This is a genomic window from Pseudomonas sp. NPDC089743, assembly GCF_044748785.1.
In the GTDB taxonomy this organism is placed as follows: Bacteria; Pseudomonadota; Gammaproteobacteria; order Pseudomonadales; family Pseudomonadaceae; genus Aquipseudomonas; species Aquipseudomonas putida_X.
On record NZ_JBIVGS010000002.1, the window covers coordinates 337275 to 393466 of the forward strand.

At 64.7% G+C, this 56192-nt stretch carries 51 protein-coding genes and 1 pseudogene (2 of these 52 cut by a window edge); 28 read left to right on the forward strand and 24 right to left on the reverse strand.

Annotated elements, in window-relative coordinates:
* The 5 genes in view from ACIPZC_RS05000 to ACIPZC_RS05020 are tightly spaced (at most 17 nt apart) and all read left to right on the forward strand, a layout consistent with a single transcriptional unit that may run on beyond the window.
* Positions 1–449, forward strand: partial view of a DUF6162 family protein gene (locus ACIPZC_RS05000; RefSeq protein ID WP_267823936.1) — the 3' portion only. It extends 121 nt beyond the left edge of the window; only the last 449 of its 570 coding nucleotides appear in the window; its start codon lies off the left edge, out of view; it ends in the stop codon at positions 447–449.
* A gap of 17 nt (positions 450–466) precedes the next feature.
* Positions 467–1369 carry a metal ABC transporter substrate-binding protein gene (locus tag ACIPZC_RS05005; RefSeq protein ID WP_400625251.1) on the forward strand — a complete coding sequence of 301 codons (903 nt, stop codon included), beginning with the start codon at positions 467–469 and terminating at the stop codon, positions 1367–1369.
* Positions 1366–2112, forward strand: coding sequence for a metal ABC transporter ATP-binding protein (locus ACIPZC_RS05010; protein ID WP_400625253.1), 747 nt, complete (start codon positions 1366–1368; stop codon positions 2110–2112). The genes ACIPZC_RS05005 and ACIPZC_RS05010 overlap by 4 nt, the downstream gene beginning before the upstream one ends.
* Positions 2112–3011, forward strand: a complete 900-nt coding sequence (locus ACIPZC_RS05015) for a metal ABC transporter permease (protein ID WP_241806412.1) — start codon at positions 2112–2114, stop codon at positions 3009–3011. Before ACIPZC_RS05010 ends, ACIPZC_RS05015 begins: the two co-directional genes overlap by 1 nt.
* A complete protein-coding gene (locus ACIPZC_RS05020) occupies positions 3008–3877 on the forward strand; it encodes a metal ABC transporter substrate-binding protein (RefSeq protein ID WP_400625255.1) in 870 nt (289 codons plus the stop codon). The genes ACIPZC_RS05015 and ACIPZC_RS05020 overlap by 4 nt, the downstream gene beginning before the upstream one ends.
* Before the next feature lie 60 nt (positions 3878–3937).
* On the opposite strand, the gene ACIPZC_RS05025 is transcribed toward ACIPZC_RS05020, so the two are convergent.
* The 6 genes from ACIPZC_RS05025 to ACIPZC_RS05050 all read right to left on the reverse strand — a co-directional run bounded on the left by ACIPZC_RS05025 (position 3938) and on the right by ACIPZC_RS05050 (position 8027).
* The gene (locus tag ACIPZC_RS05025) at positions 3938–4990 is read right to left on the reverse strand and encodes a DUF1615 domain-containing protein (protein ID WP_400625257.1); all 1053 of its coding nucleotides are present in this window, start codon (positions 4988–4990) and stop codon (positions 3938–3940) included.
* Positions 4991–5016: 26 nt separating this feature from the next.
* Positions 5017–5568: a hydrolase gene (locus ACIPZC_RS05030; protein ID WP_267822975.1), complete on the reverse strand. Its 552-nt coding sequence runs from the start codon at positions 5566–5568 to the stop codon at positions 5017–5019.
* 57 nt (positions 5569–5625) lie between these two features.
* On the reverse strand, positions 5626–6345 hold the full coding sequence (locus ACIPZC_RS05035) for a thioesterase II family protein (protein WP_400625259.1): 720 nt from the start codon (positions 6343–6345) through the stop codon (positions 5626–5628).
* Positions 6342–6563 (reverse strand): MbtH family protein, encoded by a 222-nt coding sequence (locus ACIPZC_RS05040; protein ID WP_012313972.1) that lies wholly within the window; start codon positions 6561–6563, stop codon positions 6342–6344. Before ACIPZC_RS05040 ends, ACIPZC_RS05035 begins: the two co-directional genes overlap by 4 nt.
* 112 nt (positions 6564–6675) lie before the next feature.
* Positions 6676–7077, reverse strand: coding sequence for a hypothetical protein (locus ACIPZC_RS05045; protein ID WP_241806417.1), 402 nt, complete (start codon positions 7075–7077; stop codon positions 6676–6678).
* 65 nt (positions 7078–7142) lie between these two features.
* Entirely contained in the window at positions 7143–8027 is an 885-nt protein-coding gene (locus ACIPZC_RS05050; RefSeq protein ID WP_241806418.1) for a LysR family transcriptional regulator, read from the reverse strand.
* A gap of 146 nt (positions 8028–8173) precedes the next feature.
* Between ACIPZC_RS05050 and ACIPZC_RS05055 the strand changes: the two genes are divergently transcribed.
* Entirely contained in the window at positions 8174–9193 is a 1020-nt protein-coding gene (locus ACIPZC_RS05055) for an alpha/beta hydrolase (protein WP_400625262.1), read from the forward strand.
* Positions 9194–9322: 129 nt separating this feature from the next.
* Here ACIPZC_RS05055 and ACIPZC_RS05060 read toward each other — a convergent pair whose 3' ends face one another.
* Genes ACIPZC_RS05060 through ACIPZC_RS05070 form a run of 3 tightly spaced genes read right to left on the reverse strand, consistent with a single transcriptional unit; the run spans position 9323 to position 12550 of the window.
* Positions 9323–10858: a DHA2 family efflux MFS transporter permease subunit gene (locus tag ACIPZC_RS05060; protein WP_241806420.1), complete on the reverse strand. Its 1536-nt coding sequence runs from the start codon at positions 10856–10858 to the stop codon at positions 9323–9325.
* The gene (locus ACIPZC_RS05065; protein ID WP_267822960.1) at positions 10855–12048 is read right to left on the reverse strand and encodes an HlyD family efflux transporter periplasmic adaptor subunit; all 1194 of its coding nucleotides are present in this window, start codon (positions 12046–12048) and stop codon (positions 10855–10857) included. Before ACIPZC_RS05065 ends, ACIPZC_RS05060 begins: the two co-directional genes overlap by 4 nt.
* A gap of 28 nt (positions 12049–12076) precedes the next feature.
* Positions 12077–12550 (reverse strand): MarR family winged helix-turn-helix transcriptional regulator, encoded by a 474-nt coding sequence (locus ACIPZC_RS05070; RefSeq protein ID WP_400625265.1) that lies wholly within the window; start codon positions 12548–12550, stop codon positions 12077–12079.
* A gap of 239 nt (positions 12551–12789) precedes the next feature.
* On the opposite strand from ACIPZC_RS05070, the gene ACIPZC_RS05075 reads away from it, so the two are divergent.
* On the forward strand, positions 12790–13800 hold the full coding sequence (locus ACIPZC_RS05075) for a FecR family protein (RefSeq protein ID WP_400625267.1): 1011 nt from the start codon (positions 12790–12792) through the stop codon (positions 13798–13800).
* A gap of 4 nt (positions 13801–13804) precedes the next feature.
* On the opposite strand, the gene ACIPZC_RS05080 is transcribed toward ACIPZC_RS05075, so the two are convergent.
* Positions 13805–15124, reverse strand: coding sequence for a Na+/H+ antiporter family protein (locus ACIPZC_RS05080; RefSeq protein ID WP_241806424.1), 1320 nt, complete (start codon positions 15122–15124; stop codon positions 13805–13807).
* Positions 15125–15661: 537 nt separating this feature from the next.
* On the opposite strand from ACIPZC_RS05080, the pseudogene ACIPZC_RS05085 reads away from it, so the two are divergent.
* Positions 15662–16627, forward strand: a pseudogene (locus ACIPZC_RS05085) (HAMP domain-containing protein); the annotation flags it as partial.
* Positions 16628–16729: 102 nt separating this feature from the next.
* Entirely contained in the window at positions 16730–17485 is a 756-nt protein-coding gene (locus ACIPZC_RS05090) for a methyl-accepting chemotaxis protein (RefSeq protein ID WP_372490482.1), read from the forward strand.
* A gap of 3 nt (positions 17486–17488) precedes the next feature.
* On the opposite strand, the gene ACIPZC_RS05095 is transcribed toward ACIPZC_RS05090, so the two are convergent.
* Positions 17489–19411 carry a S8 family serine peptidase gene (locus tag ACIPZC_RS05095; RefSeq protein ID WP_400625269.1) on the reverse strand — a complete coding sequence of 641 codons (1923 nt, stop codon included), beginning with the start codon at positions 19409–19411 and terminating at the stop codon, positions 17489–17491.
* Positions 19412–19579: 168 nt separating this feature from the next.
* Between ACIPZC_RS05095 and ACIPZC_RS05100 the strand changes: the two genes are divergently transcribed.
* Both ACIPZC_RS05100 and ACIPZC_RS05105 read left to right on the forward strand, forming a co-directional pair.
* Positions 19580–20596, forward strand: a complete 1017-nt coding sequence (locus ACIPZC_RS05100; protein ID WP_400625271.1) for an ABC transporter substrate-binding protein — start codon at positions 19580–19582, stop codon at positions 20594–20596.
* 45 nt (positions 20597–20641) lie between these two features.
* A complete protein-coding gene (locus ACIPZC_RS05105; protein ID WP_241806428.1) occupies positions 20642–21265 on the forward strand; it encodes a glutathione S-transferase family protein in 624 nt (207 codons plus the stop codon).
* Positions 21266–21307: 42 nt separating this feature from the next.
* On the opposite strand, the gene ACIPZC_RS05110 is transcribed toward ACIPZC_RS05105, so the two are convergent.
* From ACIPZC_RS05110 to ACIPZC_RS05120, 3 genes are all read right to left on the reverse strand, one after another.
* Positions 21308–23704, reverse strand: a complete 2397-nt coding sequence (locus tag ACIPZC_RS05110) for a TonB-dependent siderophore receptor (RefSeq protein ID WP_400625273.1) — start codon at positions 23702–23704, stop codon at positions 21308–21310.
* Positions 23705–23768: 64 nt separating this feature from the next.
* Complete coding sequence (locus ACIPZC_RS05115; RefSeq protein ID WP_400625275.1) at positions 23769–24713, reverse strand: FecR domain-containing protein; 945 nt, start codon at positions 24711–24713, stop codon at positions 23769–23771.
* Entirely contained in the window at positions 24713–25222 is a 510-nt protein-coding gene (locus ACIPZC_RS05120; protein ID WP_400625277.1) for a sigma-70 family RNA polymerase sigma factor, read from the reverse strand. The genes ACIPZC_RS05115 and ACIPZC_RS05120 overlap by 1 nt, the downstream gene beginning before the upstream one ends.
* A gap of 755 nt (positions 25223–25977) precedes the next feature.
* Between ACIPZC_RS05120 and ACIPZC_RS05125 the strand changes: the two genes are divergently transcribed.
* From ACIPZC_RS05125 to ACIPZC_RS05135, 3 genes are all read left to right on the forward strand, one after another.
* On the forward strand, positions 25978–26190 hold the full coding sequence (locus ACIPZC_RS05125) for a DUF1737 domain-containing protein (RefSeq protein ID WP_400625279.1): 213 nt from the start codon (positions 25978–25980) through the stop codon (positions 26188–26190).
* A gap of 107 nt (positions 26191–26297) precedes the next feature.
* On the forward strand, positions 26298–26984 hold the full coding sequence (locus ACIPZC_RS05130; protein ID WP_241806435.1) for a type 1 glutamine amidotransferase domain-containing protein: 687 nt from the start codon (positions 26298–26300) through the stop codon (positions 26982–26984).
* A gap of 12 nt (positions 26985–26996) precedes the next feature.
* Entirely contained in the window at positions 26997–27743 is a 747-nt protein-coding gene (locus ACIPZC_RS05135; RefSeq protein WP_400625281.1) for an SDR family NAD(P)-dependent oxidoreductase, read from the forward strand.
* A gap of 95 nt (positions 27744–27838) precedes the next feature.
* On the opposite strand, the gene adhP is transcribed toward ACIPZC_RS05135, so the two are convergent.
* Positions 27839–28849, reverse strand: coding sequence for an alcohol dehydrogenase AdhP (gene adhP / locus ACIPZC_RS05140; RefSeq protein WP_400625283.1), 1011 nt, complete (start codon positions 28847–28849; stop codon positions 27839–27841).
* Positions 28850–29021: 172 nt separating this feature from the next.
* Between adhP and ACIPZC_RS05145 the strand changes: the two genes are divergently transcribed.
* Positions 29022–30008, forward strand: a complete 987-nt coding sequence (locus ACIPZC_RS05145) for a 5'-nucleotidase (RefSeq protein WP_241806438.1) — start codon at positions 29022–29024, stop codon at positions 30006–30008.
* 101 nt (positions 30009–30109) lie between these two features.
* Here ACIPZC_RS05145 and ACIPZC_RS05150 read toward each other — a convergent pair whose 3' ends face one another.
* Positions 30110–31024, reverse strand: coding sequence for a LysR family transcriptional regulator (locus tag ACIPZC_RS05150; protein ID WP_400625285.1), 915 nt, complete (start codon positions 31022–31024; stop codon positions 30110–30112).
* Between the two features lie 185 nt (positions 31025–31209).
* Between ACIPZC_RS05150 and ACIPZC_RS05155 the strand changes: the two genes are divergently transcribed.
* Together ACIPZC_RS05155 and ACIPZC_RS05160 are read left to right on the forward strand one after the other, a co-directional pair.
* Positions 31210–32544 (forward strand): nucleobase:cation symporter-2 family protein, encoded by a 1335-nt coding sequence (locus ACIPZC_RS05155; protein WP_241806440.1) that lies wholly within the window; start codon positions 31210–31212, stop codon positions 32542–32544.
* Between the two features lie 33 nt (positions 32545–32577).
* Positions 32578–33087 (forward strand): deaminase, encoded by a 510-nt coding sequence (locus ACIPZC_RS05160; protein WP_400625287.1) that lies wholly within the window; start codon positions 32578–32580, stop codon positions 33085–33087.
* 80 nt (positions 33088–33167) lie between these two features.
* On the opposite strand, the gene mhpT is transcribed toward ACIPZC_RS05160, so the two are convergent.
* Together mhpT and ACIPZC_RS05170 are read right to left on the reverse strand one after the other, a co-directional pair.
* On the reverse strand, positions 33168–34373 hold the full coding sequence (gene mhpT / locus ACIPZC_RS05165) for a 3-(3-hydroxy-phenyl)propionate transporter MhpT (RefSeq protein WP_267822908.1): 1206 nt from the start codon (positions 34371–34373) through the stop codon (positions 33168–33170).
* A gap of 36 nt (positions 34374–34409) precedes the next feature.
* Positions 34410–35801, reverse strand: coding sequence for an alginate export family protein (locus ACIPZC_RS05170; protein ID WP_400625290.1), 1392 nt, complete (start codon positions 35799–35801; stop codon positions 34410–34412).
* A 251-nt stretch (positions 35802–36052) separates the two neighbouring features.
* On the opposite strand from ACIPZC_RS05170, the gene ACIPZC_RS05175 reads away from it, so the two are divergent.
* Together ACIPZC_RS05175 and ACIPZC_RS05180 are read left to right on the forward strand one after the other, a co-directional pair.
* Positions 36053–37723: an arylsulfatase gene (locus ACIPZC_RS05175; RefSeq protein WP_400625292.1), complete on the forward strand. Its 1671-nt coding sequence runs from the start codon at positions 36053–36055 to the stop codon at positions 37721–37723.
* Positions 37720–38730 (forward strand): formylglycine-generating enzyme family protein, encoded by a 1011-nt coding sequence (locus tag ACIPZC_RS05180; RefSeq protein WP_400625294.1) that lies wholly within the window; start codon positions 37720–37722, stop codon positions 38728–38730. The genes ACIPZC_RS05175 and ACIPZC_RS05180 overlap by 4 nt, the downstream gene beginning before the upstream one ends.
* On the opposite strand, the gene ACIPZC_RS05185 is transcribed toward ACIPZC_RS05180, so the two are convergent.
* The 5 genes from ACIPZC_RS05185 to ACIPZC_RS05205 all read right to left on the reverse strand — a co-directional run bounded on the left by ACIPZC_RS05185 (position 38711) and on the right by ACIPZC_RS05205 (position 46017).
* A complete protein-coding gene (locus ACIPZC_RS05185; RefSeq protein WP_400625296.1) occupies positions 38711–40450 on the reverse strand; it encodes an acyl-CoA dehydrogenase family protein in 1740 nt (579 codons plus the stop codon). The genes ACIPZC_RS05180 and ACIPZC_RS05185 overlap by 20 nt on opposite strands.
* Before the next feature lie 14 nt (positions 40451–40464).
* A complete protein-coding gene (locus tag ACIPZC_RS05190; RefSeq protein WP_400625298.1) occupies positions 40465–41706 on the reverse strand; it encodes a thiolase family protein in 1242 nt (413 codons plus the stop codon).
* Complete coding sequence (locus ACIPZC_RS05195) at positions 41703–43586, reverse strand: feruloyl-CoA synthase (protein WP_400625300.1); 1884 nt, start codon at positions 43584–43586, stop codon at positions 41703–41705. The genes ACIPZC_RS05190 and ACIPZC_RS05195 overlap by 4 nt, the downstream gene beginning before the upstream one ends.
* A 76-nt stretch (positions 43587–43662) precedes the next feature.
* A complete protein-coding gene (locus ACIPZC_RS05200; RefSeq protein ID WP_400625302.1) occupies positions 43663–45111 on the reverse strand; it encodes an aldehyde dehydrogenase in 1449 nt (482 codons plus the stop codon).
* A gap of 75 nt (positions 45112–45186) precedes the next feature.
* A complete protein-coding gene (locus ACIPZC_RS05205; protein ID WP_241806450.1) occupies positions 45187–46017 on the reverse strand; it encodes a p-hydroxycinnamoyl CoA hydratase/lyase in 831 nt (276 codons plus the stop codon).
* A 199-nt stretch (positions 46018–46216) separates the two neighbouring features.
* Between ACIPZC_RS05205 and ACIPZC_RS05210 the strand changes: the two genes are divergently transcribed.
* From ACIPZC_RS05210 to ACIPZC_RS05220, 3 genes are all read left to right on the forward strand, one after another.
* Entirely contained in the window at positions 46217–46687 is a 471-nt protein-coding gene (locus ACIPZC_RS05210) for a MarR family winged helix-turn-helix transcriptional regulator (protein ID WP_241806451.1), read from the forward strand.
* A gap of 145 nt (positions 46688–46832) precedes the next feature.
* Positions 46833–47891 (forward strand): Rieske 2Fe-2S domain-containing protein, encoded by a 1059-nt coding sequence (locus tag ACIPZC_RS05215; protein ID WP_400625305.1) that lies wholly within the window; start codon positions 46833–46835, stop codon positions 47889–47891.
* Between the two features lie 12 nt (positions 47892–47903).
* Positions 47904–48854 carry a PDR/VanB family oxidoreductase gene (locus ACIPZC_RS05220; RefSeq protein ID WP_400625307.1) on the forward strand — a complete coding sequence of 317 codons (951 nt, stop codon included), beginning with the start codon at positions 47904–47906 and terminating at the stop codon, positions 48852–48854.
* Between the two features lie 5 nt (positions 48855–48859).
* On the opposite strand, the gene ACIPZC_RS05225 is transcribed toward ACIPZC_RS05220, so the two are convergent.
* Positions 48860–49573, reverse strand: coding sequence for a GntR family transcriptional regulator (locus tag ACIPZC_RS05225; protein WP_400625309.1), 714 nt, complete (start codon positions 49571–49573; stop codon positions 48860–48862).
* Between the two features lie 122 nt (positions 49574–49695).
* On the opposite strand from ACIPZC_RS05225, the gene ACIPZC_RS05230 reads away from it, so the two are divergent.
* The 6 genes from ACIPZC_RS05230 to ACIPZC_RS05255 form a co-directional block, all read left to right on the forward strand.
* Positions 49696–50601, forward strand: coding sequence for an AraC family transcriptional regulator (locus tag ACIPZC_RS05230; RefSeq protein ID WP_400625311.1), 906 nt, complete (start codon positions 49696–49698; stop codon positions 50599–50601).
* A gap of 141 nt (positions 50602–50742) precedes the next feature.
* Complete coding sequence (locus ACIPZC_RS05235; protein WP_400625313.1) at positions 50743–52053, forward strand: ABC transporter substrate-binding protein; 1311 nt, start codon at positions 50743–50745, stop codon at positions 52051–52053.
* A gap of 80 nt (positions 52054–52133) precedes the next feature.
* On the forward strand, positions 52134–53057 hold the full coding sequence (locus ACIPZC_RS05240; RefSeq protein WP_400625315.1) for a carbohydrate ABC transporter permease: 924 nt from the start codon (positions 52134–52136) through the stop codon (positions 53055–53057).
* Positions 53058–53067: 10 nt separating this feature from the next.
* Positions 53068–53901: a carbohydrate ABC transporter permease gene (locus ACIPZC_RS05245; protein ID WP_267822878.1), complete on the forward strand. Its 834-nt coding sequence runs from the start codon at positions 53068–53070 to the stop codon at positions 53899–53901.
* 63 nt (positions 53902–53964) lie between these two features.
* Positions 53965–55077, forward strand: a complete 1113-nt coding sequence (locus ACIPZC_RS05250) for an ABC transporter ATP-binding protein (protein ID WP_400625317.1) — start codon at positions 53965–53967, stop codon at positions 55075–55077.
* Between the two features lie 11 nt (positions 55078–55088).
* A protein-coding gene (locus ACIPZC_RS05255) for a mannitol dehydrogenase family protein (protein WP_400625319.1) crosses the window boundary here: on the forward strand, positions 55089–56192 show its 5' portion. Its footprint extends 372 nt past the window's final position; 1104 of the gene's 1476 nt are visible here — the first part of the coding sequence; the start codon lies at positions 55089–55091; its stop codon lies beyond the right edge, outside the window.

The window sequence follows — 56192 nt, forward strand, 5'->3', positions numbered from 1 at the left end:
AAGACGAGCAGGCCATCGCCAGCCACCAGATCGACGCACGCCGCGACCTGACGCCCGCCGAGCAAGGCATCTACACCGACCTTCGCGTGGCCTACGACGAGATCCAGTTGCTGCGCGAAGAAACCGCCGCCCAACCCAGTGTGGCGTCGTTGGCCGAGGAAGGCTTGCCACCCTTCGTGGTGGATGCCGGCAGCCAGAGCCGTGGCAGCCACCAATGGCAGTGGCTGGAGGCTGGTGCCTACCTCGGTCGCAGCCAGGCCCCAGAGGTCGCCGGCAGTTTTTTGCTGATCGTGGCGCACGAGCACAGCGGCCAGCCTGACGTCTGGCTGCACCGCGACAGCGCCACCGTGGTGCCGCAAGACCTTGGCCAGGCAACCCTGACCGCCGCGGGCTGGCAGCAAGTGGTCAGCCATTACGACGCCGGGGTCACCCGCGAACACCGTCACTGAACCCAAGGAATTCCCCCATGTTGCGCTCCGCCCTCACCCTGTTCCTGGCCCTCGCGTTACCGGCCCTGGCCCTGGCCGACGCCGGCAAGCCGCTGCGCATTGGCATTACCCTGCACCCGTACTACAGCTATGTGAGCAATATCGTCGGCGACAAGGCCGAAGTGGTACCGCTGATTCCCGCAGGCTTCAACCCACATGCCTACGAGCCGCGTGCCGAGGACATCAAGCGGATCGGCACGCTGGACGTGGTGGTGCTCAACGGCGTCGGCCATGACGATTTCGCCGACCGCATGATCGCCGCCAGTGAAAAGCCCGACATCAAGACCATCGAAGCCAACCAGAACGTGCCGCTGCTGGCGGCCACCGGCATCGCCGCCCGCGGTGCCGGCAAAGTGGTCAACCCACACACCTTCCTCTCCATCAGCACCACCATTGCCCAGGTCAACAACATCGCCCGTGAACTGGGCAAGCTCGACCCGGACAACGCCAGGTTCTACACCCAGAACGCCCGCGCCTACGCCAAACGCCTGCGCGGTTTGCGCGCCGAAGCGCTGGCCAAGATCACCGAGGCGCCTGGCGCCAACTTCCGTGTGGCCACCATCCATGCCGCCTACGACTACCTGGTGCGCGACTTCGGCCTGGAGGTCACGGCAGTGGTCGAGCCAGCCCACGGCATCGAGCCGAGCCCGGCACAGCTGAAGAAAACCATCGACCAGCTCAAGGCGCTGGACGTCAAGGTGATCTTCTCGGAGATGGACTTCCCATCGGCTTATGTCGAGACCATCCAGCGTGAGTCCGGGGTGCGCCTGTATCCGCTGACGCACATTTCCTATGGCGAATACACCAAGGACAAGTACGAAGTGGAAATGAAGCGCAACCTCGACACCGTGGTCCGCGCCATCGAGGAGAACCGCGCATGACTGCGGCCGCCAACCTGATGGCGCGTGGCGGGCCGGGCATCGAGTTTGCAGGCATCGACCTGACGCTCGGGCGCACGCGCATCCTTGAGCAGGTCGAGTTCAGCGTCGCCGCTGGCAGCGTGCATGCCATTGTCGGGCCCAACGGCGGTGGTAAAAGCTCGCTGATCAAGACACTGCTCGGGCAGATGCCCCACCAGGGCCAACTGACCCTGCACTGGCCGGGCGAGCGGCAGGTGATCGGGTACGTACCCCAGGCGCTGGAGTTCGACCGCGGCCTGCCGATGACCGTGGACGACTTCATGGCCGCGATGTGCCAGCGCCGCCCGGCCTTTCTCGGCCTTTCGCGCCGCGTGCAACCGGCCATCGACACAGCGCTGGCGCAGGTCGGCATGCTCGACAAACGCAAGCGGCGCATGGGCGCCTTGTCGGGTGGCGAACGCCAGCGCGTGCTGCTGGCCCAGGGCCTGATCCCCGAGCCCCAGTTGCTGGTGCTCGACGAACCCATGTCAGCGCTCGATGAAGCCGGCATCCAGGTGTTCGAGCAGTTGCTGCAGAGCTGGCGCCAGGCCGGCACCACCGTGCTGTGGATCGAACACGACCTGCAAGCGGTGCTGCGCCTGGCCGACCGGGTCACCGGGCTGAGCCGCCAGGTGCTGTTCGACGCGCCACCTGCTCAAGCCCTCACCCCGGAACGCCTGCTGAGCCTGTTCTCCGTCCACCCGCGCAGCGAGAGCCGCACCTGATGAGCTATGAAGCATTCCGCCAACTGGTCCAGGAATGGGCCGGCGCTGGCTACCTGCCCGAGGCACTGGCCTACGGTTTCGTGATCAACGCACTGCTCGCCGGCCTGATGATCGGCCCGGTACTGGGCGGCCTGGGCACCCTGGTGGTGGTCAAGCGCTTTGCCTTCTTCTCCGAAGCCGTCGGGCATGCGGCCCTGACCGGGGTGGCCATCGGCATCCTGCTCGGCGAACCCTACACCGGGCCTTACGGCAGCCTGTTCGGCTACTGCCTGCTGTTCGGCATCCTGCTCAACTTCCTGCGCAACCGCACCGGGCTGTCGCCGGACACGCTGATCGGCGTGTTCCTTTCGGTGTCGCTGGCACTGGGGGCAAGCCTGCTGCTGATGCTGGCCGGCAAGATCAACGTGCACATCCTCGAAAACGTGCTGTTCGGCTCGGTGCTGACGGTCAGCGCGCAGGACCTGGTGGTGCTGGGCGTCGTCGCTGCCCTGGTGCTGGCGCTGGCCCTGCCACTGTACAACCGCATCATGCTGGCCAGCTTCAACCCACAGCTGGCCGCCGTACGCGGGGTGGCCGTGAAGACCCTGGACTACCTGTTCGTGGTGCTGGTGACGCTGGTAACGGTGGCGTCGGTGAAGGTGATCGGGGCGATCCTGGTCGGTGCCCTGCTGGTGATCCCCGCCGCTGCCGCGCGCCTGGTCAGCCAGTCGCTCAAAGGCTTTTTCTTCATCTCGGTACTGATCGCCACCCTGAGCACCCTGCTGGGCATCCTGTTGCCGATCGTCTTCGACCTGCCGGTACCATCGGGTGCCGCGATCATTCTGGTTGCCGGCATCTGCTTCGCCCTCGCGGCCCTGGCCCGCGCCCTCGTCCCACGCCTGCAAGGAAACCCGGCATGAACCTGAAACCGCTCACCCTGGCGCTGGCCCTCACCGGCCTGCCCTCGCTCGCCCTCGCCACCGAGGTGCTGACCACCCTGCCGGTGACCCATAGCCTGGCTGCTGCCTTGCTCGACGGCACTGCCGTGCAGCTCAAGCGCGCCGCGCCGGCCAACCTGCCAGCCAGCCGGCAGCCCTCGTACTTCAGCAGCCGTGGTGGCGCCAGCCTTGCCAAAGCCGCGCAACAGGCCGATGCGGTGATCGGCGTGCGCTCGATCTGGCGCGACGACCCGCTGTATCCAATGGCCCGGCGGAGCAATATCCGCATCGTCGAAATCGATGCTGCGCGGCCGGTGGACGGCGCCCTGCCGGGCATCGCGGTCACTGGCGACGACGCCTACGACGCCTACCCCTGGCTGAACCCGACCAACCTGGGGCGCATGGCCGATGTGCTGGCCAACGACCTGGAGCGCCTGGCGCCCGCCGACAAAGCGAAGATCCAGGGCAACCTGGCAGCGCTCAAGCGCCAGTTGCTGGAATTGACCGCCAGCAGCCAGACCAAGCTTGCCGAGCTCGACAACCTCAGCGTGGTCAGCCTGTCCGAGCGATTGGGCTATCTGGCCAGCGGTATGAACCTGGATGTGGTGGAACAGCCACTGCCGGCCGACGGCAAGTGGGATGAAGCCACGCTCAAGGCACTGGGCGAGAACCTCAAGGACCAGGACGTGGCACTGGTGCTCGATCATCGGCAGCCGGATGCGGCAGTGGCCGAGGTGATCAAGGCCTCGGGGGCCACCCTGCTGGTGGTCGAAAGTGACCCGCAAGACGCCGTGAGCGGGCTCAAGACCAGCATCGATCAGGTGGTCGGAGCGCTGAGCAAAGGGTGATACAGCCTGCGCCATGGCCCAATCCCCGGCTTGCCGGCGATTGGGCCACGGCAGGCCGCCCTAACGTTTCATGCACCGCTGGTAACGCTCATCCACCCTCCCCGCAAACCACGCCGTGGTCAGCTTGCGGGTGATCTTCGGGCTTTTCAGCTGGATCCCCGGCAACCTGGCGCGCGGCACCGGCTTGCCTGCGGCCGCGTCAGCCAGGGCGAACACCCCGCTGTACAGTTTGCTGTCTTCGAAGGCCAGGCTGTCGCCCAGCTCCAGCTGGCTGCGGATCTGCGGGTGACGCAGCCCCAGCTTCACACTCAGCTTGCGCGCTGCCTGCTCGGTATTGCCTGGCATGATCGCGCCGGGGGCGATCAGGTCGCCATCCAGGGCCAAGGGCACACCGGTCACCTTGCTCAGGGCTGCCTGAAACGCGGCATTGCGGCTGGCGTACCAGCCGGCGTTGAAGTCGGCGAAGCGATAGAGTTGGCGCTCGTAGTGCGCGGGGTAACCCAGCAGATGCCCGATACCGAAATACATGCCGCCACGACGGCTGAAGACCTCTTGGCGAATGGTGCCATCGTAGGTGTAGGGGTAGTCCTTGGCATGCTGTTCGGCAAACTCGACGCTGACCTGCATCGGCCCGCCGGTGTGCACCGGGTTCAGCCCACCCAGCAAGGTCCGGCCCAGCGGTAAACGGGTGATGAACTCGTCGTACAGCGCACTCAGTTGTTTCTCACTGCGCACGGCGAGCAGCCGCTGCTGATAAGTCTGGCCATTGCCCGAAGCCGTATTCAGTGCACCGTCCACCAGCAACCGCGGGATATGCAGGCTGGCGGCGCGTCGGTCGACCTCGGCACGCGCAATGCGCCCAAGGTTGGGGACCTGCGGGTCGGCGTTGAACGTCGATTCCTGTTCGGTCACTGCCAGCACCGCACACAGGTTGCTCTTGCTCGGCGCGATGCGCTGGGCTTCGAACGCCACCTGGATATCCTTGGCCCAACCCTCGCGGTCCTTGGCCTGGGCCGGCAACAAGCGCAGCAGCTGTGCACGCACCTTGGCGGGGTCGGCCTCGGGCGCCTCCTCGCGACGCCCGGCGCAGCCCTGCAGCAGCGCCAGGGCCATCAACCCGGCCGCCAACAGCCGGCCGTTCAGGGTTGCTCCCCGACCAGGTAGGTCTTGCTGATGTGGCGAAACTGCGGATGGCTGGCGTTGCCCATGAGTTCGAACAGCACCATTTCGCGGGTGACTACCTGCGCACCGGCCTGGCGCATCCGCGCCAGCCCTGCAGCCTTGTTGGCCAGGGTACGGCTGTCGCAGGCATCTTCGACCAGAAACACCTGCTTGCCCAAGGCCAACAGGCCAAGCACGCTCTGCAGCACGCAAACGTGGGTTTCCATGCCGCACACGATCACTTGCTCTCGCGCCAACAGGCTGGCTGGCAGGCACTGGGCGGCAACGCAGGAAAAATGGGTCTTTTCCACGACTTCAGCCGCAGGGGCGGCTGCAAGAAGTTCGGGCAGGGTATGCCCCAGGCCTTTGGGGTACTGTTCGCTGATGACGATCGGCAGCGCAAGATCGGTGCAGGCTGCCAGCAGCCAGCGGGCCCGGGCGCGGGTGCCCTCGGCATCGCTCATGGCGCCGATGAGCTTTTCCTGGATGTCGACGACCAGCAGCGTGGCCTTGTGGGGATCGATCAGCATTGTCTGCCTCTTGCCTGGGAAAACACCTAGCCTCCCCCAGGCAAGCGGCAACGTCAATCAGGCGCAGAGCCGATGCGGCGCCAGTGCTGCAGTCAGCGCCGTGAGCACGCGATCCTCCTGCTCATGGATGAAGAAGTGGCTGCCCGCAAACATCTGCAAGGTGAACGCACCCTGGGTTTCCTGGCCCCAGGCGCGCAGCTGCGCTTCACTGGCGCGGTCGTCTTGCCCACCCAGCACATGCAGCGGGCACGCCAGCAGAGGCCTCGGGCGGTAACGGTAACGGCCGCAGAGCAGAAAATCGGCACGCAGGATCGGTAACGTCAGGCTCATCAGCTCAGCGTTGGCCAGCACCTCCTCCGGCGTGCCATTGAGCGCCCGCAGTTCGTTGCGCAGCTCGTCATCGCTCTTGGGGTCGCGCCAGTTCTTGCCGTCGTAGTCTTCACGCCGGGTGGGCGCCGCTGTACCGCAGGCGAACAGCGCCACCGGTGACGGGCAGCCCAGCGCCTGCAGCTCGTGGGCCAGCTCGAAGGCCAGCAGCGCCCCCAGGCTATGGCCGAGCAACGCATAAGGTGCGGCAGCGGCCAGGCGCTGTTCGGCGGCCAACTGCCGGGCCAAGGCCTGCATGTCGGTGTGCAACGGCTCGCCCATGCGTGCGCCGCGCCCAGGCAATTCGACCGGGCGTACCTGCAGCCAGGCGGGCAACTTGCGCCGCCAACGGCTGAAGACCATGGCACTGGCCCCGGAATAAGGCAGGCACAGCAGGTTGAGCGCGGTCACTGTGCGGCAGCGTCAGCCATCTTCTGACGCAGGCTCAGCGGGCGCATATCGGTCCACACTTCATCGATGTAGGCCAGGCAGTCCTTTTTCAGCCCGCTCTTGCCCACAGCGCGCCAGCCGTTGGGGATCGCCTTGTAATCGGGCCAGATGGAATATTGCTCTTCGTGGTTGACCACTACCTGGAACTGGATATCGTCGCGGTCGAAAACGGAAGTCATTGCCTGTCTCCTTGAGTGATGGATGCCGCTACGCACCTGGCGTAGGGCGGCTCTCTGGTAGACGTAGGAAGCTTCCCGAAAATTAGCGATTGGGCATGACAACGTCTGGGCCTCAGGCATCCCTGAGCAAGTCATGGGTGTCCAGCAAGCGGTAAGCCACCTGCGGGTTGCGCTCCAACCCTCGGCGGATGGCCGCCGGAATCGACTGGCGGGTCTTGCGGCACAAGCCAGGCTGGTCGTCGAGTTCGATGACGATTCCGCGCATGGTCCGCACCTCGTTGTAACCGGGAGCGATGTGAACCCGGATGCCCAGGTTCTCGTACATCCTGGCCTGCAAGCGCTGCAGGTCATCGAGGTCCTTGAGGTTTTCCAGCCGCTCGATCAGGCGCTTCTCCTCCTGGCGGGTGAGCAAGAGGATGCGCTGGGCCGCAGGCGGCTGCGCGGCCAAGTGCTCGCGGCCGCAGTCACAGGCGCCAGGTGGGCAAGGTTGGCGTAAGGCAGGTGCTGTGCTCATGGGCCAAGCATAGCGCGTCGCGGCGAGCGCATGAGCAGCAAAATTGGCGGCTGACCCCACAACGGCTAAAGCTGCGCCAGCCGCTCGCGCAAGAACTCGACGAACCCCTGCACCGGCCTGGCCACCTGCCGATGCTGCGGATACACCGCCGACAATTGCAACGCCGGCGGCGTCCAGTCTTCCAGCACCCTCACCAGGCGCCCGTCCGCCAACGCCTGCCCCACGATGAAGGTCGGCAGGTAAGTCACCCCCATCGCGGCAATCGCCGCGTCCCTGAGCAACTCACCGTTATTGGCGCGCATGCGGCCGGCCACTGCGATTGCCTGAGCCCTGCCCCCTTGGGTGAACTGCCATTGCACTTGCCGTGAATGGCCATAGGGCAGGCAGTCATGCTCGGCCAGCAGCTCGGGCCGCTGCGGCGCGCCCCGCGCCTGAAGATACGCAGGGCTGGCGCAATACACCCGCTCGACATCGGCAATGCGCCGCGCGATCAGGCTGGAATCCTCCAGTGCACCGATACGCAAGGCCAGATCATAACCCTCGCCGATCAGGTCCACGGGCCGATCGCTCAGGTCCACCTCCACATTCACCTGTGGGTGCAAGCGCAGGAACTCGGTCAACAGGCACCCCAGGTGCGCCATGGCGAACGACAACGGCGCGCTCAAGCGCAGGGTGCCGCGCAGGGCCTGGGCCTGGCCGCTGATGTCGTGCTCCACCTGCTGTACCTCACCCAGCAAGCGCAAGGCCGACTGGTAGTAATGCTGGCCCAGCGGGGTGGCATCCAGGCGCCGGGTGGAGCGGTTGAGCAGGCGTACGCCCAGGCGCTCTTCGAGCTGCATCAGGCGCCGGCTGACCGACTGCTTGGACATGCCAAGGCGGTCGGCGGCGGCGGTAAAACTGCCGGCCTCCATGACCTGGGCAAAAATGCGCATGTCTTCGTACGGGTTCATTGTCTCGCTCTTGGTGACAGTCAAACGCTTTATAGCGGCTTTTTCCCATCATTGCATCTGCCTACTCTACGCACAGGTCGCAGCGATGGCCGCCAAGGCCAGGCGATACGCCCACCCACAACCCGTGCCCAGAAAAGGATTCGCCCATGAACATTGTCCACAAAACCCTCAGTGCCGGCCTGCTGGCCTTGTCTGCAACCAGTGCACTGGCAGCAGGTAGCCCAGGTGTCGAGCAGCACACCCAGGCTTTCCTTGAAGCCTTGGAAAAAGGCGGTGGCAAGCCGCTCGAACAACTCAGCCCTAAAGATGCCCGCGCCGTGCTGGCCGGTGCCCAGGCGTCGGTGAAGGTGGACCTGTCTGGCATCGAAGTGACAGCACGTACCATCAAGGTCAACGGTGAGGCGATCAAGCTGCAGATCGTGCGCCCGGCCAACGTCCAAGGTGAGTTGCCGGTGTTCATGTTCTTCCATGGCGGCGGCTGGGTGCTGGGCGACTTCCCGACCCACCAGCGGCTGATTCGCGATCTGGTGGTGGGTTCTGGCGCAGTGGCCGTCTATGTGGATTACACCCCCTCCCCAGAGGCGCACTACCCCACGGCAATCAACCAGGCCTACGCCGCGACCCGCTGGGTGGCCGAGCATGGCAAAGCGCTGGGTGTGGACGGCAGGCGCCTGGCCGTGGCCGGCAACAGTGTCGGTGGCAACATGGCGGCGGTGGTCGCGCTCAAGGCCAAAGAGGCCGGCACGCCCCAGTTGCGCTTCCAGTTGCTGTTGTGGCCGGTGACCGATGCCAGCTTCGAGACGGCTTCCTATAAACAGTTTGCCGAGGGCCACTTCCTCACCACAGGGATGATGAAGTGGTTCTGGGACAACTACACCACCGACGCCAAGGCCCGCGAGCAGATTTACGCCTCGCCGCTACGGGCCAGCAGCGAGCAGCTCAAAGGGTTGCCGCCAGCGCTGGTGCAGACGGCGCAGTTCGATGTGCTGCGTGATGAAGGTGAGGCGTATGCACGCAAACTGGATGCGGCCGGGGTGACGGTAACGTCGGTGCGCTACAACGGCATGATTCACGACTACGGGTTGCTGAACCCGCTGAGCGAGGTGCCTGCGGTGAAGGCGGCGATGCGCCAGGCGGCTGGGGAATTGAAGGTGCACTTGCAGTAAACCAAAGGCATGCCTTGATCGCTCTAGGCCCCTCCAGATCTAGCACTGCCCAGGCAGCGCTAGATCTCAGGCGCTCGTGGCGTACAGCGTTTCATTGTTCGCCATAAGCCGGGGGCCCCTGCCCGGGCCTCAATGCCCTGCCGACGCCGGCCCGGCCTTGGCAGCGAACGGTGGCTTGGCGAACCACACCAACAGGATCAGGCCGGCGAATACCCAGCCCATCAAGGTGAAGTAATCCACCGTCGACATCATGTAGGCCTGCCCGTTGAGTATCTGCTCCAGCTGCGCATAGCTTTGCGGGCTGGCCCCGCCCAGCTGCTCCAGCGTGTGCCGCGTCGCCGGGTCGAACTGGCTGATGTTCTCGCTCAGGTAGGCATGATGCTGGTCCGCCCGGCGGATCCAGATCCAGGTGGTCAACGACGCCGCAAAGCTGCCGCCCAATGTACGCAGGAACGTCGCCAGGCCAGACCCGTCGGCGATCTGGTGCGGCGGCAGGTCCGACAGCAGGATGCTCAAGGTCGGCATGAAGAACAGCGCTACACCGATCCCCATGAACAGTTGCACCAGGGCAATGTGCTGGAAATCCACCTCATTGGTGAAGCCTGCACGCATGAAACAGCTGGCGCCGATGGCCAAGAACGCCAACCCCGCCAGCACCCGCAAGTCGAACCGCTGCGCGTACTTGCCCACGAACGGCGACATGATCACCGGCAGCAGGCCGATCGGTGCCACCGCAAGGCCTGCCCAGGTGGCGGTGTAGCCCATCTGCGTCTGCAACCATTGCGGCAGGATCAGGTTGATGCCGAAAAAGCCTGCGTAGCCTCCCACCAGCACAATGGTACCGATACGGAAATTACGGTGCGCGAACAGCCGCAAGTTGACCACAGGATGGCGGTCGGTCAGCTCCCAGATGATGAAGATCGCCAGGAACACGACCGAGATCAGGCTGCCGATGATGATGAACGACGACTCGAACCAGTCCAGGTCATTGCCCTTGTCGAGCACCACCTGCAATGCGCCCACCCCCACGATCAAGGTCAGCAGGCCAATGTAGTCCATCGGCTGGCGGCTGGTGACCACCGGCCGTGCGCGCATCTGCTGACGCACCACTGCGGTAGCGAACAGGCCGATGGGCACGTTGATGAAGAAGATCCACGGCCAGCTGTAACTGTCAGTGATCCAACCGCCCAAAATCGGCCCGGCAATCGGCGCCACCACCGTGACCATCGCCAGCAACGCCAGCGCCATTCCCCGCTTGGCCGGCGGGTAGACAGCGATCAGCAGGGTTTGGGTCATCGGGTAAAGCGGCCCGGCCACCACACCTTGCAGCACACGAAAGCCCACCAGCTCTGGCATCGACTGCGAGATTCCGCACAGGAAGGACGCCAGTACGAACAGCAGCGTGGCCCAGATGAACAGTTTGACCTCACCGAAGCGCCGGCTGAGCCAGCCGGTCAGCGGCAAGGCGATGGCATTGCTCACCGCGAACGAGGTGATTACCCAGGTGCCCTGCTCGGAACTCACCCCCAGGTTGCCGGAAATGGTCGGCAAGGCGACGTTGGCGATGGTGGTGTCGAGCACCTGCATGAACGTCGCCAGCGACAGGCCTATGGTGGTCAGCAGCAGGCTCGGCGGGGTGAACTGCGCCGCAGCGTTGTTGCTCATCGTTGCGCCGTCTTGCCAGGGGCACTGTTGTCGTGGATCAGCCGAGCGATCAGACGGTCAGCTTCGACCAACTGACGGTCGTACACCTGGGTGGTGTAGCTGGCCTGCTGCGGCGGCTGCTGGGCGAGGGCCGGGCCACTCTGGTCGTGCAGGTCGACCTCGACCACGGTGGACAGGCCGATGCGCAGCGGGTGGTCCTTGAGCTGATCCGGGCTGAGGTGGATGCGCACCGGCACGCGCTGGACGATCTTGATCCAGTTGCCGGTGGCGTTCTGTGCCGGCAGCAAGGCGAAGGCGCTGCCGGTACCGGCGCCCAGGCTGTCGACCGTGCCGCTGTACTTGACGTCGCTGCCGTACAGGTCAGCGCTGATTTCCACGGGTTGGCCGATACGCATGTCGCGCAGCTGGGTTTCCTTGAAGTTGGCGTCGATCCACACCTCGTCCAGGGGGATGACTGCCATGGTCGCGGTGCCCGGCTGCAAACGCTGGCCGAGCTGCACGGTACGTTTGGCAACGTAACCGGTGACTGGCGCCACCAGCGTGGTGCGTGCGTGGTCCAGGTATGCCTGGCGCAGATCGGCGGCGGCGGCCATGACCTCGGGGTGCGAAGACACCACCGTGTCGTCCACCAGCGCCGTGCTGGTATTGAGTTGCTGACGGGCGCTGTTGACGGCGGCCTGGGCCACGGTCAGGTCGTCCCGGGCGTGGGAGATTTCTTCTGCGGCAATCGCGCCGCTGTCAGCCAGCACCTTGCGTCGGTTGTAGTTCTGCTGGGCCTTCTGCAGCTCGGCCTGGCGGGTCTGCAGCTGGGCCTTGAGGGAATCGACGTTGCTGTACAGGCCACGGACCTCTCGCACCGTGCGGGCCAGCTTGGCTTCGGCAGACTGCAGGGCCACCTCGCTGTCGGCGGGATCGAACTGCAGCAGCACCTGGCCGGCGTGCACCAGGTCGCCGTCATCGGCGCCAATGCTGGTAACGGTGCCGGTGACCAGCGGGGTGATCTCCACGACGTTGCCGTTGACGTAGGCGTCGTCGGTGCTTTCGTGCCAGCGCCCGATCAGGCTGTACCAGGCCCAGGCGCCAGCGCCGGCGAGCAGCACCACCAGCAACAGGCCAAGCAGCCAGACCTTGCGCTTGCGCGACGGTTCGGGTGCGGCGGAGGGAGTTGAGTTGTCTGCGTTATTGGCCATGACAATACCTTGGAATATGTAACAGGGATCAACGATCGCCGAAGCGGCGGATCGTCAGAGGGTCGCCGGCACCGAGCAGGACCTTGGCCAGCAGGCCTTCAAGGGTCTTGAGTTCGTCAGGCTGCAGTACGCCGACCAGTTCGTTCATCGCCGCCGCGCCGATCTCTGGCAAGCGGTCGGCCAGGCGTTGGCCTTCGGCGGTCAGGGCCAGGCGTACCTGGCGACGGTCGTCAGCGCAGCGGTTGCGCAAGATCAGGCCCTTGTGCTCGAGGCGGTCGAGCATGCGGGTCATCGAGCCGCTGTCCAGGCCCAGATAGCGGCACACCTCGGCCGGCGTATCCACCTGGCACTGGGTGACGATGATCAACACCTTGAACTGCGCGGCGGTGACGCCTTCTGATTCGAGGTGCCAGTCGAGAATACGGTCCTTCAGGATGGCCGCACGGCCCAGCAGCATGCCGATGGCGCAGGACTGGAAGTTTTGCGGGGTGAAATGGGACATCGACAGCAGCTCGGACAATTGTGTAAAAATATTACTGCCTAGGCAGCAAATGTCAAAGCTTTCATTAGGGGGCTATGGAAATAGCCTGGGTAACCCGCAGGTGACCGGGAAAGGTTCTCAAACGCTGAAAAACACGGGTGAACCCGATGAAAAACACACACAACTGATAGTCATTCGCCATTACCTCGGTTCTCGGGAGCCCCCTGGCAGGAGTAGAATGCGCAAAACCCGGAGCCGCAATGAACCAAGACCGCCTCAATCCCAGCCCTGACGATGCCATCACCGACGCCGCCGCGCAGTGGTGCATGCGCCTGCACGCCGACGATTGCACCCCGGCCGAGCGTGAGGCCTTCGCCCGCTGGTTGGCAGCGGACCCGCGCCACCACGACGAATACCAGGCGATGCTGGAGATCTGGTTCACTGCCGACCTTTTGCCGCGCAACGCCACGGTCGTCGACTTCAACCCGCCGCCGCGTCAGGTGGCGAGGCGGCGCCATCATTGGCGGCCAATGGCCTCGGCGGCAGCCGTCGCCCTGCTGGTTTTGCCCCTGGCGGGCTGGATCGGCTGGATGCAAGGCTGGCTACCCAGCCACTACCAGCACATCGAAGCAGGCAACCAGGCACGGACGGTCCAGCTGAGCGACGGCAGCACGGTGGAGCTCAACCTCAATACCGAACTGACCTACTTCAACTTCAGGGACCAGCGCCAGGTCACGCTCACGCGAGGCGAAGCGTTCTTCAAGGTGCAGCATGACAGCAGCCACCCGTTCATCGTCCGAGCCGGCCAAGGCCAGACCCGGGTCACCGGCACCCAATTCAACGTGTGGAAGTATCAGGACCAGGTCAAGGTCACCCTGGTGCAGGGATCGGTGCTGGTCAGCAGCGACGGCAGCACCGGCGGCTACCGCCTGGGCCCCGGCATGCAGGCCAGCTACCGTACCGGCGACTTCGAACCGCAGCTGGCCCAGAGCGAAGACCACGGCAACAGCCTGGCCTGGCGCCGCGGCCAGCTGGTGCTCGACAACCTCAGCCTCGAACAGGCACTGCCGGTGATCAACCGCTACCTCGATGCGCCCCTGCTGCTGGCCGATGCCAGCACCGGCCGCATCCGCATCAGCGGCATCTACAACACCCGTGAAGTCGGGCGCCTGGTGGACAACCTGCCCAAGGTGCTGCCGGTGTACCTGACCCGCAGCAAGGACGGCAGCACCGTCCTCAACAGCATTTCCCCACCGCCCGACAAGGGCTGATGGCCTAGAGCGTCATCGCCGCCAACCAGCCAAACGCCAGCAGTGGCAGGTTGTAGTGCAGGAAGGTCGGTACCACGGTGTCCCAGATGTGGTGATGCTGGCCGTCGACGTTGAGCCCCGAGGTTGGCCCCAGGGTCGAGTCCGATGCCGGCGAGCCTGCATCGCCCAGGGCACCGGCGGTGCCGACGATGCACACGGTGGCCAAGGGGTCGAAGCCCAGTTGCACGCACAGCGGCACGAAGATCGCCGCCAGAATCGGCACCGTCGAGAACGACGAGCCAATGCCCATGGTCACCAGCAACCCCACCAGCAGCATCAGCAAGGCACCAACGCCCTTGCTGTGGTCGATCCATTGCGCCGAGGTTTCCACCAGCCCTTGGACCTCGCCAGTGGCTTTGAGTACCTCGGCGAAACCCGAAGCGGCGATCATGATGAACCCGATCATGGCCATCATCTTCATGCCTTCGGTAAACAGGCTGTCGGTGTCTTTCCAGCGCACGATGCCCGACAGTGAGAAGATCAGGAAGCCGACCATGGCACCGATGATCATCGAGTCCAGCCACAGCTGAACGATGAACGCCGCAGCGATCGCCAGCCCGGCCACCAGCAGGGTCAGCGGGTTGTACTGCACGCTGACCTGCTCGACCTGCTCGATGCGCGCCAGGTCATAATCACGCTTTTTGCGGTAGCTGAAGCACACCGCCAGCAGCAAGCCGGCCAGCATGCCCGCTGCCGGAATGGCCATGGCATGGGTGACGTTGACACCGCTCACATCGACGCCGGCGCGGGCAACGTTGGCCAGCAGGATCTCGTTGAGGAAGATGTTGCCGAACCCCACCGGCAGGAACATGTAGGGCGTGATCAAGCCAAAGGTGATCACACAGGCGATCAGCCGGCGGTCGATGCGCAGGCGGGTCAGCACATACAGCAGCGGCGGCACCAGCAGCGGGATGAAGGCGATGTGAATCGGCAGGATATTCTGCGACGACACCGCCACCACCAGCATCAGGCCGATCAGCAGCCACTTGACCTTGCCGCCGGTGGCCTGCCCCTGGCGGTCGATCATCGCCAGCGCACGGTCGGCCAGGGCGTGGGCCAGGCCGGACTTGGCGATGGCCACGGCAAAGGCGCCGAGCAAGGCATAGGACAACGCCACCGTGGCGCCCCCGCCCAGGCCGCCGTTGAAGGCCTTGAGCGTCCCCTCCATGCCCAGGCCGCCGACCAGGCCGCCGGCCAAGGCGCCGATGATCAAGGCGATGACCACGTGCACCCGTGACAGGCTGAGTATCAGCATGATGCCTACCGCGGCAATCACTGCATTCATGGTTTGGCTTTCCTCGTAGCTGCAGACAAAAAGCGCGCACTCTGCAGCACTGGGGCACAGATGTCAAAAGCGCCAGAGAGCGGCGTATTACGCGGGCCGGCAAATTTAAATTGAATGTTTGAATAAAGAAAAACCACAGAGCGCCGATATAACGCAGGGGCTGAGCCCCGACCGAGATCCAAAGCCAAACCCTTACCCTCAAAAAAGGGACGCCCCATGCCTTTGCGACAACTTTCCATCCAGTGGAAGATCACCCTGCTTGCCGGCCTGTGCCTGGCCAGCATCGTCACACTGCTCGTCGGCCTTTCGCTCTACCGCATGGACCACAGCTCGGACCTGGTCAAAGCCAGCAGCGAGAAGATGCTCAGTGAAGCGGCGCAGGCGCGCATCGAGTCGCAAGGCGAAGTCCAGGCCCTGAACATTCGCCGCCAGTTCATGGATGCCTACCAGTACGGTGCCGGGTTCGCCCGCCAGGTGCTGTTCCTGCGTGAGCAGGCGGAAAAGCGTTTTCTCGATGCCTACGACCTGCGTGAAGACATGACCCGCCAGGTTCGTGCAGCCCTGCAGGCCAACCCCGAGCTGCTGGGCCTGTCACTGGTGTTCGAACCCAATGCGCTGGACGGCAAGGACAGCCTGTTCACCGGCCAGCCCGAGCTTGGCAGCAACGAGACCGGGCGTTTCGCCCTGTACTGGTCGCAACCGCGGGCCGGCCAGCTGACCGCCATGGCCCTGCCCGAACACGACATGAGCAACACCGAGATCGGCCCCAGCGGCCAGCCCGCCAACACCTGGTGGGTGTGCCCGCGCAGCAGCGGCCAGGTGTGCGTGGTGGAACCCTATTTCTACGACATCGACGGCCAGCGCGTGCTGATGACCAGCATCGTCTTCCCGCTGGCGGTCAACGGCAAGGTGATCGCCACCCTGTCCATCGACATCAACCTCAACAGCCTGCAGGCCCTGAGCCAGGAAGCCAGCCGCAGCCTGTACGAAGGCCGCACCACGGTCGGCATCCTCAGCCCCGTGGGCCTGCTGGCCGGCTACAGCGCCGACGCCAGCAAGCTGGCGCAGCGTTTCGACCAGGTCGACACCGGCAAAGGCGCCGAACTGGTACGCAAGCTGGCCGAGGGTAAATTGAGCGTCCATCACGACCAGCAACGCCTCAAGGTACTCGCGGCGTTCCAGCCGATCCCCGGCGCCCAGCCATGGGGTGTGCTGCTGGATGTGCCGGAAAACGCCCTGACCGGCCCGGCCGAAGCGCTGAAACAAGAGCTCGACGCCCTGAACACCAGCGGCACCCTGCTGGAGCTGGGCCTCGGCCTGGGCGCTGCGATTGCCGGCCTGCTGCTGGTGTGGCTGATGGCCCGTGGCGTGACCCGGCCGATCCTCGGGGTGGCGGCCATGCTCAAGGACATCGCCAGTGGTGAAGGCGACCTCACCCGCCGCCTGACCTACGACAAGCACGACGAGCTCGGCGAACTGGCCGGTTGGTTCAACCGCTTCCTGGACAAACTGCAGCCGACCATCGCCGAGGTCAAACGCTCGGTGCAGGCAGCCCGCGGCACCGCTGATCAGTCCTCGGCAATTGCTACGCAAACCAGCGCCGGCATGGAGCAGCAATACCGCCAGGTCGACCAGGTGGCCACCGCCTCGCACGAAATGAGCGCCACGGCCCAGGACGTCGCCCGCAGCGCCGCCCAGGCTGCCCAGGCGGCGCGCGATGCCGACCAGGCCACCCGCGAAGGCCTGGCGGTGATCGACCGCACCACCCACAGCATCGACACACTGGCCGCCAACATGAGCCAGGCCATGAGCGAAGTCGAAGGCCTGGCGCAGAACAGTGAGAAAATCGGCTCGGTGCTGGAGGTGATCCGTTCGATCGCCGAACAGACCAACCTGCTAGCGCTCAACGCCGCCATCGAAGCCGCCCGTGCCGGCGAGGCCGGGCGTGGTTTCGCGGTAGTGGCCGATGAAGTGCGTAACCTGGCGCAGCGCACCCAGGAATCGGTGGAAGAAACCCGCCAGGTCATCGAGGCACTGCAAACCGGCACCCGCGAGGTGGTCGGCGCCATGGACAACAGCCACCGCCAGGCCCAGGGCGGCGTCGAGCAGGTCGGCCAGGCGGTTACCGCGCTGCAACGTATCGGCCAGGCCGTGACCGTGATCACCGACATGAACCTGCAGATCGCCTCGGCCGCCGAAGAACAAAGCGCGGTGGCCGAAGAGATCAACAGCAATGTCGCGACCATACGTGATGTCACCGAATCGCTGTCGGGCCAGGCCAACGAATCGGCGCGGGTCAGCCAGTCGCTCAACAGCCTGGCCAACCAACAGCAGGCGTTGATGGATCAGTTCCGCGTCTGAGCCCTAAGACGCACATTCATCGCCGCAAAAACCATCGTCCGGCAGGTAAAAACTGCCGGCCTGCAAGATCCGGTCGAGCAGCATCAAGGCGCCCAGTACATTGGGTCGGGCGCCCATGGGCAACCTGCCGGTATCGGCTGACGTGGCATCCTTGTAGCCCGACTGCATCACCAGCAGGTGCATCTGCCGGGCGTTCAGGTAAAGGTGATGCTGTTCGATGGCGTAGGACTGGATCAAGGCCAGGGCGCCGGTGACCAGGGGTGTGGCGCTCGAGGTGCCGCCATAGTTGCTGGTGTAGTCGCGGTCGTGTTCGTTCTTGTCCTGCAGTGCGCCGTAACCCAGCGTCGCGACACTGTCGCCCCAGGCATTGAGCATGCTGTAGCGGTAGTTGTAGTTGGAGTACTGGTGCGCTTTGCCATCCCAAGAATGGCAAGCCCCCACCAGAATCGCGTCGGCGTCACCATGGTCGTTGAAATAGCGCCACTCCCCAAGGTCGACACCATAGCCCTGTGTGGTACCGGCCTTGTCATCACTCTTGTAGGTGCCGTTGCACGCAGCATTGAGCACTACCGCACCGCGCTCGGTCAGCGCCTGGGTGACATCCCACCAGGTCTTTTCATGCAACGAAGGTAAGAACGTACCCAGCGCATTGGGGTTGGCCGTCTGCCGGTTGATAGCGACGATGTCTCCAGCTCTGGTGTAAGCCAGCAGGTTTTTCAGCGTTTGTGAGTAACTGCGCGCATCGATGGCCAGGTTGTCATACAGGTACAGCTCTGCCGCATGGCAAATACCGGTCATGCCGAGGCCGTTGTCACGCGCCGACAGCACACCGACCGATGCGGTGCCATGGTCTGCATCCCTGTTGATCGATGGCGGGATCACGTTCAACTTCGGGTTGCCACGCAAGTCTTCATGGTTGGCATGCAGGCCACCATCGGAAAAGTGCACCCGTGCACCTCTGCCCTTCACGCCAGCCGCCCAGACTTTGCGAATGTTCAGGCCGCGGTACCTGGCATCGGGTGCATCCAGGTAACGCTGCAGGGCTTCGAAGTCCGGGGTGGGCTGGGCTTCATCGTGGGCATTGGTGCCGGCGACATACGCCCCGCCAGTGAGCAGTGTGGCAATCACAGCGGCCCCACCGAGCAACAGCAAGTTGCCGTGCTCGAGCTGAGGCGGCACGAATGCCGTGGCGTCGACGTAATCAAGGGCCTCCAGGGTCTGGATCAACGCGACGAACGTGTCGTTGAGCATGCTCTGGGGCTGCTCGATCCAGTAGTGATTGGCGAGCACTTTGAACCGCGCGTCCTCCCGTTCTTGATGGTCAAGAAACGGATGCACCTGGATCACGTGCTGGAGCCCCGGCCAGTACCTTGCAAGTACCGACCTGGCCTCGGGCTGCAGGTCAGCCATGAGCCGCGCGTAGCCTCCTTCGGCGAACACCAGCACCAGCGCGGGGTAACGCTGGCCTTCGGGGCGATACGGGAATGCGCTCGCGGCCCGCACCGATCGCTTGCGCCGCGTGGACGTGGACGATAACGCCACGCTGTCCAGAATGCCCCGGGTCAGTTCACCCTCGCTGATGTCGATGGCCAGCGGTGCTGGGCGCCAGGTGGCGTCCGCTTCGGCGGGCAAGTTCAGCGCGAGGATTTCGCTGTCCATCAGCGTCACCAGCGGCCTGATCCTGTAGCTGCCCGCTTGCGCCTCGCAGCTCAGCATGGCCGGGCAACCATGGTGGGCGACCTGCCCGCTACTGACCTGTGAAGCCACCGTAGCGCCATCCAGGTGGACCACACCTTCGCCTGCAATGCGCTCCAGCAGGTAATGAATCGACTTGACCTTGTGCAGGTCGTCGCCGCTGCAACGCACATGGAAATGCCCATCGAAGGTGAAGTTGCGGTAGTACACGAAATCCAGATTCAAACGCATCTCGTCTTCCTTTCGTCTCGACTGGCCCGGCGATCGCGGGCGGGTGCGAAGCCTTGCAAGTGGTACCGTTCGAGCACAGACAGAAGCCGTTCCGGTGGTGCTGCCAAAGCGTGCGAAACGGTGGACTACACTTGCCCGGCACACGCAGTGACAACCGTCGAGGTACTGATGAGGAAAATCCAAACGCTGCTGGCCGCCCTGCTGCTTACCGCGGGGCTGGCCAGCACCGACAGCGCGGCATCAGCTGAACAACGCCCCCCTATCCGCTTTGGCGCCATCAACTGGGAAAGCGGCGCCCTGACCACCGCGATCCTGCGCCGGATCGTCGAGCACGGATATGGCTACCCCACCGAGACCCTCCCCGGCAGCACCGTCGGCATGGAAATCTCATTGGCGCGCAATGACCTGCAGGTCATCGCCGAGGAATGGGCCGGCCGCAGCCCGGCGTGGGTCAAGGCCGAGCAGGCCGGCCAGGTGTTCGCCTTGGGCGACACGGTGAAAAACGCTGTAGAAGGCTGGTGGGTACCGGCCTACGTGATCAAGGGCGACCCGGATCGTGGCCTGGAGGCGCTGGCGCCAGACCTGCGCACGGTCGACGACCTCAAGCGCTACCCGCAGGTGTTCAGCGACCCCGAAGCGCCAGGCAAGGGCCGCTTCCTCAACAGCCCCAGCGGCTGGACGTCCGAGATCGTCAATAGCCAGAAGCTCAAGGCCTATGGCCTCGACAGCCTGTACAACAACTTTCGCAGTGGCACGGGGGCCGCACTGGATGCGGAAGTCGATTCGGCCATCCGCCGCGACAAACCGGTACTGTTCTACTACTGGAGCCCAACACCGCTGATCGGCCGTCACGACCTGGTGCGCCTGCAGGAGCCGCCCTTCGATGCCCAAGCCTGGGCAACCCTCACCGACCCGAACAACCCGAACCCACGGGGCAGCGAGTCGCTGCCGGCGAAGCTGTCGATCGGTGTGTCCAAAGCGTTCAGGGAGAGCTACCCGGAACTGGTTGCCGTGTTCGAAAAGGTCGAGCTGCCGATCGATCGCCTGAACAAGGCACTTGCTGAAATGAGCGAAAAACGCCTGGCGCCGGAAGCGGCGGCAAAGGCGTTCATGCACAACAACCCAGACGTATGGAAGGCCTGGTTGCCCGCCGATGTGGCGGCCAAAGTCCAGGCGCAGTTGTGACCAACGCGGTACATTGTCGGCTCTTACCGGAAAAGGACGCACAGCATGCTACGGATATTGGGCAGGGATTCTTCCATCAACGTGCGCAAGGTCCTCTGGGCCTGCATCGAGTTCGATGTTCCCTTCGAGCGCGAAGACTGGGGCGCAGGCTTTCAGCCCACGGACACGCCCGCGTTCCTGGCCCTGAACCCCAACGCCATGGTCCCGGTGATTCAGGACGGCGACTTCACGCTGTGGGAATCCAACACCATCATCCGCTACCTGGCCACGCGCTATGGCGATGCGCCGGTGTACCCCACCGAAGCCACGGCCAGGGCCAGGGTCGATCAATGGATCGACTGGCAGGCCTCGGACCTGAACCGCTCGTGGAGCTATGCCTTCATGTCGCTGGTGCGCCACTCACCGGCGCACCAGGACGCCCAGGCGCTGGCCGCCGGCTGCGCAGACTGGTCGCGCCATATGCGAATCCTCGAGCAGCAGTTGGCCACGACCGGTGCTTATGTGGCCGGTGACCGCTTTACGTTGGCCGATATCCCCATCGGGCTTTCGGTCAATCGCTGGTTCGAAACACCCTTGGAGCACCCGCACCTGCCAGCGGTGCGCGATTACTATCAGCGCCTGAGCGAGCATCCAGGCTTCCTGGCCCATGGCCGCAACGGAATGGCCTAGCGGGGCCGACGCCTGCGGGCGGGGCTGGCTGCAGCGCTTGCCCTAGAACCCAACCGTTGCCGACAGCAGCCAGGTACGCGGCGTAGACAGCGTCAGCCCTGGCTCGCTGTCATCCGACGCCCCGGCAGAGGCCCAGTAGCGCTCGTTCAGCACGTTCTCCACATTGGCGCGCAAGGTGACCTGGGTTGCGTCGACCTTGAAGGCATACCGCGCGCCAAGGTCCAAGCGCTCCCAGCCATCGATCTGCTTGCTGTTGTTCTGGTCCAGGTACTGGGAGCTCGAGTGGATGCCCCGTGCGGTGAAGGTCAGCCCGGCCAGCCCGGGCACATCCCATTCGGCGCCGAGGTTGACGTTGTACGCCGGGGTTGCCGGTGCGCGGTTGCCGTCGTAGGCGCCGCCAATAGTGTCAGTCAGCTCGCTGTCGATATACATCACTCCGCCCAGCAGGCGAACGCCCGTCAGCGGCTCGCCGAATACGCTGAGCTCGATGCCACGGTTGTCGCGCTTGCCATTAGGGCCGAACACCCGTGAACCGGCATTGGTCTCGTAGGCGGGCTGGCGAATGCGGAAGGCGCTGGCGGTAAAGGCGACATGGCCCAGGTCGTACTTGGCGCCGACCTCCACCTGGCGGCTGGTGAACGGCGGGAAGATCTGGTCCTCGTTGACCGCAGTCGACGGTGCGATCTTGCCTTGGCTCAATCCCTCCATGTAGTTGGCGTAGAGCGAGAGCTGGTCGGTGACCTTGAGCAGCACACCGCCCGAGGGCGAGACCTTTTCCTCGTCGTAGGCGGTGTCGCCCTTGACGCCATCGCTCCAGTCATCGACCTGAACGCGCTGCCAGCGGGCCCCCAGCGTCAGCAGCAGGCGGTCGTCGAAAAAGCCGAGCGTATCGGCCAGCGCCAAGCCGGTGAAGCGGTTTTCGGTGTAGACCTTGGCATCGATCCGCGTCGGCGTGGTTGGGCTGGGTGTCGCGACCGGGTCGTAGAGGTTGCTGGGCGCCGAGGCATAGCGCGCACCACCGTTTTCGAAGTCCATATAGAAGTATGTGGCAGCCAGGTTCAGCTCATGGCTGACCGGACCGGTATGGAACCAGTTGCGCAGGCCGGCCATGGCGGTGCGCACGGTTTCATCACGGGTGAAATCCCGTGGCTGGACGTTGAAATCACCCGCATCGTTGATGATCGAAACGTTGTGCCGCAGAAAGTCATGGTTGCTCTTGCGGGCACCGACCGCGCCGTAGGCCAACAAGGCATCGCTGATATCGTACTCGGCATTGAGCGCACCAAAGGTATCGTTGGTGCGCGCCTGACTCCAGGCCTGGGCGTAGTTGTGGCGCACCTGGTCGGCGTTCGGCACCTTGGCATTGGCGCCGATCAGTACCCGTTCCTGGGGGGCGTCGGTGTCACGCTCGGTGTGGCCGAGGTCAGCCGAGAGGCGCAAGCGCTCACCCCGAAAGTCCAGGCCCAGCACGGCCATCTCGCGTTCCACACGCTGGTGGTCCCATTCGGTGTCGCCGGACTGCTTCACCCCGTTGAAGCGCAGGCCGAACGAGTCGCCCTCGCCAAAGCGCCGCCCGATATCCACCGCGCCACCCACCTGGCTATCGGAGGCATAGCTGCCGGTGAACTCGGTGAGTGGTGTATCCCCCGCGCGCTTGGGCACCACATTGATACCGCCGCCCACGCTGCCCCGGGGCGATATGCCATTGATCAGCTGGCTGGGCCCTTTGATGATGTCGACCCGGTCGGCCAACTCCATGTCGATCGAGTAGGTCGGCAGGATGCCGTACAGGCCGTTATAGGCGACATCGCTGTTGAACAGGCTGAAACCTCGGATGGTGAATTGCTCGAAACGCCCACCCGCCGGGTTGGTTGCCCGCACCGATGGGTCGCTGGCGACCAGGTCGCCCAACGTCCGGGCCTGCTGATTCTTGACCAGGTCGCTGGTGTAGGTGGTCATGCTGAACGGCGTGTCCATGAAGTCGCGCGCGCCAAGCATGCCTTGCGCGCCCTGCCGGGCGACCTGGCCGCCAGCGTAAGGCTGGGCTTGGCTACCCGCTGCAGGGCCGCCAACGATGTTGGTCGGGGCGATCTCCATTGCCTCGGCGCTTTGCGCTGCAGGCACCAGGGTGAAGGCCCCCTCGCCCACTTGCTGCCATTGCAGGCCGCTGCCCTGGAGCAGCTGCATGAAACCTTCGGCTACGCTGTAGCGGCCGGACAACCCGGCACTTTGCCGGCCCTGGAGCAGGGCCGGGTCGAGCGAAAGGCTGACCCCAGCCTGCTCGGCGAAGCGCGTCAGGGCCGCGCCCAGGCTGCCGGCAGGCACCTGATAGGCACGCCTGGCAACATCATCGGCAAAGGTGGGTGAACTCAACAACAGGCTCAGGGTGAAACCCAGGTGCATCCAGGGACGTGGGCGGCAAGACTGTACTGCAGGCATTGAATGAAGCTCCCGTTATTTTTTCTACTGCTAATGACCGGCGAGTGGAAAAAAGGGGACAGCCTTACGCGCGTTTTTCTCGCGCCGTCAGCGTGACCCAATAACGGGTGCGCGCATGCACCTCCAGCGGCAGGCTGGCCGCCAGCAGTGACAGCGCGCGGTCCGTGTCGTCGAGGTGGAAGGTGCCGGTGACACGCAGCGTGTCCAGCGCCGCTGCCCAGCGCAAAACACCGGGGCGGTACCTGCGCAATTCACGCAACAAGTCGCCCAATGGCCGATCGTCCAGCCTCAGCACCCCGTCGCGCCAGCCCAGCAGCCAATCATCCAGTTCGCTTACCACGCTCACGCTGGCGGCCTGCAGGCTGGCCTGCTGCCCCGCCTGCAACGCCACGGCCGTGCCGCGCAGTGGTTGCAGCGTGGCGGTGCCATTGAGTACAGAAACCCGACACGACTGATCGAACAGACGAGCACAGGCCTCGCCTGCGTTGACCGCTACCTGGCCAAACGGTACCTGCACGGTCATGCGCACGCCTTGGGGGGTTTTGATAGCCACCTCACCGCGGACCAGGGTCAGCCGTCGCGCTGCCAGGTCAATGTTGACGGCACTGTCGGTGTTCAGCTGCAAGACCGTGCCATCGCCCAGCACCCGTCGACTGCGCGCCCCCACAGCGGTATGCACATCGGCGGTCCACGCATCCAGTGGTACCTGCCGACCAAGCAGCCAGGCGGCGGGAACCAGCGCGGCCACCCCCAACGCTTGCTTGAGCAGGGCACGACGCTCGGCGTCCGGGCGGTCGAGCGTGGCCAGCGCAAGCTCTCCGGGCAGCTGGGCGAAGCGTTGGCGCAGCAGCTGCGCCTTCTGCCAGGCCTGCTCATGCAGGGTGTTGCTGGCGCGCCACTGCGCCAGGCGCTGCAGCTCACCTTCACTGGCCTTGCCTGACTCCAGCAGTGCCAGCCAGCGCGCCGCCGTGCGTACGACTTCGCGGGCTTGAGCGGAAGGTTCGGCCATTACAGGTCCACCAGCAGGCAGTGCTCATAGGCCTGCGCCATGTAGCGTTTGACGGTGCGCTCGGATACCCCAAGGCGTTGCGCAATTTCGCTGTAGCCCAGGCCTTCCAGCTGGCTCCAGAGAAAGGCCTTGCGCACCGGCGCGTTGAGGCCGTCGAGCAGCTCATCCAGCGCTTGCAGGGTTTCGAGCAAGATCCAGCGTTGTTCCGGCGATGGCAGGCACTGCTCGGGCAATCGTGCCAGCGCGTCCAGGTAGGCTTGCTCCAGGCTGCGGCGCTTGTGGAAATTGCTCAACAGGCGCCTGCCGACGGTCAACAGGTAGGCGCGCGGTTCGCGGATTTCGGCCAGTGGCTGGGCACTGGCCAGCACTTTCAGAAAAGTGTCCTGGCTCAGGTCGGCCGCATCCCAGGCGTTGCTCAGGCGCCGGCGCAGCCAGGCTTCCAGCCAGCCACGGTGCTCACGGTACAGGGCAGGCAAGCTGTGCTCCGGGGGCGTCGCGGCGTCAGTCATGGGGAAGGCCCTGCAGTGGCGTAAATAGAAGTGATTCTATTTTACGTTGCAGTGCAGATCCAAGGGGTTTGTGTTCACGGGACCGTCAGGACGCCTGTGAATGTCCTCCCACAGGAGGTCTGCGCCGTATCTGTGGGGGGTAGGCTTGCTGAGGATGTTCTGGCGTGCTGGCCAGAGCGGTGGCTTGCGAATAGTGCTGCAAGTACCGGCCCCATCGCCGGCAAGCCGGCTCCCACTGGGATCGCGCCGGCTTTTAGAAATTGGGCAAGACGGTTGCTTGCACAGGTAAAGCGCAGGCCTGATGAACTGCGCGGTCGCGGTGGGAGGCACCGGCTTTGCCGGTGATCGCCGGCAAGCCGGCACACACAGGGATCGCGCCGGCTTTTAGAAATTGGGCAAGACGGTTGCTTGCCAGGTAAAGCACAGGCCTGATGAACTGCGCGGTCGCGGTGGGAGGCACCGGCTTTGCCGGTGATCGCCGGCAAGCCGGCACACACAGGGATCGCGCCGGCTTTTAGAAATTGGGCAAGACGGTTGCTTGCCAGGTAAAGCACAGGCCTGATGAACTGCGCGGTCGCGGTGGCCGGCTTGCCGGCGATGGGCTGCGCAGCAGCCCCCATAGCGGTGCGGTAATAGCCCGAGCGCCCTCGACGGGACCAGTTCAAGCCTGGCTAAGATCAACAAGGCTCGCCGGTTGCTGTGGAATGACGCACAGCGAAACGGCATGATCGGTGCCCCCCTGAAAGGAACTCGACATGCAAGCATCCCCTCCCAATGACCTCCCCCGCTACCGGCTGATCACCGGCAAGGACGATGCTGCGTTCTGTCGCAGAATATCGGACATACTTGCCTTGGGGTATGAACTGCATGGTTCGCCAAGCCTCACCTATGGCCCCAAGCAACAGTGCGTCATCGCAGGCCAGGCGGTGGTATGGCCGAGCGCCAAGGGCCAGCCTCAGCAGTGCTGACTACACCAGGCTGATGCCGGGCAGGGAACGTCTGCCCCGCTACGCCCTCCCACAGTAACGCAGGGCGAACGGCGCGCTGCCCATTCATGCTTGGAGAACTGGCTCAGATGAAAAAGATCCTGATGGTGCTGACATCCCACGATCAGTTGGGCGACACCGGCAAGAAAACCGGCTTCTGGCTGGAGGAGTTTGCCGCACCTTACTACGTGTTCATCGACGCCAACGCCGACGTCACCCTTGCCTCGCCCAAAGGCGGGCAGCCACCGCTGGACCCCAAAAGTGACGAGGACGATGCGCAAACCGACGCGACCCGGCGTTTTCGCAGTGATACCGAGGGGCAGATGGCACTGGCCGACACAGTACCGCTGAGCGAAATCGACCCTTATGACTTCGACGCCGTATTCTACCCCGGTGGCCATGGGCCGCTGTGGGACCTGGCCGAGGACACCGACTCCAAGACGCTGCTCGAAGCCTTCTATGCATCCAACAAGCCGATTGCCGCCGTGTGTCATGCACCGGGGGTGTTCAAGAATGTCAACGCGCCAGACGGCCACCCTGTGGTCAAGGGCAAGAAAGTGACCGGGTTCGCCAACAGCGAGGAAGATGCGGTCGGGCTGACTGATGTGGTGCCCTTTCTGGTCGAGGACATGCTCAAGCACAACGGCGGCGAGTACTCCAAAGGCCCGGACTGGGCAAGCCATGTGGTCGAGGACGGGCATCTGATCACTGGGCAGAACCCGGCATCGTCCGAAGCGGTGGCCAAGGCGCTGCTCAAGCGCCTGGCAGCCGAGTAGGCCCGCTGCACCATGACGCTGAACGCACTCATCTGCGGCGCCAGCCAGGGCATCGGCCTGGCGCTTTGCGAACAGCTGCTGGCACGCGACGACGTGGCGCGGGTGTGGGCGGTGTCACGCCAGGCCAGGGGCAGCCAAGCCCTGGCCGCGCTCGCCGCTGCACATGGCGAGCGCCTGGTGCGTATCGATTGCGACGCCCGCAATGAAGAGGCCCTTGAAGCATTGGCCAGCGAGGTCAGCCGCATCTGCACGCACCTCGATCTGGTCATAAGCACCTTGGGCATTCTGCAGCGCGACGGGGCCAAGGCGGAAAAGGCCCTGGCCCAACTCGACCTGGCGGGGCTGCAGGCCAGCTTCGCTACCAATGCGTTCGCGCCGGTGCTGCTGCTCAAACACCTGCTGCCGCTGCTGCGCAAGCAGCCCTGCACCTTTGCCGCGCTTTCGGCCAGGGTCGGTTCCATCGGCGACAACCGCCTGGGCGGCTGGTACAGCTACCGCGCCAGCAAGGCCGCGTTGAACCAGCTGCTGCATACGGCCAGCATCGAACTCAAACGGCTCAACCCGGCCTCTACGGTGCTGGTGCTGCACCCCGGCACCACCGATACCCAGCTTTCCCAACCGTTTCAGGCGAATGTGCCCGCCGAACAATTGTTTGCACCTGCATTCGCTGCGCAGTGCATCCTGGAGCAGATTGGCCGGCTTGGGCCGGCGGACAGTGGCACCTTCTGGGCGTGGGATGGTCAGCCGATCACCTGGTGACATTGCCAAGGTCAAGCCGGTGCATGGCGCAAGTGCTCTGGCACTCGATCCAAGCAGTGCCGAAGACCCGCCCCATGCCCCTGACAGCGCACTGCTCAATCCGCGAAGTTGATCACCATGCGGCCCTTGATCTTGCCTTCCAGCATCTCTTCGAAAATAGCGTTGATGTCTTCGATCGGCCGCAACGTCACCTTCGGTACCACCTTGCCTTGCGCGGCAAACTCGAAGGCTTCAGCCAGGTCCTGGCGGGTACCGACCAATGAGCCGACCACTTCGATGCCATCGAGCACCAGGCGCGGGATGTCCAGGCTCATGGCCTCTGGCGGCAGCCCGACCGCCACCAGCCGGCCCCCGGCACGCAGCGCATCGACTGCAGAATTGAACGCGCTTTTCGACACCGCCGTCACCACGGCCGCCTGCGCGCCGCCGGTTTTCGCCTGGATGACTTTGGCTACATCCTCACTGCGCGCATTGACCACCAGGTCGGCGCCCATCTCACGGGCGAATGCCAGCTGTTCATCGTTCACGTCAATCGCGATGACCCGGGCGTTGAAGACATTCTTCGCATACTGCAGGGCCAGATTGCCCAGCCCGCCGAGGCCATAGACCGCAAGCCACTGCCCGGGGCGGATGTTGGACGATTTCACCGCCTTGTACGTGGTCACACCGGCGCAGGTGATGCTGCTGGCGGCAGCCGAGTCGAGCCCGTCAGGCACCTTCACCGCGTAGTCGGCCACCACGATGCACGCCTCGGCCATGCCGCCGTCGACGGTATAGCCCGAGTTCTTCACCTCACGGCACAGCGTTTCGTTACCGCTGTTGCAGTACTCGCAGTGCCCACACCCTTGGAAGAACCACGCCACGCTGGCGCGGTCGCCCGGCTTGAGCGACGTGACGCCCGGGCCTACCTTCACCACCACGCCAATCCCTTCGTGGCCGAGGGTCACACCCGTCTTGTCACCGAAATCGCCATTCTTGACGTGCAGGTCGGTGTGGCACACGCCACAGCACTGCATCTTCAGCAACGCTTCACCGTGGGCAAGCGGGCGCAGGGTTTTTTCCACCACGTCCACGCGTTGCCCTTTGGCCACAACTGCAGCTTTCATGAATGCCTCCTTGATTACCTGAGTGAGCTTGAGTCGAAGCGTTCAGCATAGTGGTGGTTTGGCCGCAAAACTTGCTGCAGGTCAGGGTCTGTGACGATAGGTGGCCGGGTTTGCTAGGATTCGGCCTAGCCTGCTGACAAGGCGCCCCAGCTCCATCACCAGGAAGCCCGCCATGCCCTACCCCATCGAACAGAAACTCGTCGTCGGCGTCGCTTCCAGTGCACTGTTCGACCTGACCGTCTCGGACGATATCTACCAGGCAGATGGCGTGGAAGCCTACCGCCTGCACCAGGAGGCCAACCTTGACGTGCCCTTCCCCAAAGGTGTGGCATTCCCCTTTATCCGCCGCTTCCTGAGCATCAACAAAGCGTTCCCCGAGCAGTTGCCCGTAGAAGTGGTGCTGCTCTCGCGCAACTCACCCGAAACCGGCCTGCGGGTGTTCCGCTCCATCGCCCATTACGGCCTGGACATCACCCGCGCCGCGTTCATGTCCGGCCGCTCGCCCTACGAATACATCCCCGCCTTCAACGCCTCGCTGTTTCTAAGCGCCCACGAAGGGGACGTGCAGCGCGCCATCGACGCCGACTACCCTGCCGGCCTGGTGTTGCCGAGCAAGATCTACGATGACGAGATCGACACCGAATTACGGGTGGCTTTCGACTTCGACGGGGTGATCGCCGATGACGAAGCCGAAAGCGTGTACAAGCAGCGCCAGGACCTGACTGAGTTTCAGGCCCACGAGCATGCGCACAAGACGATCCCGCATCAGCCGGGGCCGTTGGCAGACCTGTATCGCAAACTTTCGCTGATCCGCACGCTGGAAGATCAGAAGTTGGTGCAGGACCCAACGTACAAACGCATTCTGCGCATCGCCATCGTCACCGCGCGCAATGCTCCGTCGCATGAACGTGTGGTGACTACCTTGAAAAACTGGGGCGTTTCGCCGGATGAATCGTTCTTTCTTGGGGGAATGGAGAAGAGTCGAGTGCTGTCGATTCTCAAACCGCACATGTTCTTTGATGACCAGCGCAGCCATCTGATGTCGGCGGCAGGGAATTTACCGATGGTCCATGTGCCGTTTGGGGTAGCCAACAAAAGGCTAGAGCGGCCCGCGAACGAGGCTGCCAAAACGACCACGGCACGCTTGAAGATGAGTTGAAAGCGCTCTTCAACCACTTCGATCGAACGCTCCGCTTACCACCTCGTGGATTCACCCCGGGTGGCAAGGCCAGCGCACCTGGCAGGCTCAGCACATGCCACCTACAACGTGGTAGGCATGCCGCGCCGGTCCAGCTCGAACACCTTGGTACGCTGCAGGCAATCGCGCAACCACAGGGCAGCCTTGCCCGGCCGGTGCTGCTGATGCCACAGCAGGTCCACGCCGACCAGCCAGTCGGTGTGCGGATAGGCCTGCAGTTGCAGCTCGATCAACTCCCCGGCGTCCAGCTCCCGCTGCACCAGCTGCCGTGGCAGGGTCGCCCACCCCAGGCCACCGCGCACCATCTCCACCAACGCCAGGTAGCTCTCAGCCTGCCAGAGCTGCGCAGTACGCAGGTATTCGCTGCTGGGCAGCTTTTGTGCGTGGGCGAAGAAGGCCAGCCGGCGGTGGGCGTGCAAGTCGGCGAAGGTGCAGGTTTGCAGTTGCGCCAGCGAGTGGGTGGCGTGGCAGACATGCGCCATGATCAATTTGCCCAGCTGCTGGAAGGCCAACGCAGGCGGGTAGCCCGGCTGGGAAAAGGCGATGCCCAGGTCTGCCTCACCTTTATGCACCATCTCGCTGACATCGCCGTGCACCGGGTGACGAATCAGCAAGTCGACGAAGGGAAAGGCCTGGTCGAACGCTTTGAACACCGGGATCAGTGACCCATACGGCACCTCGATGGCGAGCGTGAGCGCAGGCTCGGCCTGCTGGGCCAGGTTGTCGGCGCTGCCCTCCAGGGCGTAGCAACGCTCAAGGATGCCCTCGGCTCGCAGCAGCAGTTTATGCCCGGCGGCGGTCAGTGCCGGTATGCGGCTGCTACGGTCGAAAAGCGCCACGCCCAGGTCGGTTTCCAGGTTGGCGATTGCAGCGCTGACGGTGGACTGCGTACGCCCCAGGCGCCGCGCCGCTGCCGAAAACGAGCCCGCTTGTACCGCGGCAACGAACACCTGCAATTGCTCCAGCGAAAAACGCATCTCCACCCCCTGCCTACCCCATGATCCATCGATGCTAACGATGGTTACTCATTTGTTCCATCGTTTGTTTCGCCGGATCATCAGCCTCGACCACGCTTGCAGCTGCCCTGTTCAAACCCTGCGCTGCGTGTCACTCCAGGCGCCGATAACAACGAAAAGAGCCGCACCTTCAGGAGATTCACGCCATGAGCCCATGCAAGGTCCACGCTGTAGACGAAGTATTACCGCTGCGCCAACTGTTCACCTTTGGCCTGCAGCACGTACTGGTGATGTATGCCGGCGCGGTCGCGGTGCCGCTCATCCTCGGCAGCGCACTGGGCCTGACCCAGGCGCAGGTGGTGACGCTGATCAACGCCAACCTGTTCACCTCGGGTATCGCCACACTCATCCAGACCCTCGGTTTCTGGCGCTTCGGGGCGCGCCTGCCGTTGATCCAGGGCTGCTCGTTCATCGCGCTGGCACCGATGATCATGATCGGCAAGCAGTTCGGCCTGCAGGAGGTGTTTGGTGCGGTGATTGCCGCCGGCGCTATCACCATCGCCCTCGCGCCGCTGTTCAGCCGGCTGCTGCGCTTCTTCCCGCCGGTGGTGATCGGCAGCCTGATCACCATCATCGGTATTTCGCTGATGCCTGCAGCGGCCATCTGGCTGGGGGGCGGCGACCCGGGCGCGGCGGACTTCGGCGCCCCCGCCAACCTGTTGCTGGGCATCGCGACGGTGGCCATCACGCTGCTGATTCATGCGCGCTTTTCGGGCTTTATCGGCAACCTCAGCGTGCTGCTCGGCCTGCTGGGCGGCAGCCTGTTGGCCGCAGCCTTCGGCATGACGCACTTCGGCAAGGTCAGCCAGGCCGCGTGGTTCGAGCTGAGCCCGCCCATGGCCTTCGGTGCGCCACAGTTCTCCACCACGCCAATCCTCATCATGGTGCTGGCGATGCTGGTGATCATGGCCGAAACCACCGGCAACTGCCTGGCCATCGGCAAACTGGTCGGCAAGCCCACAGACGCCACCACACTGGGCGACGCTTTCCGCGCAGACGGGCTATCGACGATGCTCGGCGGGCTGTTCAACAGTTTCCCGTACAACGCCTTCACCCAGAACACCGGGTTGATCGCGCTTTCCAACGTCAAGAGCCGCTTTGTGGTGGCCGCCGCCGGCGCAATCATGGTGCTGATGGGGTTGTTTCCGAAACTGGGCGCGCTGATCGCTGCCGTGCCCACGCCGGTGCTGGGCGGCTGCGCCATCGTCATGTTCGGCATGACCACGGTGGCCGGGATCCAGGCGCTCTCCCGCGTACCGTTCGAAGGCACCCGCAACGGCATCATCGTTGCCGTTTCGATCAGCATCGGCGTATTGCCAATGTCCTTCCCCGGGCTGTTCCAGCACCTGAGCGGCCCGCTCAAGCTGGTGCTGGAGAGCGGTATTTTCCTCGGCGCGATCACGGCGATCACGCTCAATCTGCTGCTCAACAACACCAAGACCACTGACCCGGACCGCGCCGATGCCAGCGTAGCCAAGTGAGCCCTTTTACCCCTGCCGATCCCAGGAGCAACCATGACCACTCTCCACACCCCTGCCGCCGCCGACCTGTCCGCCCTCGACCTGGACCTGCTACGCCAGTCGATGCGCCTGGCAGAGCAGGCCAAAGCACGCGGTCGTCACCCCTTTGCGGCCATTGTCGCCGATGCCCAAGGCCGAGTGATCGCCAGCGCTGGCAACAACTCCATGCCGCCCGAAGGCGACCCCACCCAACACGCCGAACTGGTCGCCGCAGCCCTGGCTGCCAAAGCCCTGCCAGCCGAAGCACTGGCCAGCTGCACGCTCTACACCAGCGCTGAACCCTGCTGCATGTGCGCCGGTGCCGTGTACTGGACCGGTATCGGCCGGGTGGTGTATGCGCTGTCGGAACATACGCTGCTCGAACTGACCGGGGACCACCCGGAAAACCCGACGTTTTCCTTGCCATGCCGCGAGGTGTTCGCCCGCGGCCAGCGTGAGATCGTCGTGCACGGCCCGCTGTTGGAGGACGAAGCCGCTGCGGCGCACAAAGGGTTCTGGAAATGAGCATGGGCACTGACTGAGCCCAAGAAGCGCCAGGCAGGCTCACCGAGCTGCCTGGCAGCTTGAACCGGCTGCGGGCCGGCTCACTGCGGTTGGCGGTTACGCCTGGCCAGCAATGCGCGTGCCGCCACAGCAGCCACCACCAGGCCCGGTGAGGCTGCCAGCAGCAGCCCACCCACCCCCGTACCGGCGGCCAGAATCTGCCCCGCCGCCAACGGCCCGGCCATCGAACCCAAACGCCCGATGGCTACCGAAGCCCCCACCCCCGTGGCCCGAACCTGAGTCGAATACAGGGTCGGCGCCAGTGCGTACAGCACCAGTTGGCCGCCGATGGCGCAATACCCGGCAACGAAACCGGCCACCAGCATGAACGCAAAGCTCGTCGACAGGCCAAGCCCCGCCAGCGCTGCCAGCATGCCGATGTACGCGATGAACACTGCGCGCCGGGCATGGCCCTTGTCCATCATCCGCCCAGTGAGGAACGAGCCCGCCGCACCGCCGAGGTTGAACAGGATCTGTACCATGCCAGCCTGCGGGCGGCTGAAACCTTGCCCGATCAGCAACGACGGCAACCAGTTGAGCAGCATGTACAACACGGTAAGGGTAAAGAAGCACGCCACCCACAGCAGCAAGGTGCGGCTTGCATGCCCAGGCCCGAACAGCTGGGCCAGCATGCCTTGGCCGGCAATCTTTTCACCGGTTTGCGCCCGAAACGCCTGGGACTCTTTCAGCCATACCACCAGCACCAGGGCGATGACGATCGGCGCGATACCGCCCACATAGAACACTACCCGCCAGTCTTCGCCCAACGGCGCCATGCCGATGATCGAAGCGATGGCGCCGCCCAGGGGCACGCCACAATACGTGATGCTCACCGCGGTGCTGCGCAATTGCTCGGGCGCCGCCTCACTGGCCAGGGCAATGAGGATGGGCAACGCCGCCCCCAGCCCCAGCCCCGTCATCAGCCGTGCGACCAGCAGTGAGGCGTAGCTGTCGGCCAAGGCAGTACCGAGCGAAAAACCACCGAACAGCAGCACCGCCACGATCAGGATGTTCTTGCGGCCCAGCCGGTCGGCGAGCCAACCCCCGATGAAGGCGCCGGGCAACAACCCCAGCAGCCCTGCGCTGAACACCCAGCCAAGCATCGCCGGGGTCAGCGCGAACGCCTTGGCCATGTGCGGTGCGGCGATGCCGGTCGCCTGAAGGTCGAGGCCTTCGAGCAGTGCCACGAGAAAACACAGGCCGATGGTAAGCACCGGCTTGCTTGAGGACGAGGATGAATCACGCATGGGTAGGCCCTTTTGTTGTTATGCGTTGGGTTGGGATCAAAGCCTGAACGTGGCACGTAACGAGATGAACGAAGAATCTTCCCCACCGGCGTCCTTGATGGCGGAACTGACGTCGTAGTACTTCAGGTCGACGTCCAGGGTCAGATTGGGTGTCGCCAACCAACGGGTGTTGGCGCGGTAGATGGTGCCCACATGGCGCCCGGTGCCCCGGGTGTTGGCCAGCATGCTCATGCCAGGCATGTACACACCGTCTTCTGCACGCTGCTTCCACACCTCGAAGACGCCCGGCTCGAAGCGCAAGGTACGCCAGGGTGAAAAGCCCAACGTCGGCCCGACCACGATGATGTTGCTCAAGGTGGTCAGGCTGGCCTCGCCATAAACGCCATTGCGCGGGAACAGCGGGTCGAAGGTGTTGACCTTGCCATCGCCCAGTTCGCGGTCACCGCTGGCGGCGTCGATGCGCATGCCCAACCGCGGCTGCCAGGGGTGCGCGAAGGTGTAGCCGGTATCGCTGGACAGTGCCCAGGCACGGATCGAGGCATTGCCCAGGTGGCCGGTCTGCCCGGCCAGGTTCCAGCTCCAGTCCAGGGCCTGCTGGCGGCCGAACAGCCGCGTGCCGAAGGTATAGCGTTGCTCATCGCCCGCTTCACCCGCCAGGCTGCGGTCATCGGTTTCCAGGCCGAAGGCGAACAGGTCGATGTTCCAGGCTGGCGTCAGCGGCAAGGTGCTGTACAGGCCATAGAACTTCACCGCATTGTTGCTGCCGTCGTCCCAGCTGTCCTCGCCGGTCTTGAGCGGCCGAAACGCGAAGGCATCGAGCTTGCGGCCGTCCTTGAGGTTGAGGCTGGCACGCACGCCATCGAAGCTCAGGCGGATGTTGGGTGAGTCCCGGTAGGTGACCCACGCCTGGTCGCCAAGCCCCATCTCCTGGCGGCCAATGCGGGTGGTATAGCGCCCTTGGGCAACGTCATGATTGAAGTCGACGAAGGCCTGGCGCACTTCATTGCGGCTTTCATCGTTGGGGGAGTACAGGTCCTTGCCGAAAGCCCGGGTGTTCTCCACCTGGACGAACGTGCGCACAGCATCATCGAACAGATGCAGGTCGGCGTGCGCCTGCAAGCGCTGCATCAGGTAGGAGTCGTCGTTCAACCCGCGCAAGCCGAAAAATGGCTTGTTGAATACATCGGCCCGGTAACGGGCTTCGGCCCCCAGCTGCAGCCAGGCCGACTCGGACAAGCGATGGTAGCGCACCCCATCGAATGGGTCGCTGGCCTTGGCCGGGGCATCCAGGAAGCGATAGTCCTCGACCCAGCGAGGCGCACCGGGCCGGCCTGGCCGGCTCTGTTCAAGCGGACTGGCCGCCTGCACGCATTGGCCTATGGAAAGCAGTACAACGGGCACCCACCACCGGTTCAACGGCCTGGTCATCAGAATTTCCCTTTACTTGTTTTTATGAAATTGGATAACTCTGTTAACGATTATTTTTGTTAACCATCTTGCCGTCAATAGGGGGATGCAAACTACCTGACATTGGCCAAATCCAGCGTTCGTTTATCGAACGCTTTTTTCCAGGGCGCCTGCGCAGCCGCCGTTATGGCCGTTAACATGAGTGCTGCGGGCTCTCTACCTTGCGGGCACGCCGCCACGCCCCCCCAACAAAAAACAAAAAGAGCACTCTGATGAACTGCCTCAAATCCCTTGCCGCTCTCGGCCTGCTCATGCTTGGCACCAGCCAGGCCATGGCCACGCCAACCGTTAAACAACCAAACATTCTGCTGATTGTTGCCGATGACCTCGGCTTCTCTGACCTGTCGGCCCTGGGCAGCGAAATCCAGACGCCCAACCTGGACAAGTTGCTGACCGACGGCCGCCTGATGCTGGACTTCCACGCGGCGCCAAGCTGCTCCCCTACCCGCGCCATGCTGATGTCTGGCAACGACCCGCACCTGGCAGGGCTGGGCATGATGGCCGAAGCACGCAAGCGCTTGCCGGCCGGCGTTGCGGTGCGCGCCGGTTACGAAGGGGTACTGGGCAGCAATGTCGCGACCCTGGCAGAACTGCTGCACGATGCTGGCTATCGCACCTACATCTCCGGCAAATGGCACCTGGGCATGCAACCTGCGCAGCAGCCCCAGAACCGCGGCTTCGACCAGGCCTACGTACTGCTCGAAGGCGGCGCCGCGCATTTCAAGCAGGCCAACATGGCGCTGCAGCCCAACTACAGTTCCACGTTCCGCCACAATGGCGACCCCATCGAACTGCCTGACGACTTCTACTCCACCACCTGGTTCACCGACCGCCTCATCGCCGCCATCGACGATGGCAAAGCCAGTAACAAACCCTTCTTTGCCTTTGCCGCCTACACCGCGCCGCACTGGCCCTTGCAGGCACCGGATAAATACCTGGCGCAATACCGCGGCCGCTACGACCAGGGCTATGAGGTGATTGCCCGCGAGCGCCTGGCGCGCCAGCGCAAGGCCGGGCTGGTGCCCGCAGACTTCCCCCTCCAGCCGCAACTGGAAGGTGTACCGGGCTGGGCCACGCTGAGCGAACAGCAACAACGGCAATCGGCGCGCACCATGGAGGTGTACGCGGCCATGGTGGCAGCCCTGGATGCCGAGGTCGGGCGCCTGGTCGATCACCTGCGCCAAACCGGCGAGCTGGACAACACACTGGTACTGTTCATGTCCGACAACGGGCCGGAAAATGCCACCCGCGTCGACCCCAACTGGATCAAGGAACACTTCGACAACCGCCTGGCCAACTACGGCCGGCGTGATTCGTTCCTGATGATCGGCTCGGCCTGGGCGCAAGTCAGTGCCCTGCCCAGCCGCCGCTACAAGATGACCACCTACCAGGGCGGCATCCGCGTGCCTGCCTTCGTTTACCACCCGGCCAGCATCAAGGCCGGACGCAGCGATGAGATGGCCAGTGTCAGGGACATCATGCCGACCCTGCTGCAACTGGCCGGCGCGCCGATGCCCGGCATCAGCTACCGCGACCGGGCCATCGTGCCGCCGCAGGGCACCTCGGCGCTGGACTACCTGCAAGGCAAGGACACGCGGATTCACGCCCATGACGAAGCGCTGGGCTGGGAAATCAACGGCAGCGCCTCGCTGCGCAAGGGGCCGATGAAACTGCTGTGGGACGCCACCGACAGCGCCCCGGCCTGGCACCTGTACGACCTGAGCAAAGACCCCGGCGAACACCATGACATCGCTGCTGCACACCCCCGGCAGGTGAGCGACCTGCTGCGCGACTGGAAGGCCTATGCCCAGCGCAGCAACATCGCCATCGACGCTGACGGGCGCCCCGCAAGCCCCGCCATGCCCCTGGCCAGCAAACCATGATGGCCCGGGTAGCCGGCTGCGCGCTGCTCGCCGCTGGCTTGCTCGCCGTGGCCTACGGCGCCTGGCCACACGCCCCGGCGCCGGTACTGCTGTGCGATGGCTATAGCGGCTTACCCGGCAGGCAAGATGGCATGGTGCACTTGCCGGGGGGCGCCTTCACCTTCGGCTCCGACCGCTTCTACGATGAAGAAGGCCCGCCACATGCGGCGAAGGTGTCGGGCTTCTGGGTCGACAGGCACCCGGTCACAAACGCCCAGTTCGCCCGGTTCGTGGCCGTTACCGGCTACCGTACCCAGGCCGAACGGGGCATCAGCGCCGAGGCGGACCCCACCCTGCCCGACACGCTGCGCGTGCCGGGCGCTATGGTGTTCCAGCAAGGGCCGAAGGTGCTCGCTCCCGGCTGGCAGTTCGTGCCGGGGGCCAGCTGGCGACACCCGAAAGGCCCTGGCAGTGACCTGGCAGGGCTGGAAAACCACCCGGTGGTGCAAGTGACACTGGAAGATGCCCAGGCCTACGCGCGCTGGGCGGGCCGTGCACTGCCCAGCGAAGCGCAACTGGAATACGCCATGCGTGGCGGGCTGGACGATGCCGACTTCAGTTGGGGCAAGACTGAACTGCCCAAGGGCAAGCTGATGGCCAACACCTGGCAGGGCCAGTTCCCCTACAACAACACGGCCGCCGACGGCTTCAGCGGTACTTCACCGGTGGGCTGCTTCCCGGCCAACCGGTTTGGTGTGTTCGATGCAGGGGGCAATGTCTGGGAGCTGACCCGCACCGGTTACCGCCCGGGCCACGATGCGCGACGCGACGCGGCCCTCGACCCGCCCGGCCCCGCCTTGAGCGAAAGCTACGACCCGGCCGAACCCGGCGTACCGGTGGTGGTGATCAAAGGCGGATCGCACCTGTGTTCAGCGGACCTGTGCATGCGTTACCGGCCCTCGGCGCGCCAGCCCCAGCCGGTCTTTATCGCGACTTCGCACGTGGGGTTCAGAACGGTTCGGCAATGAAAGGCAATGGGCAGGCGGCCGCCTCGACAGCGGCCACTTGCCGGTCGAAGTCAGGCAGCAGGTAGCTGCAAAAGAAGGTGGCGCTTTCATGCTTCTCACGCCGTAGCGGCGCCTCGGCCGGCAACGCGTCGAGGCAGCGAACGGTGCGGGCCCAGGCAAAGGCCTGCAGCGCCGTGGCGCACACCTGCAGGAAGGCCCCCGCCGCGCGATAGGGGTATTCCACGTTGTGCGCCGCACTGCGCTCAAGCGTGGCAACCAGCCCTTGCAACCGGTCGCAGATCACGCCGAGTGCCTCGGCCGCCGCGCCCGGGGCAGCAACAGCCTCCGCGCGCAGCTCGCCCAGCAGCAGCGCGAAACCTTCACCGCCATCGCCCAGCACTTTGCGCAACAACAGATCGTTGGCCTGAATTTCGTTGGTGCCTTCGTAGATCATCGCAATCCGGCTGTCGCGCAGCACCTGCTCGATGGCGAACTCGCAGGTGTAGCCGTAACCGCCAAACACCTGCAGCGCTTTGCTCGACAGGCTGAAACCGTAGTCGGTGAACGCTGCCTTGACGATGGGCGTCAGCAACGCCGCCAGCGTCGCCGCTTTAGCGCGCAGCGCAGGGTCGGCAGAGGCGTCGGCCACATCCAGCCAGTGCGCCGTCCAGTAGCCCAAAGTGCGCATGCCTTCGCTACGCACCCGCAACTCCAGCAGCGCAAGGCGCATGGCAGGGTGCAGGTGGATGGGGTCGGCAGCAGCGCCCGGCCAATGCCCGGGGGCGCGCATCTGGCGACGCTCCCGGGCGTAGTCACGGGCCAGTTGCCAGGCCGCTTCGGCGTGCCCCAACCCTTGCAGGCCAACATGCAGCCTGGCCGAATTCATCATCACGAACATGGCCGCCAGGCCACCGTGGGCCTGCCCTACCAGCCAGCCTCTGGCCCCCTCGAAGCGCAGCGCACAGGTGGCGCTAGCGCGAATGCCCAGCTTGTGCTCCAGGCCATCGCACTGCACCCCATTGCCCACACCACCTTCCAGGCCGTTGGGTACCAGCAGCAATGACAGCCCGCGGCTGCCTGCCGGGGCGTCGGGCAAACGCGCCAGCACCAGGTGCAGGATGTCGCGGGTCAGGTCGTGGTCGCCGCCGGAAATGAACAGCTTGTTGCCGGTAACGGCGTAGCTGCCATCGCCCAGCGGTTCGGCACGGCAGCGCAGCAAGGCAAGGTCACTGCCGGCCTGTGGCTCGGTCAGGCACATGGTCGGCAGGCTAGCGCCGCTGACGATGCCAGGCAGGTAACGCGCCTGCAATTGGGCACTGCCATGGGCCTTCAGGCACCGGTAGGCGCCATGGGCGATGCCGGTGTACATGGCCCAGCCATGGTTGCTGGCAAAGAGCATTTCCTGAACGGCCGCATCCAGTACCAATGGCAAGCCCTGGCCGCCGAACCGGGGCTCGCAGGCCAGCGCCGGCCAGCCGCCGTCCACGTAGGCCCGATAGGCTGCGGCAAAGCCGTCCGGCGTGCGCACCCTGCCCTGCTCCAGCCGGCAGCCCTGGCGGTCGCCGGAAGCATTCAGCGGCGCCAGAACCTGTTCGCTGAAACGGGCGGCCTCCTGCAGCACCTGCAGGGCCAGTTCCAGGTCGACGTCGGCGTAGGCCGGCAGGTGCTGCCAGGCCTGGTCGGCTCTGAGCCAATGCTCAAGCACGAATTGCATGTCTTGCAGGGGAGCCTTCCAGGCCATGGGAGTCCTCGGTTTCAAGCCGCGAAGTGGGGGTTTTCGATCAGCACCGCCATGCCCTGGCCGCCGCCGATGCAGGCCGCAGCGATGCCATAACGCAGGTTGCCCTGGCGCAGTTGGCGGGCCAGGGTATGCACCAGGCGCAAGCCAGTGGCGGCCAAGGGGTGGCCCAGGGCGATGGCCCCGCCATGGACGTTGAGCTTTTCCTCATCCAGTTGCAGGGCCTGGGCCACCGCCAGTACCTGGGCGGCTTGCGCTTCGTTGATTTCGAAGCGGTCGACCTGCTCCAGGCGCAGGCCACTGCGTTCGAGCAGCAGGGCAATCGCCGGGGCCGGCCCGATGCCCATGGTGCTGGGGGGCACACCCACGGCGGTGGCCATCAGCAGGCGGGCCAACGGTGGCTGGGTGCACGTGGAAAAACGCCTCACCAACGCTGCCGCCGCGCCATCGACCACCGCACAACTGTTGCCCGCGGTTTGCACCCCACCAGCGTGCACCGCACGCAAGCGGGCCAGCGCTGGGGCATCGGTAGGCCGCGGGTGGCTGTCGTGGCTGACATGGGCCACCCCGCGTGGCAGTTCGATGCCGCGCGGCAGGCAGCCTTCAGCGCTGAAAGCCTCTGCCGTGACCTCGACGATTTCCTCATCGAACCAGCCCTGCTGCTGAGCCTGCAGCGCACGCTGATGGCTGCGCAGCGCCCAGGCATCCACCGCCTCGCGGCCAAGGCCATGCGCGCGTGCCAGGTTTTCTGCGGTACCGATCATGTCCACTCCGGCAGCCGGGTCGTACAACGCCTCCCAGAGAAAGTCCTTGAACCCAACCGGCGCGCCGAGGCGAAAGCCGCCACGGTGTTCATAAGCCGCGATCGGGTTGCGCGACATCGACTCGGCGCCCACGCACAATACCTGCTGCACGCCACTGCGCAACTGTTCCCCGGCCTGACGCAACAGCTCCAGGCCGGTACCGCAGATACGCTGCACTGCCAGTGCGGGTACGGCCTGTGGCACCCCGCAGTACAGCCCGATATGGCGCGGCAGCAGGTACGCATCGAAACTGGCCTGGGCCATGCTGCCGGCCAGCACGCTGTCCACCGCCTGTGGGGCGATACCGGCCCGTGCCAGCACCGCCCGCCCGGCCTTGATGCCCAAGTCGATCGGGGAAACCGCGGCGAGTGCACCGCCAAGGTCGACCCACGGCGTACGTACCATCTCCACGATGGCCACATCGTCGAACGCCATGCACAGCCCGGCACTGCTCACGGGCGCACCTGCGCGGGCAGCACGGTCGGGTCTTCGCCACGGTACAGCGCCGCTACCTTGTCAGCCCGGCGCTGCAACACCGCGCGCTGGTTGATCGAACCTTTGTCGGTGATTTCCCCGGCGTCGATCGACGGCGGCTCTACCAGCAGTGACAACCATTCGATGCGGCTGGCGTTGCCCTGGGCGTCACGGTTCAGGCGCTGCAGCCAAGCGGCGAACCAGCTGCGCACCGCGTCGCTGCCGAGCACGTCGGCATCGCTGGCTTCGGCCGATAGCCCGGCCAATTGCCGGCATTCGGGCAAACGCGGGAACACCAGGATGCCCAGGCATTCGCGGTCCGGCGCGGCCACCACGATGTCCTGCACATAGGGCGAGCCTTCGAGCACCGCACGGTTACGCAGCGGGCCGACGCTGACGAACACGCCGGACGACAACTTGAAGTCTTCGGCAATACGCCCATCGAACATCAGGCCCTGCTCGGGCTGCTGCGCATCGGCGAGCTTCAAGGCATCGCCCGAGCAGTAAAAGCCTTCATCATCGAACGCCTCGGCCGTTTGCTGCGGCGAGCGCCAATAGCCGGGCATGATGTGCGGGCCGCGAAAGCGCGCCTCCAGCTTGCCGTCCAACGGCACCAGCTTCACTTCGCAACCCGGGGCAGGCAAGCCCACGTAGCCGGCCAGGGACAAAGGCCCGGTAGTGAAGGTGCAGGACGGCGCCGCCTCGGTCATGCCCAGGCCAGCCATCATGCGGATGCGCTCGCCACAGTGCTGCTCGGCGATGCGGTCCAGGCGGTCCCACACGCTTTGCGAAAGCCCGGCGGCAGCGAAGAAAAACAGCTTCATGCGGGCAAAGAACACCTCGCGTAACTGCGCGTCCTGCTCCAGCGCCTTGACCAGCTCTTCCCAGCCCTTGGGCACGGTCAGGTAGGCGGTGGGGGAAATTTCGCGCAGGTTGCGCAAGGTTTCGCCGAAGCCTTGCGGGGTGGGCTTGCCGGCATCCAGGTAGAAGCTGCCGCCGTTGTACAGCACGATGCCCAGGTTGTGGCTGCCACCGAAGGTGTGGTTCCACGGCAGCCAGTCCACCAGCACCGGCGGCTCTTCGGCGAACACCGGGAAGGTCTGCAACAGCATCTGCTGGTTGGCGCACAGCATGCGTTGGGTGGTGACCACCGCCTTGGGCAGCTTGGTGGAGCCAGAGGTGAAGAGAAACTTGGCGATAGTGTCGGGCCCGGTGGCGGCAAACGCGGCGTCGGCGGGCGCAAGGTCGCACGGCTGCAGCAGGCTGTCGAAGCTCAGGTGCCGACGGCCCGGGGCCTGGCCATGCACGCTCACCACCGCCACCGAGGCATCCAGGACGGCATCGAAGGCCCGCTGGAACGGTTGGGTGTCGGTGGTGAACACCAGCCCTGGGGTCAGTACCTCACACACATGGCGCAACTTGGCGAAGTCCTGGGACAACAGTGCGTAGGCCGGCGACACCGGGCAATACGGGATGCCGGCATACATGGCGCCCAAGGCGATCTGCAGGTGCTCGATATCGTTGCCGGAAAAAAGCGCCAGCGGCCGCTCGGCGCTCAGGCCAAAGCCCAGCAGGTTGGCGGCGATGGTACGGACCTGCACGAGCATTTGCGCGTAGGTGATCGCGCGCCAGGCCCCATCGGGCTGCCGCGCGGCAATGAAGGTAGTGTCCGGGCGCTGTACGGCCCAGTGCAGCAGCCGGTCGAGCAGGCGCGCCGGCAGCGGCGCCAGGGGCTCGACGGCTTGCATGCGCAATATGCCGTCGGCCTCGCTGAACTGCACCTGGGGATGCCCGATGGACACCTGCCGGTAGCGCGGGCTTTGGCCAGGGTCGCGCGACCCTGTGCGGGCTTGGTTATTCACGCAGGTTGCTCCTTGTTATTGTTGTACAGCCTGCCGCCGCCCGACGGTACGGACGACGGCCAATGATGCGCGTTGCCTAGATGGGGTAATGCCTGGGTCCGTGCTGGAGGGTGACCCAGCGCAGCTGGGTGAATTGATCGATGGCGGTGCGGCTGCCGAAGCTGCCGTAGCCGCTGGCCTTGACCCCACCGAAGGGCATCTGCGCTTCGTCATGCACGGTCGGGCCGTTGATATGGCAGATACCCGACTCCACACGCTGGGCCAAGGCCAACGCACGGCTGGTGTCGCGGCTGAAGATGGCTGACGACAGGCCGAATTCCGAGTCGTTGGCCAGCGTCAACAAGGCTTCATCGCCCTGCGCGCGCAGCACCACCGCGACCGGCCCGAAGGACTCTTCGTGATACAGGCGCATGCTGGCGTCGACGTTGTCCAACAAGGTGGGTTGCAGGATGCTGCCGTCCAGCTGGCCGCCGCATACCAGGCGTGCGCCCTTGGCCACGGCATCGTCGATCAGCGCCTTGATGCGCTCGCCGGCCGCACCGCTGACCAGCGAACCGAGCACCGAGGTGCTGGCCTGCGGGTCGCCAGCGCGCAGCCCGGCGACCTTGGCCGCCAGCTTGTCGACGAACGTGTCGGCGATGCGGTCGTCGACCACCAGGCGCTCGGTGGACATGCAGATCTGGCCTTGGTTGAAGTACGCCCCGAACGCTGCGGCGGCTACGGCGGCGTCCAGGTCGGCATCGTCGAGCACCAGCAGCGGCGCCTTGCCGCCCAGTTCGAGCAAGGCAGGTTTCAGGTGCCGGGCAGCCAGCTCGCCGACGATACGCCCCACCTGGGTGGACCCGGTGAAATTGACGCGGCGCACCGCTGGGTTGGCGATCAGCCGCTCGACGATGGCAGGCGCATCGGCCGGGTCATTGCTGATCACATTGACCACACCCTCGCCCAAGCCGGCATCGTGGAGCACCTGGCCGATCAACCGGTGCACCGCCGGGCTGACCTCGGAGGCCTTGAGCACCACGGTGTTGCCACAGGCAAGCGGCATGGCGATGGCCCGCGTGGCGAGGATCACCGGGGCATTCCACGGCGCGATGCCCAGCACCACACCGCACGGTGCGCGCAAGGCCATGGCGAAGCTGCCAGGCACGTCCGAAGGGATGACCTCACCGGTAATCTGCGTGGTCATGGCCGCGGCTTCGCGCAGCATGTTGGCGGCCAGCTTCACGTTGAAGCCATACCAGTTGGCCATGGCCCCGGTTTCGCCGGCGGCGGCGATGAACTCGGCAGCCCGCGCCTGCAACAGGTCGGCGCCGGCCAGCAAGCGGCTGCGCCGTTCACCGGGCGCCAGCGCGGCCCAGGCCGGGAACGCTGCGCTGGCCGCGGCCACCGCCGCATCGGCGTCGGCCAGGGTGGCGGCAGCGGCTTGCGACACCACCTCACCGGTGACCGGGTTGCAGCGCTGGAAGGTTCGTCCATCACTGGCGGGGCGCGACTGCCCGCCAATCAGCAAAGGCACCTGCAACATGCTCATTCCTCTTGTTGTGGTTATAGAGAAATATCCGCAGGCTGTGGCCAGGGGCGGCACAGCCCGCGCTGGCCCTCAGCGTTTGTAAGCCTGCAGGCCCGGCTTGATGGACTTGTCATCGAGGAACTGCTTCATGCCCTGCTCGCGACCGCCCTCGGTGTCCAGCAGCCGGGACTGGTCGAGCTTGGCGTAGAGGTAGTCTTCGTTCTGCTCCCAGGTCAGTTCGCGGCAGCGCTTGAAGCCGTTCTTGGCGGCACGCAGCACCACCGGGTTTTTCTCCAGCAGGTTCAGCGCCAGCTCGCGGGTCGTCTCGCGCAGCTGGGCCAACGGCACGCTCTCGTTGACCAGGCCCATCTCGGCGGCTTTGGCACCGCCGAAGGTCTTGCCGGTCATGATGTAATACAGCGACTGACGATGGCCAACGGTATCGGCCATCGCCTTGCTCACCAGGTTGCCAGGCGGGATGCCCCAGTTGATTTCCGACAGGCCGAAGGTGGCCTCGTTGGCGCAGATCGCCAGGTCGCACGCCACCAGTGGGCTGAAGCCGCCACCGAAGCACCAGCCGTTGACCATGGCGATGGTCGGCTTGGCGTACATGCGCAGCAGCTTCCACTGCCATTGCGAGGCTTCACGGCGGATTTTTTCCTGAAGGATTTCAGGGCCGGCGTCGACTTCGCGGAAGTATTCCTTGAGGTCCATGCCCGCCGTCCACGACTCACCTGCCCCGGTCAGCACCAGCACGCCGGCCTCGGCGTCCTGCTCCAAGGTTTCCAGCACGTCGACCATTTCCCGGTTCAGGGTGGGGCTCATGGCATTGCGCTTTTCCGGGCGGTTGAGGGTTACCCAGGCGATGCCCGACTCCAGTTCGACCTTCACGGTGGTCCAGCGGCCTTCGTATTTGCTCATGGTTCTGCACTCTTGTTGTTCGGGGTGGTGACCATCAAGCTAATCCGGCCAATTAGTTATGTCAATTAACTATTATGGAAATTATCTTTGCCTTCCAGCCGGTTGAGAGGCTTTTTGGCCTGAGCTCCCCTAGCCGGATCGTGCCGGCGCAGGCAAACTGGGTAACTTTCTTACTCATGAACCAGGAGCATGCAACCCGATGGCAAGGTCTGCCCGAACCGACGACACCGCTTCCCTGCCCACGCCGCCTGACGATACGGTCCTCGAAGACCTGCTCGGCTATGCGTTGCGCCGCGCCCAACTGAAGCTGTTCCAGCACCTGATCGGCCGGTTGTCGGCCTACGACCTGCGCCCGGCGCAGTTCTCTGCGTTGGCGATCATCGAGCAGAACCCAGGCTTGATGCAGGCGGACCTGGCGCGTGCCCTGGCGATCGAGCCGCCGCAAGTGGTGCCGCTGCTGAACAAACTGGAAGAGCGTGCGCTGGCCGTGCGAGTACGCTGCAAGCCAGACAAGCGCTCCTACGGGATTTTCTTGAGCAAGTCGGGTGAAGCGATGCTCAAGCAGCTCAAGCAGATCGCCAGCGACAGCGACCGGGAGGCTACTGCCAGCCTTGACGAGGATGAGCGCGCACAACTGCTGCGGCTGCTGACGAAAATCTACAAGGACTAGGTTGGTTCATCCGAAAACAGCCTAATGGATCCATTAACCGTACGATAATCGCACAACCTCCAATTTTTGTTGGGATTTGCCATTGACCAGCTTTTCAGCTCGGGTATTAATGGATCCATTAAATAACAACAATCGGAGGTCCTTCATGTACCCGAAAAACGCCTGGTATGTCGCCTGCACCCCTGACGAAATCGCCGAGAAGCCCTTGGGCCGGCAGATTTGCGGGGAAAAGATCGTGTTCTACCGCCCCAGCGAAAACCGCGTAGCGGCCGTCGAAGACTTTTGCCCCCACCGCGGCGCGCCGTTGTCGCTGGGTTTTGTCGAAAACGGCAACCTGGTGTGCGGCTATCACGGGCTGGTGATGGGCTGTGATGGCAAGACCGTCGACATGCCGGGCCAACGGGTGCGGGGCTTCCCCTGCATCAAGGCTTTTGCCGTGGTCGAGCGCCATGGCTTCATCTGGGTCTGGCCGGGTGACCAGGCCCAGGCGGACCCCGCCCTGATCCCGCAGCTGCCCTGGGCGGCCAGCGATGAGTGGGCCTATGGCGGCGGGTTGTTCCACATCGGCTGCGATTACCGCCTGATGATCGACAACCTGATGGACCTCACCCACGAAACCTATGTGCACGCCTCCAGCATCGGCCAGAAGGAAATCGACGAGGCGCCCCCGGTCACCACGGTGAGCGGCGACGAAGTGGTCACGGCCCGGCACATGGAAAACATCATGCCCCCGCCCTTCTGGCGCATGGCCCTGCGCGGCAATGGCCTGGCCGACGACGTGCCGGTGGACCGCTGGCAGATCTGCCGCTTCACACCGCCCAGCCATGTACTGATCGAAGTGGGTGTGGCGCATGCCGGCCACGGCGGCTACCACGCCCCGGTCGAGCACAAGGCCTCGAGCATCGTGGTCGATTTCATCACCCCCGAGAGCGACACGTCGATCTGGTACTTCTGGGGCATGGCGCGCAATTTTGCCGCCCACGATCAGGCCCTGACCGAGAGCATCCGAGAAGGCCAGGGCAAGATCTTCAGCGAAGACCTGGACATGCTCGAACGCCAGCAGCAGAACCTGCTCGCCTACCCCGAGCGCAACCTGCTCAAACTCAACATCGACGCCGGCGGCGTACAGGCACGCAAGGTGCTGGAGCGGCTGATCGGCAAAGAGCACGCGCCGCAACCGCACGTGATCGCCACCCACGCCTGAGGAGCCCGCGCCATGATCGATGCCGTAGTGGTATCCCGCAACAACGAAGCCCAAGGCATCTGCAGCTTCGAGCTGGCAGCCGCCGATGGCAGCCCATTGCCGCCCTTCAGCGCCGGCGCGCACATCGATGTGCACCTGCCGGATGGGCGGGTGCGCCAGTATTCGCTGTGCAACCACCCCGCCGAACGCCACCGCTACCTGATCGGTGTGCTCAACGACCCCGCCTCACGCGGCGGCTCACGTAGCCTTCACGAGCAGGTGCAGGCCGGCCACTGCCTGCGCATCAGCGCCCCGCGCAACCTGTTCCCGCTGGCCCAGGGCGCCCGGCGCAGCGTGCTGTTCGCCGGCGGCATTGGCATCACGCCGCTGCTGTGCATGGCTGAGCAGCTGGCCTGCAACGGCGACGATTTCGAGCTGCACTACTGCGCCCGCTCCAGCCAACGCGCGGCCTTCGTCGAGCGCCTGCGCGCCGCACCGTTCGCTGACCGCCTGTTCGTGCATTTTGACGAGCAGCCGGAGACCGCCCTGGATATCGCCCAGGTGCTGGGCACCGCGCAGGATGATGTGCACCTTTACGTGTGCGGCCCGGGCGGCTTCATGCAGCACGTGCTGGACACCGCCCGGCAGCTGGGCTGGCAGCAGGCCAACCTGCACCGCGAATACTTCGCCGCAGCACCGGTTGAAAACAGCGACGACGGCAGCTTCTCGGTGCAGCTAGGCAGCACCGGCCAGGTGTTCGAGGTGCCGGCCGACCAAAGTGTGGTGCAGGTGCTGGAACGCCACGGCATCGAGATCGCCGTTTCCTGTGAACAAGGCATTTGCGGCACCTGCCTGACCCGTGTGCTGCAGGGCACGCCAGAGCACCGCGACCTGTTCCTCACGGAACAGGAACAGGCGCTGAACGATCAGTTCACACCGTGCTGTTCGCGGGCGAAGACCCCCCTGCTGGTACTGGACCTGTAAACGGCTCAGGACGAGGGCAGGATCACTTTCATGCCCTCGTCCGCCGTGGCCCCGCCAAAGGTTTCGGCATAGCGCAGCGTGGCATTGGCATGCTCGCGCATGATCGCCTCGGCGCGGGCCCCCTGGCCGTGGATGAGCGCGTCGAACACCGCATGGTGCTGCATGTGCGCGAAGTTGAAGCGCCGGTATTCACGGGCAAGGTCGTGACGGTCCACCGCCAGCGCGGTGACCGAAGCGAACGGCAGGTGATCGTTGCGCGCCAGGGCATCGGCGATGGCCGGGTTGTGGCTCGCCTCGACGATCACCTGGTGAAAGCGCATGTTCAGGTCGTGATAGGCGTGCAAGTCCTCTTCGCTCACATACCCCTTGTCGAACAACAGGTCGCCTTCGACCAGGCAGCGCTGCAACGCCTCGCGCGCCGCTGGCAGCAAGCCACGCTCAGCCGCCTGGCGGGCCGCCAGGCCTTCGAGGACACCGCGCACCTCCACGGCACCGGCGATGTCCTCGGCGCTGACCGAACGCACCTGGAAGCCCCGGCCGCCGCAACGCACCAGCAGGCCCTCCTGCTCCAGGGTTCGGAATGCCATGCGTACGGGCATGCGTGAGACGCCGAACCGTTCGGCGGTGGGCACTTCCATCAGCCGCGCGCCAGCCGCCAGTTCGCCCGAAGCGATCATCTTGCGCAACGCGATCAGCACCATTTGACCGGGCTTGCTCATCCAGGGAGGTTCCAGAGACAGAAGCGCGCATCTTACCGCAAGCGCGGGCGCGCTTGGCGGCCTGTAACACCTGCCCTGTTCAGGCTACGATGCCCCTTCGTCCTCCGGAGCCCATCAGCGCCATGCCCAGAACGAGCAAAGTCACCGACCCGTCCTACGAGTTGATGGACGACCACGAGGGCGACTCACTGATCTACCGCCAGCATGGCTTCCCCAGCCCGCTGGTGCGCTGGCATTTCCACAAGGAATACGAACTGCACCTGATCGTGGCCAGCGCCGGCAAAGTGTTCATCGGCGACTACATCGGCAGCTTCGGGCCGAACACGCTGTTCCTCACAGGCCCCAACCTGCCGCACAACTGGATCAGCCAGGCCGGCCCCGACGAGGTGTTCAGCCAGCGCGACATGCTGGTCAACTTCACCGACGAGGTGCTGCACAGCGGCAGCCGGGTGTTTTCTGAACTGCACCAACTCAGCCCGTTGCTGGCCCGCGCGCACTACGGCATCGAGTTCCGTGACCCGGCGCTGATCGCCGAGAGCCGCAGGCTGTTGCAACGCATCGCGGACAGCCGGGGCATGACCCGCCTTGGATACTTTTTTATCCTCATGGAACAGCTCGCCGGCTGCGAGGACTACCAGTTATTGTCCACGGTCACCTCCTCGCACCTGGCTGACGAGCACAACGTCGAGCGCATCAACCGGGCGGTGGACTACATCTTCCAGCACTACGCTCAGGACTTGACCCAGAACGAAGTGGCCGAGCATCTGGGCATGACCCCCACCTACTTCTCACGCTTTTTCAAACAGGCGGCCGGGCGCGGTTTTGTCGAGTTCGTCAACCGCCTGCGGGTCAGCAAGGCCTGCGAATTACTGGCCAAAAGCGACCTGCCGGTGACCGAGGTGTGCTTCGAATCAGGCTTCAGCAACCTGTCCAATTTCAACCGGCGCTTTCAACAGCTCAAAGGCATGACCCCCTCCGACTACCGCTGCCTGGTGACCCAGCGGCTGACCGAGCAGAACCGTCACTGAGCGAACCACTGCAAAAAAGTATCAGCCGGCGTGCAGTCCACGCTTTGTCGCCAACGCCACACGGGGGTGTAATCAGCGCCAGCGACACAAAAATAATAATGTCTTCCGTGCCGTCAGCCGGCCCGGTAAGGGAGTTCATAGATGAACGACGCGATCAAGGCCTGCCTGGCCGCTGCCTGCCTCAGCCTGCCGCTATTGGCCCAGGGCGCCGAAACACTGACCATCGCCACGGTCAACAACAACGACATGATCCGCATGCAGCGCCTGGCCAAGGTGTTCGAAGAACAGCACCCGGACATCAGCCTCAAGTGGGTCGTGCTTGAAGAAAACGTGCTGCGCCAGCGCCTGACTACCGACATCGCCACCCAGGGCGGGCAGTTCGACGTACTGACCATCGGCATGTATGAAGCGGCGCTGTGGGGCGCCAAAGGCTGGCTGGAGCCGATGCAGGACCTGCCGGCCGATTACAACCTCGACGACGTGTTCCCGTCCGTGCGCAATGGCTTGTCGGCCAACGGTACGCTGTATGCCCTGCCCTTCTACGCCGAAGCCTCGATCACCTACTACCGCAAGGACCTGTTCCAGAACGCAGGGCTGAGCATGCCCGAGCAACCAACCTGGACCCAGCTGGGTGAGTTCGCCGCCAAACTCCACCACCCCGACCAGGGCCAGTACGGCATCTGCCTGCGCGGCAAGGCCGGCTGGGGCGAGAACATGGCGCTGATCGGCACCGTGGCCAATGCCTTTGGCGCACGTTGGTTCAACGAACAGTGGCAGCCGGAATTCACCGGCAGCGCGTGGAAGAACGCGCTGAACTTCTACGTCGATACCTTGAAGCAGTACGGCCCGCCTGGCGCGTCGAGCAACGGTTTCAACGAAAACCTGGCGCTGTTCAACAGCGGCAAGTGCGCGATGTGGGTCGATGCCAGCGTTGCCGGCTCGTTCGTCACCGACAAGACCCAGAGCAAGGTCGCCGACCAGGTCGGCTTCACCTTTGCGCCAAAGGAGGTCACCGACAAGGGCGCCTCGTGGCTGTATGCCTGGGCGCTGGCCATCCCAAGCAGCTCCAAAGCCAAGGAGGCGGCGAAGGCCTTCAGCACCTGGGCCACGTCCGAAGCCTACGGCAAGCTGGTGGCCGACAAGGAAGGCGTGGCCAACGTACCACCAGGCACCCGCGCCTCGACCTACAGCGACGCCTACCTGGCCGCTGCGCCGTTCGCCAAGGTGACGCTGGAGTCGCTCAAGCGCGTCGACCCCAACCACCCCACGCTCAAGCCCGTGCCGTACGTGGGTATTCAGTTGGTGACCATCCCTGAGTTCCAGGCCATTGGTACGCAGGTCGGCAAGCTGTTCTCCGCCGCCCTGACCGGGCAGATGAAGGTCGACCAAGTGCTTGCCGCCGCACAGCAGTCCACCGAACGCGAGATGAAGCGCGCCGGTTATCCCAAGTAGCCCAGCCGTGGCCATCTGCGCGCCAACGCCTGGCGCGCGGATGGCTGCCGTCCGCCCTTGTCGCTGCACACGGAGTCGCCATGGACACTTCGGCCCTCGATACCTCGACCCTCGCCACCCCACGCCCCGGTAAACGCCGCGTCGGGCCGGGCTGGTTCCTGGTCAGCCCTTCAGTGGCGCTGCTGCTGTTGTGGATGGTCGTGCCCTTGGGCATGACCCTGTATTTTTCCCTGATCCGCTACAACCTGCTGTACCCGGGCGAAAATGCGTACGTCGGCCTGGAGAACTTCGCGTACTTCGTCACCGACCCAGGCTTCATGCCCGGCGCCCTCAACACCCTGACTCTGGTCGGCAGCGTGCTGGCGATCAGCGTGGTGTTTGGCGTGCTCATCGCGGCGCTGCTGGAGGCCGGCGAGTTCTGGGGCCGCGGCGTGGTGCGGGTGCTGCTGATTTCACCGTTCTTCATCATGCCCACCGTCAGCGCGCTGCTGTGGAAGAACCTGATATTCCACCCGGTGTCAGGCATCCTCGCCGCCGTGTGGCGGCTGTTCGGCGCGCAGCCGGTGGACTGGCTGGCGCACTACCCGCTGCTGTCGATCATCCTGATCGTCTCCTGGCAGTGGCTGCCGTTCGCCATCCTGATCCTGATGACCGCCATGCAGTCGCAGGACCAGGAACAGAAAGAAGCCGCACGCCTGGACGGCGCCGGGCCGCTGGCGATCTTCTGGCACCTGACCCTGCCGCATCTGGCCCGCCCGATCGCCGTGGTGGTGATGATCGAGACCATCTTCCTGCTGTCGGTGTTCGCCGAAATCTTCACCACCACCAGCGGCGGCCCGGGCTATGAGTCGACCAACCTCGCCTACCTGATCTACAACCAGGCGCTGCTGCAGTTCGACGTGGGCATGGCCTCGGCGGGCGGGCTGATCGCCGTGTTGATCGCCAACATCGCCGCCATCGTGCTGGTACGGATGATCGGCAAGAACCTGACCGAGCGCCGCTGAGGAGCCCGCCATGCTGTCACTCAAGCAAACCCGCCGCCTGCGCGACGCATTGATTGGCCTGCTGTGCTGGGGCATCGCCCTGACGATCTTCTTCCCGATCTTCTGGATGCTGCTGACCAGCTTCAAGACTGAGCTCGATGCCTTCGCCACCCCGCCGCAGTTCATCTTCGCGCCAACGCTGGAAAACTACCTGCACATCAACGACCGCAGCGACTATTTCGCCTACGCCTGGAATTCGGTGCTGATCGCTTTCTCGGCCACCGCGCTGTGCATGCTTATCGCAGTGCCGGCGGCCTACTCCATGGCCTTTTTCGAAACCCGCCACACCAAGCGCACGCTGCTGTGGATGCTGTCGACCAAGATGCTGCCGCCGGTGGGTGTGCTGATGCCCATCTACCTGCTGGCCAAGCAGTTCGGCCTGCTCGACTCGCGCCTGGCGCTGATCATCGTCTACACCCTGATCAACCTGCCGATCGTGGTGTGGATGGTGTACACCTACTTCAAGGACATCCCGGTGGACATCCTTGAAGCCGCGCGCCTGGACGGTGCCGGCACCTGGCAGGAAATCGTCCGCGTGCTGCTGCCGATCGCCCGCGGCGGGCTTGCCTCGACCGTGCTGCTGTCGTTGATCCTGTGCTGGAACGAGGCGTTCTGGTCGCTCAACCTGACCTCTTCGGCCGCCGCGCCACTGACCGCGCTGGTGGCCTCCTACTCAAGCCCCGAAGGGCTGTTCTGGGCCAAGCTCTCGGCCGTCTCTACCCTGGCCTGCGCGCCCATCCTGATTTTCGGCTGGATCAGCCAAAAGCAGCTGGTGCGTGGCCTGTCGTTCGGGGCCGTCAAATGACCCAGCTCCCCGCGACACCTGCTCGATCAACCCCATTGCCGGCCGCCGCAGAGGACATTCGCCATGGCTGACCTGAAGATCCGCAACCTGCACAAAGGCTTCGATGGCCACGCCATCATCAAGGGCATCGACCTGGAGGTGCGCGACCGTGAGTTCGTGGTCTTCGTCGGCCCGTCCGGGTGTGGCAAGTCGACCCTGCTGCGGCTGATCGCCGGGCTTGAGGAGGTCAGCGGCGGCCATATCACCCTGGACGGCGTCGACATCACTGACACCGCCCCGGCCAAACGTGACCTGGCCATGGTGTTCCAGACCTACGCGCTTTACCCGCACATGACCGTTCGCAAGAACCTGTCGTTCGCCTTGGACCTGGCCGGCGTGGACAAGCGTGACGTGCAGGCCAAAGTCGACAACGCCGCGCGCATCCTCGAACTGCAACCGTTGCTCGAACGCAAGCCGCGGCAACTGTCGGGTGGCCAGCGCCAGCGGGTGGCGATCGGCCGGGCGATCGTGCGCAACCCGAAGATTTTCCTGTTCGACGAGCCGCTGTCGAACCTCGACGCCGCCCTGCGCGTGCAGATGCGGCTGGAGCTTGCGCGCCTGCACCAGGAGCTGGCCGCGACCATGATCTACGTGACCCACGACCAGGTCGAGGCTATGACCCTGGCCGACAAGGTGGTGGTGCTCAACGGCGGGCGCATCGAGCAGGTCGGCTCACCGCTGGAGCTGTACCACCACCCGGCCAACCTGTTCGTCGCAGGTTTTCTCGGCACCCCGAAAATGGGCTTTTTGCGCGGCCACCTGAGCCACAGCCAGGGCACACAATGCGAGGTCACCCTTGAGTGCGGCGCCCGTGTCAGCCTGGCACTGAGCGCAGACGCCCTGCCCACTGGCAGCCCCGTGACGCTGGGCATCCGCCCCGAGCACCTGAACATCGCCAGCACTGGGCACGACACACCCGGCTCACTGCAGGTGACCGCCGACGTCAGTGAACGCCTGGGCAGCGACAGCTACTGCCATGTACGTGCCGGCTCCGGGGAAATGCTCACCGTACGGGTGCGCGGCGACTTTGCGCCGGCCTTCGGCGCGCCCCTGGGCCTGACCTTCGACCCGGGCCACTGCCACCTGTTCGACAGCAACGGCCAAGCCCTGGACAAACGCCTGCAGCACGCGGCCTGAGGACACACGCGATGAAACTCGACCCGCACCACCTCGACCTGCTGGCGCCTACGGTCGCCCTCCCTTCCTACGCGCCCTCGCAACTGCGCCAGGGCATCGTGCACATTGGCGTAGGTGGGTTCCACCGCGCCCACCAGGCGGCCTACACCGACGCCCTGATGAACCGCGGCGAAGGGCTGGACTGGGCCATCTGCGGCGCCGGCCTGCGCAGCGAAGACCGCGCCATGCGCGACGCTCTGGCGGCGCAGGGCTACCTGTACACCCTGTTCGTGCTGGACGACCAACCTGACACCGAAGTGCGGGTGATCGGTGCCCTCAATGACATGCTTCTGGCCGAGGACGACGCCCAGGCGCTGCTGGCCAAACTGGCCGAGCCCGGCATCCGCATCGTCTCGCTGACCATCACCGAAGGCGGCTACTGCATCGACGACAGCACCGGGGAGTTTCGCGCCGAGCTGGCGCAGGTCCAGCACGACCTGGCCAACCCGCAGGCGCCGCAAGGCGTCTTCGGCTTTCTCTGCGAAGCCTTGCGGCGGAGGCGCGAGGCCGGCGTGGGGCCGTTCACGGTGATGTCCTGCGACAACCTTCCACACAATGGCGCGGTCGCGCGCAAGGCGCTGCTGGCCTTTGCCCAGTTGCTCGACCCGGACCTGGCCCGCTGGATAGGCGAGAACGTGAGCTTCCCCAATGCCATGGTCGACCGCATCACGCCAATGACCAGCGGCGACCACCGCCAACAACTGTTCGAGCGCCACGGCGTCGAGGATGCCTGGCCGGTGGTGTGCGAGCCGTTCCTGCAGTGGGTGGTGGAAGACACATTCGTCGCCGGGCGCCCGGCCTGGGAAAAGGTCGGCGTGCAGTTCACCAACGACGTCACCCCCTATGAAGAAATGAAGATCAAGCTGCTCAACGGCAGCCACCTGGCATTGACCTACCTGGGCTTCCTGCAGGGCTATCGCCTGGTCCATGAAACCCTTGCCGACCCACTGCTGCACCGCTACATGCGCACGTTCATGGACCTGGACGTGACCCCGCAGCTTGCCCCGGCGCCCGGCATCGACCTGGAACGCTACAAGGACAGCCTCACCGAGCGCTTTGCCAACCGCGCCATCGCC

Excerpts from the sequence above, each read along its gene's own strand:
- ACIPZC_RS05005 (WP_400625251.1), top strand. The coding sequence starts at position 467 with ATGTTGCGCTCCGCCCTCACCCTGTTCCTGGCCCTCGCGTTACCGGCC.
- ACIPZC_RS05010 (WP_400625253.1), top strand. The coding sequence starts at position 1,366 with ATGACTGCGGCCGCCAACCTGATGGCGCGTGGCGGGCCGGGCATCGAG.
- ACIPZC_RS05015 (WP_241806412.1), top strand. The coding sequence starts at position 2,112 with ATGAGCTATGAAGCATTCCGCCAACTGGTCCAGGAATGGGCCGGCGCT.
- ACIPZC_RS05020 (WP_400625255.1), top strand. The coding sequence starts at position 3,008 with ATGAACCTGAAACCGCTCACCCTGGCGCTGGCCCTCACCGGCCTGCCC.
- ACIPZC_RS05025 (WP_400625257.1), bottom strand. The coding sequence starts at position 4,990 with ATGGCCCTGGCGCTGCTGCAGGGCTGCGCCGGGCGTCGCGAGGAGGCG.
- ACIPZC_RS05030 (WP_267822975.1), bottom strand. The coding sequence starts at position 5,568 with ATGCTGATCGATCCCCACAAGGCCACGCTGCTGGTCGTCGACATCCAG.
- ACIPZC_RS05040 (WP_012313972.1), bottom strand. The coding sequence starts at position 6,563 with ATGACTTCCGTTTTCGACCGCGACGATATCCAGTTCCAGGTAGTGGTC.
- ACIPZC_RS05045 (WP_241806417.1), bottom strand. The coding sequence starts at position 7,077 with ATGAGCACAGCACCTGCCTTACGCCAACCTTGCCCACCTGGCGCCTGT.
- ACIPZC_RS05050 (WP_241806418.1), bottom strand. The coding sequence starts at position 8,027 with ATGAACCCGTACGAAGACATGCGCATTTTTGCCCAGGTCATGGAGGCC.
- ACIPZC_RS05055 (WP_400625262.1), top strand. The coding sequence starts at position 8,174 with ATGAACATTGTCCACAAAACCCTCAGTGCCGGCCTGCTGGCCTTGTCT.
- ACIPZC_RS05060 (WP_241806420.1), bottom strand. The coding sequence starts at position 10,858 with ATGAGCAACAACGCTGCGGCGCAGTTCACCCCGCCGAGCCTGCTGCTG.
- ACIPZC_RS05065 (WP_267822960.1), bottom strand. The coding sequence starts at position 12,048 with ATGGCCAATAACGCAGACAACTCAACTCCCTCCGCCGCACCCGAACCG.
- ACIPZC_RS05070 (WP_400625265.1), bottom strand. The coding sequence starts at position 12,550 with ATGTCCCATTTCACCCCGCAAAACTTCCAGTCCTGCGCCATCGGCATG.
- ACIPZC_RS05075 (WP_400625267.1), top strand. The coding sequence starts at position 12,790 with ATGAACCAAGACCGCCTCAATCCCAGCCCTGACGATGCCATCACCGAC.
- ACIPZC_RS05080 (WP_241806424.1), bottom strand. The coding sequence starts at position 15,124 with ATGAATGCAGTGATTGCCGCGGTAGGCATCATGCTGATACTCAGCCTG.
- ACIPZC_RS05090 (WP_372490482.1), top strand. The coding sequence starts at position 16,730 with ATGGAGCAGCAATACCGCCAGGTCGACCAGGTGGCCACCGCCTCGCAC.
- ACIPZC_RS05095 (WP_400625269.1), bottom strand. The coding sequence starts at position 19,411 with ATGCGTTTGAATCTGGATTTCGTGTACTACCGCAACTTCACCTTCGAT.
- ACIPZC_RS05100 (WP_400625271.1), top strand. The coding sequence starts at position 19,580 with ATGAGGAAAATCCAAACGCTGCTGGCCGCCCTGCTGCTTACCGCGGGG.
- ACIPZC_RS05105 (WP_241806428.1), top strand. The coding sequence starts at position 20,642 with ATGCTACGGATATTGGGCAGGGATTCTTCCATCAACGTGCGCAAGGTC.
- ACIPZC_RS05110 (WP_400625273.1), bottom strand. The coding sequence starts at position 23,704 with ATGCCTGCAGTACAGTCTTGCCGCCCACGTCCCTGGATGCACCTGGGT.
- ACIPZC_RS05115 (WP_400625275.1), bottom strand. The coding sequence starts at position 24,713 with ATGGCCGAACCTTCCGCTCAAGCCCGCGAAGTCGTACGCACGGCGGCG.
- ACIPZC_RS05120 (WP_400625277.1), bottom strand. The coding sequence starts at position 25,222 with ATGACTGACGCCGCGACGCCCCCGGAGCACAGCTTGCCTGCCCTGTAC.
- ACIPZC_RS05125 (WP_400625279.1), top strand. The coding sequence starts at position 25,978 with ATGCAAGCATCCCCTCCCAATGACCTCCCCCGCTACCGGCTGATCACC.
- ACIPZC_RS05130 (WP_241806435.1), top strand. The coding sequence starts at position 26,298 with ATGAAAAAGATCCTGATGGTGCTGACATCCCACGATCAGTTGGGCGAC.
- ACIPZC_RS05135 (WP_400625281.1), top strand. The coding sequence starts at position 26,997 with ATGACGCTGAACGCACTCATCTGCGGCGCCAGCCAGGGCATCGGCCTG.
- adhP (WP_400625283.1), bottom strand. The coding sequence starts at position 28,849 with ATGAAAGCTGCAGTTGTGGCCAAAGGGCAACGCGTGGACGTGGTGGAA.
- ACIPZC_RS05145 (WP_241806438.1), top strand. The coding sequence starts at position 29,022 with ATGCCCTACCCCATCGAACAGAAACTCGTCGTCGGCGTCGCTTCCAGT.
- ACIPZC_RS05150 (WP_400625285.1), bottom strand. The coding sequence starts at position 31,024 with ATGCGTTTTTCGCTGGAGCAATTGCAGGTGTTCGTTGCCGCGGTACAA.
- ACIPZC_RS05155 (WP_241806440.1), top strand. The coding sequence starts at position 31,210 with ATGAGCCCATGCAAGGTCCACGCTGTAGACGAAGTATTACCGCTGCGC.
- ACIPZC_RS05160 (WP_400625287.1), top strand. The coding sequence starts at position 32,578 with ATGACCACTCTCCACACCCCTGCCGCCGCCGACCTGTCCGCCCTCGAC.
- mhpT (WP_267822908.1), bottom strand. The coding sequence starts at position 34,373 with ATGCGTGATTCATCCTCGTCCTCAAGCAAGCCGGTGCTTACCATCGGC.
- ACIPZC_RS05170 (WP_400625290.1), bottom strand. The coding sequence starts at position 35,801 with ATGACCAGGCCGTTGAACCGGTGGTGGGTGCCCGTTGTACTGCTTTCC.
- ACIPZC_RS05175 (WP_400625292.1), top strand. The coding sequence starts at position 36,053 with ATGAACTGCCTCAAATCCCTTGCCGCTCTCGGCCTGCTCATGCTTGGC.
- ACIPZC_RS05180 (WP_400625294.1), top strand. The coding sequence starts at position 37,720 with ATGATGGCCCGGGTAGCCGGCTGCGCGCTGCTCGCCGCTGGCTTGCTC.
- ACIPZC_RS05185 (WP_400625296.1), bottom strand. The coding sequence starts at position 40,450 with ATGGCCTGGAAGGCTCCCCTGCAAGACATGCAATTCGTGCTTGAGCAT.
- ACIPZC_RS05200 (WP_400625302.1), bottom strand. The coding sequence starts at position 45,111 with ATGTTGCAGGTGCCTTTGCTGATTGGCGGGCAGTCGCGCCCCGCCAGT.
- ACIPZC_RS05205 (WP_241806450.1), bottom strand. The coding sequence starts at position 46,017 with ATGAGCAAATACGAAGGCCGCTGGACCACCGTGAAGGTCGAACTGGAG.
- ACIPZC_RS05210 (WP_241806451.1), top strand. The coding sequence starts at position 46,217 with ATGGCAAGGTCTGCCCGAACCGACGACACCGCTTCCCTGCCCACGCCG.
- ACIPZC_RS05215 (WP_400625305.1), top strand. The coding sequence starts at position 46,833 with ATGTACCCGAAAAACGCCTGGTATGTCGCCTGCACCCCTGACGAAATC.
- ACIPZC_RS05220 (WP_400625307.1), top strand. The coding sequence starts at position 47,904 with ATGATCGATGCCGTAGTGGTATCCCGCAACAACGAAGCCCAAGGCATC.
- ACIPZC_RS05225 (WP_400625309.1), bottom strand. The coding sequence starts at position 49,573 with ATGAGCAAGCCCGGTCAAATGGTGCTGATCGCGTTGCGCAAGATGATC.
- ACIPZC_RS05230 (WP_400625311.1), top strand. The coding sequence starts at position 49,696 with ATGCCCAGAACGAGCAAAGTCACCGACCCGTCCTACGAGTTGATGGAC.
- ACIPZC_RS05235 (WP_400625313.1), top strand. The coding sequence starts at position 50,743 with ATGAACGACGCGATCAAGGCCTGCCTGGCCGCTGCCTGCCTCAGCCTG.
- ACIPZC_RS05240 (WP_400625315.1), top strand. The coding sequence starts at position 52,134 with ATGGACACTTCGGCCCTCGATACCTCGACCCTCGCCACCCCACGCCCC.
- ACIPZC_RS05245 (WP_267822878.1), top strand. The coding sequence starts at position 53,068 with ATGCTGTCACTCAAGCAAACCCGCCGCCTGCGCGACGCATTGATTGGC.
- ACIPZC_RS05250 (WP_400625317.1), top strand. The coding sequence starts at position 53,965 with ATGGCTGACCTGAAGATCCGCAACCTGCACAAAGGCTTCGATGGCCAC.